This window comes from Streptomyces sp. 8N706 (assembly GCF_052245415.1).
GTDB lineage: Bacteria > Actinomycetota > Actinomycetes > Streptomycetales > Streptomycetaceae > Streptomyces.
Window position 1 is genome coordinate 1 of sequence record NZ_JBQQBW010000061.1, and the last position, 41,782, is coordinate 41,782.

Here is a 41,782-nt window from a genome sequence, read left to right on the forward strand (position 1 = left end):
GCGCCGGACCCCACCTCGTCGGGGGTCCGGCGCCGCCGTCGTACGGTCCCGAGCGGGACCGGGGCTCCCGTCGGGTCAGCCCGTGTTGCGCAGACCCGCCGCCACCCCGTTGACGGTGAGCAGCAGAGCGCGGGAGAGCAGCGGGTCGGGCTCCTCTCCGCGCTCGGCGGCGCCGCGCTGGCGGTGCAGCAGCGAGACCTGGAGGTAGGAGATCGGGTCGAGATAGGCGTCGCGGACACGGAAGGTCTGCTGGAGCACCGGGTTGGAGTCGAGCAGTTCACGGCCGCCGGTGACGCGGAGGACTTCCTGGACGGTGAGTTCGTGCTCGGCCCGGATGACGTCGAAGACATGCTTGAGGTCGTCGGGGACCAGCGTGTCGACGTAGTGGGCGGCGATCCGCAGATCGGTCTTGGCCAGCGTCATCTCGACGTTGGACAGGAAGTTGCGGAAGAAGTGCCAGTGCTGGTGCATCTCGTCGATGACGGTGTCGAGGCCGGCCTCGCGGGCGGCCTTCAGCCCGGATCCGACGCCGAACCAGCCGGGCACGATCTGCCGGGACTGGGTCCAGCCGAACACCCACGGGATGGCCCGCAGCCCGTCCAGTCCGGCGCCGCTGTCGGGGCGGCGGGAGGGGCGGGAGCCCAGGTGCAGTTCGGCGAGCTGGTCGACGGGGGTCGAGGCGAAGAAGTACGCGGGCAGATCCGGGTCCTCGACGAGCCGGCGGTACGCGCTGTGGGCGGCGTCGGAGACGGTGTCCATCGCCGCGTCCCAGCGGGCGAGGGCCTCGTCGGACTGGCGCGGCGCCGTGTGCAGGGCGGAGGCCTGGAGGGTGGCCGCGACGGTCAGTTCCAGGTTCTCCCGGGCCAGCGACGGCACGAGGTACTTGTCGGAGATGACCTCGCCCTGCTCGGTGACCTTGATCTCGCCTTCGAGGGTGCCCCACGGCTGGGCGAGGATCGCGTCGTGCGAGGGACCGCCGCCGCGGCCGACGGTGCCGCCGCGGCCGTGGAAGAGGCGCAGCCGTACGCCGTAGCGGTGGGCGACGTCACGCAGCCGCCGCTGGGCGCGGTGGATCTCCCACTGGGAGGTGGTGATGCCGCCGAACTTGGAGGAGTCGGAGTAGCCGAGCATCACTTCCTGGACATCGCCGCGCAGGGCGACCAGCCGCCGGTAGGAAGGGTCGGCCAGCATGTCGTCGAGGATGCGGTCGGCTTCCTTGAGCTCGTCGGTGGTCTCCAGCAGCGGGACGATGCCGATCTTGGCCCAGCCGGCGTGGAGGTCGATGAGCCCGGCCTCGCGGGCGAGGACGGCGGCGGCGAAGACGTCGTCGGCGCCCTGGCACATGGAGATGATGTAGGACTCGACGACCTCGGGGCCGAACTGCTCCAGGGCTTCGTCGATGGTTGTGAACACGCCCAGAGTCTTCGCGCCGCTCTCGTCGAGCGGGGCGTGGTGCGGGGCGAGCGGACGACGGGACCGGAGCTCCTTGGCGAGCAGCTTGCGCCGGTAGTCGCGCGGCATGTCGGCGTACCGCCAGGATTCCTCGCCGAGACGGTCGAAGAGCTGGCCGAGCGCGTGGTGGTGGGCGTCGGCGTGCTCGCGTACGTCCATGGTGGCGAGCTGGAGCCCGAAGGCGGCGAGCGTACGGATCGTACGGTCCATACGGCCGTCGGCGAAGAGGCCGCCGCGGTGGACACGCAGCGAGTCCTGGAGGAGGGTCAGGTCGTCCAGCAGCTCGACGGTGCCGAGGTAGTCCCGGCCCGGCTGGTGGGCGGTTCCCCTGGCGAGCCGCTCGCGGGTGTTGACCAGCTTCTGCCGGATGCACGTGGCCTTGAGGCGGTAGGGCTCCTCGGCGTTGAGGCGCTTGTAGCGGGGGCTGATCTCGGGGAGCCGCTCCAGGTCGGTGCGGAGGGAGGCGAGCAGCTCCTCGGTGGCACCGGTGTAGCGGATGGAGTTGGAGAGCAGGCCGCGGAGCTGGTCGATGACCTCCAGGGCGTCGGTGATCCCGTGCTCGTGCTGGAGGATCAGCACCTCGCGGGTGACCTCGGGGGTCACGTTGGGGTTGCCGTCGCGGTCGCCGCCGATCCAGGTGCCGAAGGTGAGGGGGCGGGTGCCGGCGGGCAGCTCGACGCCGACGCGCTCGAGCTCGGCGACGAGGTCCTCCAGGACGTCACCGACGGCTCCGGCGTGCAGCTCGTCGAGGTAGTAGATGGCGTTGCGGGCCTCGTCGGCGGGCTCGGGGCGGACGACGCGCAGCTCGTCCGTCTGCCAGACGAGGTCGATGTTCTCGGCGAGGCGGACGTCGGCCCGGCGGCGGTCGCCGCCCGCGACGGGCTCCTCCAGCAGGGCGGCGATACGGCGGAGCTTGTTGAGGACGCTGCGGCGGGCGGCCTCGGTGGGGTGCGCGGTGAAGACGGGGCGCACGTTGAGGTGCTCGACGGTGGCGCGCAGATGCTCGGGGTCGGCGTCCTTGAGCCGGTCGGCGGTACGGGCGAGCAGTCCGCCCTCGGCGGCGCGGCGGGCCCGCAGCTCCTTGCCGCGGTGGACCTGCTCAGTGACGTTCGCCAGGTGAAAATAGGTGGAAAACGCCCGAACGAGCTTGGCGGCGGTCTTCAGGTCGGTCTCGCCGAGGAGTGCGGCGGCGGCCTCGCCGTCCGTACGGGTGAGTGCGCGCACCCGTTCGACGAGGTCGAGAAGTTCGGGGCCCTCCTGGCGTACGAGGGTCTCTCCCAGCAGATCGCCGAGGCGGCGGATGTCGGCACGCAGCGCAGCGTTGTCGCTGGTCTCGGGGGTGATGTCGGCACTGCTCACAGGTGCGGCTCCTTGCAGTGGATGAGCACGTTGGGCGGGGTGCGGACCGCGCTGTCCGACGCTCACCAGGATAGGTGGACACTCCCGCGCCGTTGTCCACAGCCCTCTTGTCCGTTCATTCAGCCCTGCCATACTTACGATGCCGTAGGTTACGGTTCCGTAGCCAAGCTTCCAGCCCGATGAGGGACGCCCCCATGACCACAGGCCCCGATGTGATCGAAGACGCCCCGAAGGCGGCCGACACCGATTCCCCCGCCGCGACGCTCGGCGGTGACAGCAAACGGTCGATCGAGCAGCTGGCACTGCTGCTGTTCATCACCGTGCCCTTTCTCGCACTGCTCGCGGCGGTGCCGCTCGCGTGGGGCTGGGGGGTGAGCTGGCTGGATCTGGGTCTGATGGTGTTCATGTACTACCTGGGCTGCCATGGCATCACCATCGGCTTCCACCGCTACTTCACCCATGGCTCCTTCAAGGCGAAGCGCCCGCTGCGGATCGCCCTCGCGATCGCCGGGTCGATGGCCGTCGAGGGCCCGCTGGTGCGCTGGGTGGCCGATCACCGCAAGCACCACAAGTTCTCCGACGCCGAGGGCGACCCGCACTCGCCGTGGCGGTTCGGGGAGTCGGTGCCCGCGCTGATGAAGGGCCTGTGGTGGGCACACATCGGCTGGATGTTCGACGAGGAGCAGACGCCGCAGCACAAGTACGCGCCCGACCTGGTCAAGGACCCGGCGATCCGCCGGATCTCCCGGCAGTTCGTCTTCTGGACGGGGCTGTCGCTGGCCCTGCCGCCGCTGGTGGGCGGTCTGGTGACATGGTCCTGGCAGGGCGCGCTCACGGCCTTCTTCTGGGGCTCGCTGGTGCGAGTCGCCCTGCTGCACCACGTGACGTGGTCGATCAACTCGATCTGCCACGCGGTGGGCAAGCGCCCGTTCAAGTCGCGCGACCGGTCCGGCAACGTGTGGTGGCTGGCGGCGCTGTCGTGCGGTGAGTCATGGCACAACCTGCACCACGCCGACCCGACGTCCGCCCGGCACGGCGTGATGAGGGGGCAGATCGACTCCAGTGCCCGGATCATCCGCTGGTTCGAGCAGCTGGGCTGGGCCTATGACGTGCGCTGGCCGAGCGCCGAGCGGATCGACTCCCGCCGTAAGGACGCCCGCGGCGAGGCGGAGAACGCGAAGGCGGCATGATTGACGGCGTGGCCATCGACAGCAGCAGTGAGAAGAGCCGGGGCTCCTCTTCCGGGAGCCGGCGCACCCGCCGAGTGCGGATGACCGGCAAGGAGCGCCGGGAGCAGCTGCTGGACATCGGCCGGACGCTCTTCGCCGAGAAGGGCTTCGAGGGCACGTCGGTGGAGGAGATCGCGGCGAAGGCCGGCGTCTCCAAACCGGTGGTGTACGAGCACTTCGGCGGCAAGGAGGGGCTCTACGCCGTCGTGGTGGACCGCGAGATGCGGCAGCTCCTGGACATGGTGACGGGGGCGCTGACCGCGGGCCATCCCAGGGAACTGCTGGAACAGGCGGCGTTCGCGCTGCTCGACTACATCGAGTCGTACACCGACGGCTTCCGCATTCTGGTACGGGATTCCCCGGTGGCGCAGTCGACGGGCACCTTCGCCTCGCTGATCAGCGATATCGCCACCCAGGTCGAGGACATCCTGGGGCTGGAGTTCAAGGCCCGCGGGTTCGACGCGAAGCTGGCGCCGCTGTACGCGCAGGCGCTGGTGGGCATGGTGGCTCTGACGGGCCAGTGGTGGCTGGACGTGCGGAAGCCGAAGAAGGCCGAGGTGGCGGCGCATCTGGTGAATCTGGCCTGGCACGGCCTGGACGGCCTGGAGCCCAAGCCGAGGCTGATCGGACACCGCAGGTCCTGACGCTCCCCGGATCGTCCCCAGGCCCGCCAGGTCCGCGGCCGTCCTGACCGGCGGCGAGCCGCGGCGGGCCCAGGCGGTGGCCGCGCGGCGGGGCCCGGAGCCGCGACCGTCGTGACGGGGGTGCGATCACCAGCGCCCCGGCCTCCTCCGGGCTGTGGCGGGGCCCACGATCCGCGACGGGCCGCTCCCGCCGCCGGGCAGGGCATGGCCCGGCCGGCCACACCGGGTCTCGGCCGACCAGCGGCAGGCCGGGCGGGCCGCGGCGAGACATCGGGGTGCCGCCTGTACGGGCCGGGCGCGCGGCCCGTACACGGCGTCCTCCGGATCCCGCACCCTGCGGTGGCGGGTTCTCACCGTCCCCCGTGTCGGCCGGTCACCCGGCTTCCGGGAACTCCAGGCGGTTGCCCACCGGGTCCTCGGAGGAGAAGCGCCGACGGCCCGGCAGGACCTCGTCCCGGGCCACCGGGGCTCCCGCCGCGGCAAGGCGGGCTCCGGAGGCGTCGGTGTCCACCACGCGCGGGTCCGGGTCTGCCGTCCGCGCCCGCCGGACGTCCGCTTCCGGCCCCGGGTGGAGCTGCACCGGCGGCCTGGGGGCCTCCGTCATACCGAGCCCACCGCTGGAGAAGGCGCGGAGCACGTCCCGGCTGCCGGGCGGAGCGGCGGACCGGCCGTGATCGATGGCGCTGAGCATCAGGAGAGCCTCCTGGCCACGGCGAAGATCCGTCGGAAGGGGAAGACCGTGCCGTGCGGCCCCGGGGGGTAGGCCTTGCGCAGCAGGTCGCGGTACTGGGCGAGGAACTCCTCGCGGGACGGCTCGTCGTCGGCCAGCGCGGTCAGCACCGGCCGCAGCGCTGTGCCCATCACCCAGTCGAGGATGGGGTCCTCCCCCTGGAGCAGCTGGATGTAGGTGGTCTCCCAGGCGTCGGCCTCGCAGCCGAGGTCGACGAGCCGGGTCAGGTACTCCCACGGCTCGAGAACATGGACGAAGCGCCGCCCATGGCTGCCGAGCCGGTCCCGCCACTGCGCGGTGTCGCACAGTTCGCCGAGCAGCGCGTGGCTGGGAGAGACGAAGTTGCCGGGGACCTGTAAGGCCAGGACGCCACCGGGGGCCAGGGAGTCGGCCCAGCCCGGGAAGGAGTCCGCGTGCCGGGGCACCCACTGCAGTGCGGCGTTGGAGACGATGAGGTCGTACGGCTCCTCGGGTTTCCAGTCCGCGACGTCCGCGATACGGAAGTCGATATGGCCGCCGCTCGCGGTGGGTCCGGCGTACTCGGCCGCCTCGGCGAGCATCTCGGGGGAGTTGTCGAACCCGGTGATACGGGCGTCGGGCCAGCGTTCGGTGAGCAGAGCCGTGACATTGCCGGGGCCGCAGCCGAGGTCGGCGATACGGGCCGGGCGCTCGCCGGAGGGCAGGGCGGGTATTCGGGTGAGCAGATCTCGGAACGGGCGGGTCCGGTGATCCGCGTGGCGGAGATACTGATGGGGGTCCCACGTAGGTGCTGGCATATGTCGTGTTCCCTTGCTGTACGGACGTGCGGGAAGCGGAATCGCTTCTCGCGCCGACGATGCCCACCCGTTCACCTGACTATCTCTTGATGTCAAGAGACTTCATGTCGACAGACCTACTACACTGATCGCCATGGAGGACGAGGTCGATCGGCTGGTCGCGGCGTGGCGCCGGGAGCGCCCTGATCTCGACGTGGAACCACTGGAGGTGCTGAGCCGCGTCAGCAGGCTCGCACGCCACCTCGACCGGGCCCGCAGGCTGGCCTTCGCCGAGCACGGCCTGGAGCCCTGGGAGTTCGACGTTCTCACCTCGCTGCGCCGGGCCGGCGCCCCGTACCAGCTCTCCCCGGGCCAGCTGCTCACCCAGACCCTGGTGACCTCCGGCACCATGACCAACCGCATCGACCGGCTCGCCAAGAAGGGCCTGGTCGAGCGGCTTCCCGACCCCAACGACCGGCGGGGCGTACTGGTCCGGCTGACCGTGGAGGGACAGGACCGCGCCGACCGCTCCCTGGCAGGGCTGCTCGACCAGGAGAGGGCGATCCTCTCCCGGCTCTCGCACGGGGAGCGCGGCGAACTGGCCGGTCTGCTACGCCAGTTGACCGCCCCGTTCGACAACATCCCCGGCTAGGTCGACGGGGCCGATGCCCGCCCGGCGGGCCAGCGCGACCGCGGCCAGCGTGGAGTGCACCCCCAACTTCCCCAGCACGTTCTGCATATGGGTGCGGACCGTGTGGGGGGAGAGAAAGAGACGTTCGGCGACGGCCTTGCGGCCCAGCCCGGCCACCATGCAGCGCAGCACCTCGCGCTCGCGCGGGGTCAGCGACTCCACCAGCCGTTCGCTCTCCGTACGGTGCTTGCGCGCCGCGGTCAACTCCCGCAGGACGCCCGTGAGCAGGGCCGGCGCCAGATGTGTCTCATCGCGCAGCACCCCCCGTATGACGGCCAGGAGCCGGGACAGCGAGCAGTCCTTGGCGACCCAGCCGGAGGCTCCGGCCTGGAGGGCCGCGGCCGCACGGCGCGGATCGTCGCGCTCGGCGAGCACCACGGTGCGTGCGCCGGACTGACCGGCCCGGACCCCGGAGACCAGCGCCATCCCGTCCACCGAGCCGCTCCCGGCGGGCTCGTGCGCGGTACCGAGACCGGCAGCCGGCCCCGTGTCGTGCCCCCCCGCGCCCAGATCGGCGTCGACCAGCAGAACGTCGAAGCGCCGCCCGTCCGACGCCGCGCGCTCCAAGCAGCGCAGAGCGGCCGGCCCGCTCCCTGCCGCCGCCACCTCCACATCGGGCTCGGCCGCGAGCGCCGCGGCCAGCGACTCGGCGAAGATACGGTGGTCGTCCACCACCAGGACCCGGATTCGTGCCATGAAGACCCCCCAGTCTCGGGGTGACGGGCAGAGTGGGTACGGCGCTCGCGGCGGAGCGCACGCGGACACACGGCCGCCGCCGTGTTGTGTCCGCCACCCCGCCCCGGGCGCCGTACCGACTGTCTCGCCCCCTGAACAGCACCGGCCCCCACCGGTGCTGAGCATCAGCGTACGGCTGCGCTCGGACGACCGAAGCGGATTGGGAAAAGTGTTTGCCCTGGCCGCTTAGGGTGAGCCGTATGTTTCGTCTTGAGACAGAAGTCGACAAAGAGCGCCGCACTCTGATCTCCGATCAGCTGTGCGCCTCCAACGCGGACCGCTCCCCGGTGATGCGCGCTCTGCGCGACACCCCCGCCGACGACGAGACTCCGCTGCATGTCTTCGCCGTGGACGAGGCGGATGTGGTCGTCGGCGGCCTCATCGGTCACACCTGGGCCCACTGGCTGCATGTGGAGCTGCTCTGGATCGACGAGCGGCGGCGCGGCTCGGGGCTCGGCACCCGTCTGATGGCCCGCGCCGAGGAGATCGCCCGCGACGAACGGGACTGTGTGCACGCACGCGTGGAGACGTGGGACTTCCAGGCCCCGGGCTTCTACCGGAAGTTGGGCTATCGGATCGTGGGCACCGTCGCGGACTATCCACCGGGTGCTACCGACTATCTGCTGGTCAAGTCGCTGTCCGCCGGATAGATCCGGTCAGGCCAGACGCTTCGCGCCCGCGGAGGGCAGTGCCGGGAAGATCCGCGGGGCACGGTGCCCGGCCGCGGCGAAGGCCTCGGTGACGGACTTGGCCACCGACTCCGTGTCCGCCTCCTCGACCAGCACGATCGCCGAGCCTCCGAATCCTCCGCCGGTCATCCGGGCCCCGACCGCACCGGCAGCGAGGCCCGACTCGACGACCAGATCCAGCTCCGCGCACGAGACCTCGAAGTCATCGCGCAGGGAGGCGTGCCCGACGGTGAGCACGGGACCGATGCCTCGGATGTCGGACCGGCCGGGGGCCTTCCCGGGGGAGGCCGGTGCGCCGGGGTCGAGGAGGGCGACGACCTCCTCCACGCGCGCGTTCTCGGTCACCACATGGCGTACGTAACGGCGCAGGGTCACGTCGTCGAGCTCGGCCAGCGCCTCGTCCAGACGCTCCGGCACCACATCCCGCAGGGCCTGCACGCCCAGCGCACGCGCCGCCTCTTCACAGCCCGCGCGCCGGGTCGCGTACGCCCCGTCGCCGAGCTCGTGCTTCACCCGGGTGTCCACGACGAGCAGTCGCAGCCCCTGGCCGACGAGGTCGAAGGGCACCTGACGCTGCGAGAGGTCCCTGGTGTCGAGGTGCAGGGCGTGGCCCTCGGTGCAGCAGGCCGAGGCGGTCTGGTCCATGACCCCGCAGGGGACGCCGACGAAGACGTTCTCCGCCCGCTGGCTCAACCGCGCCAGCTGCCAGGGCCGCAGGCCCAGACCGAAGAGGTCGTCGCAGGCCAGGGCCGTGACCACTTCCAGGGCCGCCGAGGACGACAGCCCGGCGCCGGTCGGGACGGTGGAGGCGATATGGATGTCCGCGCCCGTGACCGGGTGGCCGGCGTCGCGCAGCGCCCACACCACACCGGCCGGGTACGCGGCCCAGCCTCCCCCGCTCCCCGGCGCGAGCTCTTCGACACGCAGCTCGGCGACGCTGCCCTCCACATCGCCGGAGTGCAGCCGCAGCACACCGTCCTCGCGCCGGGAGACAGCGGCGAGGGTGGTGTGCGGCAGGGCGAGCGGCAGCACGGACCCGTCGTTGAAGTCGGTGTACTCACCGATCAGGTTCACCCGGCCGGGAGCGGACCACACGCCGTCGGGCGCGGCCCCGTACAGCTCCCGGAAAGCAGAGGTGAGCCGGTCGGTCACGCTTCATTCTCCCTCTTCTGGGCGAAGGCCCATGCGTCGGCGACGATGCCGGCGAGGTCGGCGCGGCTCGGCTGCCAGCCCAGTTGGGTGCGGGCCCGGTCGGCGGAGGCGACGAGGACGGCCGGGTCACCGCCCCGGCGCGGGGCGACGACCTCGGGGACGGGGTGTCCGGTGACCTTGCGGACGGTCTCGATGACCTCGCGGACCGAGAAGCCGTTGCCGTTGCCGAGGTTGCAGATCAGATGCTCGCCGGTCCGGGCGGCGCCGAGGGCGAGGAGATGGGCCTCGGCGAGGTCGGCGACGTGGATGTAGTCGCGGACGCAGGTGCCGTCGGGGGTCGGGTAGTCGTCGCCGAAGACGGAGATCGCCTCGCGCCTGCCCTGGGCGACCTGGAGGACGAGGGGAATCAGGTGGGACTCGGGGTCGTGCCGCTCGCCGTACAGGCCGTACGCCCCGGCGACGTTGAAGTAGCGCAGCGAGACCGCGGCCAGGCCGTGGGCCGCGCACTCACCACTGATCATGTGGTCGACGGCCAGCTTGGACGCGCCGTAGGGGTTCGTCGGCGCGGGGAAGGCGTCCTCGTGGATCGGGGTGCGGAGCGGCTCGCCGTAGGTGGCGGCCGTCGAGGAGAAGACCAGGGTGCGGACACCGGCGTCGCGCATGGCGGCGATCAGTTCAGTGGTGCCGCCGACGTTGTTGCGCCAGTACTTCTCGGGGTTCACCACGGACTCGCCGACCTGCGAGAACGCCGCGAAGTGCAGCACGCCGTCGTAGGACGCGTCCAGCCAGTCGGCTCCGCTGGAGGAAGTCAGGTCCTGGATCCGGCCCTCGATGAACCGCGTGCCCTCGGGGACCGCCGCGCGGTGGCCGGTGGACAGGTCGTCGAGCACGGTCACCTGGTGCCCCGCCTCCAGCAGGTGCGCCGCCACCACGCTGCCGACATAGCCGGCACCCCCGGTGACCATGTACTTCTTCGGCCGGCCCTGCTGACCCTGCTGCCCGTTGCTCACTGGCTCGCTACCTCTCGCAGTCGTTCCGCCGCGGTCTCCGGCGGCACATCATTGATGAACACATTCATGCCGGATTCGGAACCCGCGAGAAACTTCAGCTTGCCGGAAGTCCGGCGGACGGTGAAAAGCTCGAGGTGGAGTGCGAAGTCACCGCGCTCGACACCCCGGCCCTCCCAGCCGCCGAACGGCGCTTGGTGCCACGCCGAGATGTACGGAGTGGGCGGCTCGCCCTCGCCGAAGATCCGGTCGAAACGCCTCAACAGTTCCAGATAGACCCGGGGGAATTCCCCGCGCGCGCCGTCGTCGAGGGCGAGCAGGTCCGGGACCCTCCGGCGGGGGTAGAGGTGCACCTCGTACGGCCAGTGGGCGGCGTGGGGCACGAAAGCCGTCCAGTGCTCGCCCTCCAGTACGACACGCCGGCCGTCGGCGCGCTCGTTCTCCACGACGTCGTCGAAGAGGTTCCGGCCACCGGTGCGGGCACGGTGTCCGGCGAGGCTGCGCAGCATCAGCTCCGTACGGGGTGTGGTGAACGGATAGCCGTAGATCTGGCCGTGCGGGTGGGCGAGGGTCACCCCGATCTCCTCCCCGCGGTTCTCGAAGCAGAAGACCTGCTCGACCGTGGGCAGCTGGGAGAGCTCGGCGGTGCGGTCGGTCCAGGCCTCGAGGACGAGTGCGGCGCGTTCCTCGGTGAGGCCGGCGAAGGAGGCGTCGTGGTCGGAGGTGAAGCAGACGACTTCGCAGCGGCCGGAGTCGCCGACCAGGGAGGGGAAGCGGTTCTCGAAGACGACGACGTCGTAGTCGGCGGCGGGGATCTCGGTGCGCCGGCCTTCCCGGGAGGGGCAGAGCGGACATGCGTCGGCCGGGGGGAGGTGGGTGCGGGTCTGGCGGTGGGAGGCGATGACGACGGGGTCGCCGAGGAGCGGGTCGTGGCGGATCTCCGAGGCGGTGCTGACGGGGCTGAGCGGCCGGAGGTCGACCGTCTCGCGCGCCGCGTCGTCCCGGGCGTCGTAGTAGATGAGCTCCCGGCCGTCCGCGAGCCGGGTCGCCGTCTTCTTCACCGTGAAGCTCCCTCACCCCTTGCCCACACAATCAAACATAGTTAACCACAATAAAACAGCCGAGCCAACGCTCCGGGGAGCCGCCACCACATCACCCCGGCCCGCACGGCACCATCACGGTCAAACAAAGAGTGTCATCAGGTCCGTTCAGTATCGGACCGCAGGAGCGTACGTTTCTGTGCGTTCCGGTCAGGCCACTGCTCGGTCGACCGGCGGGCGCCCTCGTCCCCCGAAGAGAGTGATCCATGGACTTCTTGGCCCAACAAGAGCTCCGGCTCCCCACCAACGCGCTCGACTACACCATCCTGGGCATCTACTTCGCCGTCGTCCTCGGCGTGGGGTTCGCCGCCCGGGCCAGTGTGCGGACGAGCCTCGACTTCTTCCTCTCCGGGCGGTCGCTCCCCGCCTGGGTCACCGGTCTCGCCTTCGTCGCCGCCAACCTCGGCGCCCTGGAGATCCTGGGCATGGCGGCGAACGGCGCGCAGTACGGCGTCTACACCGTCCACTGGTACTGGGTCGGCGCCATCCCGGCCATGGTCTTCCTCGGCCTGGTGATGATGCCCTTCTACTACGGCTCCAAGGTGCGGTCCGTCCCCGAGTTCCTGCTGCACCGCTACGGACAGTCGTCGTACCTGCTCAGCTCGGTCATCTTCTCGGTGGCGTCCATTCTCATCGCGGGCGTCAACCTCTACGCCATGGCGATTGTGATCGAGGCCCTGATCGGCTGGCCGCAGTGGGTGGCGATCGTCGTCGCGGGCTTCTTCGTGCTCGCCTACATCACCCTGGGCGGGCTCTCCTCGGCGATCTACAACGAGGTGCTGCAGTTCTTCGTCATCCTCGCCGCCCTCATCCCGCTCACCGTCGTCGGCCTCAAGCGGGTCGGCGGCTGGGACGGACTGAGCGACTCGCTCACCGCCTCGCACGGGGACGACTTCGTGACCGCATGGGGAGGTACGGGCATCGGCACACCCAATCCGCTGGGGGCCAACTGGCTCACCATCGTCCTCGGCCTCGGCTTCTGTCTGAGCTTCGGCTACTGGACGACCAACTTCGCCGAGGTGCAGCGCGCCCTGTCGGCCAAGAACCTCTCCGCCGCCCAGCGCACCCCCCTCATCGCCGCCTTCCCCAAGATCTTCATTCCGCTGATCGTGGTCACCCCCGGCCTGATCGCCCTGGTGATGGAGCCGGACATCGGCAAGGAGGGAAGCGGACTGGAGTACAACGACGCCATCCCGGTGCTGATGCGCGAGCTGCTGCCGAACGGTGTGCTGGGCGTGGCCGTGACCGGTCTGCTGGCCGCCTTCATGGCCGGTATGGCGGCCAATGTCTCGTCCTTCAACACGGTCTTCACCAATGACATCTGGGCCGCGTACGTCGTGCGGGGCCGCGAGGACGGGTACTACGTGACGACCGGGCGGGTCGTGACGGCGATCGGCGTCCTGGGTGGCATGGGGACAGCCTTCATCGCCTCGTCGTTCAGCAACATCATGAACTATCTGCAGACGCTGTTCTCGTTCTTCAACGTGCCACTGTTCTGCGTCTTCATCATCGGCATGTTCTGGAAGCGGGCCACTGGCGCGGCAGGGTTCTGGGGCCTGCTGACCGGCACCGTGGCGGCGATGATCAACTACTTCTGGTTCTACAAGGAGGACGTCATCGACATCCCGAGCGACCAGGGCGCCAACTTCGTCTCCGCGATCGTGGCCTTCGTGGTCGGCGGCGTGGTGATGGTGGTGGTGTCGTTGTTCACCAAGCCCAAACCGCTCGCATCGCTCGCCGGGCTCGTGTACGGCACCACCTCCCCCGGCATGGCCGAGCCCCCGGCGGCGGGCGACGAGGCGTGGTACCGGAAGCCCGCCCTGCTGGGCTGGGGCGCGATCATCCTCGCGGCACTCTGCTACGTCCCGTTCTCCTTCTGAGGCGAGGGAACACACCATGAGCGAGTACGAGTACCAGAAGCAGGTCGAGGAGCTCGAGCAGAAGTCGGCGACCGCGGCCCGGCTCTTCGACGTGCGGCGCATCATCGGTGGTCTGTTCGTCGTCTACGGCGTGATCGTCACCATCGCCGGGATCACCGTCTCCGACGCGGATCTGAAGAAGGCCGAGGACATCAACATCAACCTCTGGACGGGCCTGGCCATGCTCGCCCTCGGCCTGCTGTTCCTGTTGTGGCTGAAGCTACGGCCGACGGCACCGGCGACGCCGCTGCTCCCGGAGCCCGAGGAGGAAGAGAGGCCTTGAGGCCCGGTTCCGCTTCGGCACCAATAACGCGCAGTGACCGGTCCGAAGATTCCGCCCTCGACCGGGCGGAGCCGGGAAGGCCGGACGGGGCCTTGAGGCCGAGCGGAGCCGGGAAGGCCGGACGGGGCCTCGAGGCCGAGCGGGGCCGGGAGGACCGGACGGGCTCAAGGCCTCTCTCCGGGAAGCCGGGCGGCCCGGAGCGGGCTCAGTCCGGCCGCGGCCCCGTCCTCCCGGCTCGCTCCAGGAGGCCGGTGCGGGCCGCGAGCGCCGCCGCCTCCAGCCGGGAGCCGACGCCGAGCTTCATCAACACCCGCTGGACATGCGTCCGGGCCGTGCTCGACGCGATGCCCATCCCGGCGGCGATCAGCCGGGTGTCCTCGCCCTCCGCGACCCGTACGAGGACCTCGACCTCGCGCGGCGTGAGCATCTGCAGCAGGCGCGCGGCCTCGTCGTCCGGCTGGGCCACGGGGTTGAGGAGGTCCGCGAACGCCCCCTGCAGCAGCAGCGGCGCGACGGCAGCCTCCCCGGCACGGGCCTTGACCATCGCCCGCTCGACGCCCTCTATCCGCTCGTCGTGCCGCACGTAGCCGGACGCCCCGGCGGCGAAGGCCGCGGCGATCCCGCGCGAGCTGGGCACCGGGCCGAGCACCACAACGGCGACCTGCGGCCGCTCCCGCTTGATCTTCAGCACCGGCTCGAAGGCCCCCGGCTCGGCAGGCGCGCCCGTCCCCAGCAGACACACCTCCGGAGCCCTGCTGACCACCAGCTCGGCCGCCCCCGCACTCGGCGCGGTGGCAGCGAGCACCCGGTGCCCCCGTAACTTCAACGCCGAGGCCAGCGCCTCGGCGAGCAGACGGTGGTCATCGACCACCATGAGCCGCACACCCATGAGCTCCCGCTCCCCCATCCCCCGAAGCCCCCAGCCTCGTGACCCCGGAAGCTACACGCTCGATCGACCTCGCGCGCCCCTTACCGGGGAGAAGCCTCACGCAATGCCGAAATCCCTGCCATTCAGGGCCGATTCGGGGCTGAAAACGGATCGGCCCCGTCCGTACGCGGGGTACGGACGGGGCCGATGTGCTGATGCGCTGCCGGGTCCCGGGGCACAGGCCCGGAGCGCCGCCGCGCTACTCGGCGCCGAACACGAGCGCGTTGTTCAGCTCCTCGCCGGCGACCGGCCGACGGTCGGTGACGTACTTCTGCGACATGTACAGCCGGGCCCCCGCATAGACGTACTGCTGGTACTCGGGGGAAAAGTTGTTCTCCACGCGCGCCGACGCGTCGGGATTCTTCAGCAGCACCGTCTTCTTGTAGGACGCGGGGTCGATGCTCACCACGGCGCCGCCCTTGTCGTAGGTGGCCTTCATATACGCGATGATGTTGCCGCTCTCGTCCATGCCCAGGGGCACCATCGTGCGTTCTTCGCCCGCCTCCGCCTTGCCCGCGGACTTGCCGCCGTCCAGCTTGAAGCCGACGATCTCGTTGGTGCGCCCGTACTCGGCCTGGCCCTGGTGCTCCCCCGTCGGCATATAGAGGGTGTCCTTGCCGATGGCCACCATCTTGCAGCCCTCGACCTCGGTGGAGGCGCACCTCGGGGTGTACTCCCCGCTCTGCGTCGCGATCTTGCCCCGCAGCTTGCCGGCCTTGGCGCTGTCGTCGATCGCCATGAAGTCCGAGACACCGTTGCCGGTGTCATCGCCCGCGTCGAGGCCGATGACGAGCGGATCCGTGGAGGCCACATGCACATAGTCGATGCCGCTGGGCGCCTTGAAGACCGACGTCGGCGCACCGGTGGCCGGGTTCAGGGTCCGGACCTCGATCACGGGCTTGTCGTACTCGCCGCAGCGGCGTATGGCGACGAGCTTGGTGCCGCCGGCGTAGCCGGCGTCCTCGCATTCGGCGTTCGCCTTGGGCCTCCACAGCTGCTTGCCGTCCGCGAGCCTCCAGGCGGCGCCACCGTTCGTACCGCCGGTGGCGACGGTGCCACCGCCGACCGTCACCTCGTTGAAGCGCACCTTCTCGCCACCGTCGCCGACCGACTTCTGCCAGAGCTTCCTGCCCGCGTCGATGTCGATCGCCGCGATCTCGGTGCATCCCTGGTGCGGCTTCGCCTTGGTGGCCTTGGCTCCCTGGAAGAGCACCGCGGTCCGGCCGTCGTCGGTGACGTGCCGGGAGGCCCAGCAGATGGAGCCGGGGAGCGGAATCTCCCACTTCCGCTGGGCGCCGGTCAGGTCATAGCCGGTGATCCTGTCGACGCCGCCCTTGGCGAAGACCTTGTCGGTCACCCACAGCCCCTCGGCGGTCACCTGCGCGGCGACCCTCGGGTTGGGAATCTTGGTGAGCAGCTCGGCCTCGACGGTCTCCGGCGTGTTGTCGCCGCCGGTCGCGCCGCCGTCGTCACCGCCCTCGCTGCCGCCGCCCGAGGTCCTGGCCTCGTCCTTCTTGTCGTCCCCGCTCGTGGCGAGGAAGACTCCGCCGCCGATCAACAGCAGCACGGTGACCACCACGCCGACGATGAGCAGCATGCGCTGACGTCCGCCGCCACCGGGCTGCCCGCCCCCGGGGAACTGCGCCGACGGCGGGTACATGCCGTACTGCTGCTGACCGTAGGGCTGTTGGCCGTAGGGCTGCTGACCGCCGTACTGCTGCTGACCGTAAGGCTGTTGGCCGTAGGGCTGCTGCCCGCTGCCGGGTGCCTGGGGCGGATAGCCGTAGGAGGGCGGCTGCGCCGGGGCGCCGAATCCGCCTCCCTGCGGAGGCGCCGCCGGGGGCTGCGGGGTCTGCGGCGGCTGGTTCGGCGGCCCCGGGGACTGCTGCGGCCGGCTCGGAGGCGGCGTCTGCGGATAGCCGTACGAGGGGTCCTGGGGCGCGCCGAAACCGCCCTGCGGCGGGTTGGGCGGCTGGGGAGGCTGGGTCATCAGCTTTCCTCTTTTACGCGGGTCCACGTCCCGACCGGTCTCCCCCGCGCTCCCAGCGGCGTCGATGTCCTCCGGGATGGAGCGAATCGGGCATGCATCCCCGCCAGTCAACGGCAGTCGAGCGGGGCTACTTTGTATCACCCGGCTCTGACGGCGCACGGGCCCGTACCAGCGGTACGGAGCAGCTGAGACCGGCCCGTGACGCGGCCGTTGCAATGCCCTCCGGTGCGATGCCGCCCGGCGCGTTGTCGCCCGGTGCCATGCGGTCCGGTGCGATGCCGTCCGGCGGCGCGTGGAGCGCGGGGGCGGTCAGACCTCCTCGGCCATCTCCAGCCAGCGCATCTCCAGTTCCTCCCGTTCGGCCGCGAGTTCCCGCAGCTCCGCGTCCAGCGCCGCCACCCGCTCGAAGTCCGTGGCGTCCTCGGCGATCTGCGCATGGAGCGTGGACTCCTGGTCACCGATACGGTCCAAACGGCGCTCGATGCGCTGGAGTTCCTTCTTCAGGACGCGGGTGTCGCCCGTCGGCTTCTGCTTCTCGGCGGCCGGCGCCGAGGGGGCCGGAGTCCCGGCCTCCACCATGCGGCGGCGGCGCTCCAGATACTCGTCCAGCCCGCGCGGCAGCATCCGCAGCGTCGCGTCGCCGAGCAGCGCGAACACCCGGTCCGTCGTCCGCTCGATGAAGTAGCGGTCGTGGCTGATCACGATCAGCGAGCCCGGCCAGCCGTCGAGGAGGTCCTCGAGCTGGGTCAGGGTCTCGATGTCGAGGTCGTTCGTCGGTTCGTCGAGGAAGAGGACGTTCGGCTCGTCCATCAGGAGGCGGAGGATCTGGAGCCGCCGCCGCTCACCACCGGACAGATCGCCGACGGGCGTCCACTGCTTCTCCTTGGTGAAGCCGAACTTCTCGCACAGTTGCGAGGCGGACATCTCCCGGCCCTTGCCGAGGTCGACCCGCTGCCGTACGCGCTCGACGGCCTCCAGGACCCGCCAGGCGGGGTCGAGTTCGGCGACCTCCTGGGAGAGGTGGGCGAGCTTGACGGTCCTGCCGACCTTCACCCGGCCCGCGGCGGGCTGGGCCTCACCGTCCGTACGGGCCGCCTCGGTCATCGTGCGCAGCAGCGAGGTCTTGCCCGCGCCGTTGACACCCACCAGCCCGATGCGGTCGCCGGGGCCGAGCTGCCAGGTGAGGTGTTTGAGGAGGACCTTGGGCCCGGCCTGGACGGTGACGTCCTCCAGGTCGAAGACCGTCTTGCCGAGCCGGGAGTTCGCGAACTTCATCAGCTCCGCGGAGTCCCGCGGCGGGGGGACGTCGGCGATCAGCTCGTTCGCCGCCTCGATCCGGAAGCGGGGCTTGCTCGTACGGGCCGGGGCGCCGCGGCGCAGCCATGCGAGCTCCTTGCGCATCAGGTTCTGCCGCTTGGCCTCCTCGGTGGCCGCGATGCGATCACGCTCGGCGCGGGCGAAGACGTAGTCGGAGTAGCCGCCCTCGTACTCGTGCACGGCGCCGCGCTGCACATCCCACATGCGCGTACAGACCTGGTCGAGGAACCAGCGGTCGTGGGTGACGACCACCAGCGCGGAGCGCCGTGCCCGCAGGTGCTCGGCGAGCCAGGCGATGCCCTCGACGTCGAGGTGGTTGGTGGGCTCGTCCAGGACGATCAGATCCTGTTCGGCGATCAGCAGCTGGGCGAGGGCGATCCGCCGGCGCTCGCCACCGGACAGCGGGCCGATGACCGTGTCCAGGCCCTCGGGGAAGGCGGGCAGGTCCAGGCCGCCGAAGAGACCGGTGAGGATGTCGCGGATCCTGGCGTCCCCGGCCCACTCGTGGTCGGCCATGTCGCCGATCACCTCGTGGCGGACCGTGGCGGCGGGATCGAGGGAGTCGTGCTGGGTGAGCACGCCGAGCCGCAGCCCCCCGGAGTGGGTGACACGGCCGTCGTCCGGGGACTCCAGCTTGGCGAGGATGCGGATGAGGGTGGTCTTTCCGTCGCCGTTGCGGCCGACGACGCCGATCCGGTCGCCCTCGCTGACGCCGAGGGAGATGCCGTCGAGCAGGGCACGGGTGCCGTACACCTTGCCGACGGCCTCGAGATTGACCAGATTGACGGCCATTTCACTCCTGATCTTGCGTCGGTGCCGACGCTGCGGATGATCGGCCTTCCAGAGTAGTCGCCGCGACGGACGTCCTGCGCCGCCCCTGCCAGGGCCCGGCCTGATCAGGGCAGTTTCCTCGGCGGCGACCGGCAGCCCGGTCGGGGCCGCCCGGCGGCCGCCGCGCGGCGGGGGCGCCCAGCAGCTCGACCGCGCCGGTCGGCCAGAGCCGTGGCAGAGCAGGAGGGGGCTGGTCGGGGCGGGGCCACGTTGCTGACCTTCTCACCAGGCATACCGACCACGGACAGCGGATACGGCCTGACCGCCTACCGCGCCGCCGCACCCGTGAGACCCGCGGCGGCGAGAGCTGGGTGCGAAGCCCGGAGGCCGAGAGGCGGCTGTCGGCCCGGGCTCAGCGGGGGATCTCCTCCACGTCCGAGAAGCCCTCCGTCCGGTTCCACCGGAGCCGCGTCACACTCTCGATGGAGGCGCTCGTGAAGCTGAGCTCCTGCGCGTCGCCGGAGGCCTTGGCCGTGGCCTTGTCCCAGCCGTCGAAGTCCTTGGTCACGTTCGTGTCCCAACGTGCCAGGCTCTTGGCGCCGACCGCGGCGATGGACTCGGTCGGAGGCTCACCGTCCGCGCAGTAGAGGCCGAAGTTCGCGATGGCCGCGACGGTGTCGCCGAAGGCCCTGAGTGCGATGCTCTGGCAGGGGCTGGTCCTGGTCTTGTAGATGAGCTGCGGCTTGCTCCACCCCTTGGCCCGGGGGCTGTAGTGCTGCTCCACGAGTCCACGGCCGGGGTCGTAGTGCATGCCCACGCGACGGCCGTCGTCCAGCTCGACCACCTCGGTGGTGGTGGACTTGGCCAGCCGGTGGGAGTAGCCGGAGGCACGGGTCTCTCCGGTCTCCGCCCCGCTCCGGCCACACGCGGCGGTCACCGCCAGCGTCACCACCCCGCCCAGGACCAGTACGCCACGACCGCGTATCCGCATACTCATCTCCCCTTCACCGTGCCGGACGGGCAACGTGCGTGATCCTTCATCCGGTCCACGGACCGATGCTCTGCCTCGCGTGGCAATCGCCGAGACCACGTGGTCCCCCGAGGCATACGCCCCTACCCGGCAGTCCGCCCGGCACTCCCGCCAGGCCAGAGGCCGCCGCCACACGAAAGGACGCGGGCCGCCGCGCCGGGGCACGAGGGCGCACGCTCACGGTGGTGCGTGGCAGTGCCCGGATGTCGGCTGGGAGTTCGCGTAGGTACGCGCAACTCCGGTCAGAGGTCGGAAGAGTGACCTGACCCCAGAGCCCGCGCTGAGCCGATGAGCGCTCTCCCCACAGCGATGGCCGGCTGCCCATGGCGTCATGCCGGTGCACCGCGGCGCGGCCGGGAGGCTTCTCCGGCTGGCCCCGCCCGAGGGGCTGGAACGCGGCCCGCCCGGAGAGCTACAGCAGAGTCGCCCCCGCCGCGGGGCTCGAGGCCACTCGGGCCGCGCGGCAGGTTCCCGAGGCCACCAGGGCTTCGGCCACCGCCTCGGCCGCCCGCTCGTCCGTGGTCAGGAATGCGCACGTCGGGCCGGAGCCGGAGACGAGGGAGGCCAGGGCTCCGGCCTTCGCCCCGGCCGCCAGGGTGTCGGCGAGGGAGGGGCGGAGCGAAACCGCGGCCGCCTGGAGGTCGTTGCTGGAGCCCCCAGCCATCAACGCCGACGCCAGGGCCGGGAGGTCACCCTCGGCCAGGGCGTCCAGCAGGGCCGGGGAGGGTTCCGGGTCGGGGATGTGGTCGGTCCCGGCGCCCAGGCCCACCTGGGGGCCGGGAGTCGTTCCCCCGGGGGCCCCGGCGCTGTCCGGCGGGGTCCCGGGGACCGTCCTCCGGGCGAACGCGGCCTCGCGCAGCCGGTCGCATTCCCGGTAGACGGCCGGGGTCGACAGGCCTCCGTCGGCCACCGCGAAGACCCAGTGGAAGGTGCCGCCGACGTCGAGGGGGGTGAGCCGCTCACCGCGTCCCCGCCCGAGCGCGGCGCCGCCGACCAGGCTGAACGGCACGTCGCTGCCCAACTCGGCGCAGATTTCCAGGAGTTCGGCCCGGGACGCGCCGGTGCCCCACAGGGCGTCGCAGGCCACCAGGGCGCCCGCGCCGTCCGCGCTGCCGCCCGCCATGCCCCCGGCGACAGGGATGTCCTTGGCGATATGGATGTGCACATCCGGTGTGATGCCGTGCCGGGCGGCGAGCAGTTCGGCGGCGCGCGCCGCCAGGTTCGTACGGTCCAGGGGGACCTGCGCGGCGTCCGGGCCGGACACGGTGATCCGCGGGGTGCCGGCCGTGCCCCCGCCGCCCGGCGAGGTGACGGTGATCTCGTCGTAGAGGCCCACGGCGAGGAAGACATTGGCCAGGTCGTGGAAGCCGTCCGGGCGCAGTCCGCCCACCGCGAGCTGGACGTTGACCTTGGCGGGGACGCGTGCGGTCACGGATGTGCTCACAGCCCGGCTCCCTTGATCTCCGCCTTGGCCTCCGCGATGCGGGCGAACTCCTCCACCGTCAGCGACTCCCCCCGTGCCTGCGGGGAGACACCGGCCGCGACCAGCGCCGCCTCGGCCGCGGCGGCGGAGCCCGCCCATCCGGCGAGTGCCGCCCGCAGCGTCTTGCGCCGCTGTGCGAAGGCCGCGTCGACGACCGCGAAGACCTCCTCGCGGGAGGCCGTCGTCTTCAGCGGCTCGGACCGGCGGACGAGCGAGACGAGGCCCGAGTCGACGTTCGGCGCGGGCCAGAAGACGGTGCGCCCGATGGCACCGGCCCGCTTCACGTGCGCGTACCACCGGGCTTTGACGGAGGGCACGCCGTACACCTTCGAACCGGGTGACGCCGCGAGCCGGTCGGCGACCTCCGACTGCACCATCACCAGCGTCCGCTCGATCGTCGGAAAGGTCGCCAGCATGTGCAGCAGCACGGGAACGGCGACGTTGTACGGCAGGTTGGCGACCAGCGCGGTCGGCGCGGGCCCCGGCAGTTCGTCCACCGTCATCGCGTCCGCGTGCACCAGCGCGAAGCGGTCCGCCCGTTGCGGAAGGCGCGCCTCGACGGTCGACGGGAGGGCCGCGGCGAGGACGTCGTCGATCTCGACCGCCGTCACCCGGTCCGCGGTCTCCAGCAGCGCCAGGGTCAGCGACCCGAGCCCCGGCCCGATCTCCACGACCACGTCGTCCGGCCGCACCTGCGCCGTCCGTACGATCCGGCGGACCGTGTTGGCGTCGATGACGAAGTTCTGGCCGCGCTGTTTGGTGGGGCGTACGCCCAGAGCGGCGGCGAGTTCGCGGATGTCGGCGGGGCCCAGGAGAGGGCCGGGCTCGTCAGGGGTGGGGCTGGTGCTCACTGGTGAAGCTTACGGCCGCAGTGCGGCCAGGGACTCGCCCCCCTTTGCACATACAGCTTCTTGGCCCGGTATGTCTGTTCCGCGGCCGGGGCGTCCTGCGGCCGGCCCCGGCCGCCCAGCGCCTGCCAGGTCGGGGTGTCGAACTGGTACAGACCGCCGTACGTGCCCGACGCGTCCACCGCCCCCGGCCGTCCACCCGACTCGCAGCGCGCCATCGCCGCCCAGTTCAGCCCGTCCGCACCGGCGACCGACGCGGGCACCGGCGCCGTGCCCACCCGTACCACCTCGTCCACGGGCTTGCGGACGACGTCCGACCGCAGCTTCCTCGGCTTCTGCTTCACCCCGTTGACGGTGCGCACCTCGTACGTGACGCGCTTGGCACCCTGCCGCCCCTGCTGGTCGACGACCTCGGTCCCGCTGAAGAGGTGGGGGTCGGCGTGCTCGACCCTCCGGTAGGGGATCGGCTGCTCCCGTACCTGCTCGCCCCGGGTGATCCGCAGGACCGAGATCGTCTGGCCGTCGCGCGGGAAGCTGTCGGGCGGTACGGAGGTGGTGTCCTCGCCGTGCAGCACGATGCCCGCCTCCTCGACGGCCTCCCGGACGGTGGCGGCGTTCGTACGGAGGGTGTGTTCCCGCCCGTCGGCCATGAAGGTGAGGGTGCGCTCCGTCCATACGTCGAGGGAGAGGCCGCGGCGGGAGATCGCGGAGTGGCGCGAGGCGGAGAGGTACGCGCCGTCGGCACGTACCCCGAGCTGGCGCAGTGCCCCGGCGACCGTGCGGGCCGTGGTCCACACCTGCTGACGCCGGCCGTCGAGGGTGAGGGTGACCGGCCGGCCGTAGCGGACGACGACCTCCTCCCCGGCGGCCAGCGCCTGCCCGGGGGCGGGTGCGACGATGTCGTGCGCGCCGTAGGGGACGCCCTCCTCGTCCAGGAGTTCCTCGACGTCGTCGGCGAAGGTGTGCAGGGTCCGGGGGACGCCGTCGACACTGAGCTTGATCGACTTGTCCTGCGCGATGAACGCGGAGGTGCCACCGGCCAGGAAGGCCACGACGAGCGCCTGCGGCACCAGACGGCGCAGGGCCTCGGGGCGCTCGGCGGCGCGCTTGCGGCGGGCGGCGAGGCGCGCGGCGGCCCGCCCTCCGACGGCGCCGGCCGGCGCGAAGCCGGCCGGCCGGACGAGGGGTGGGTATTGGCGGGGGACGCGGTCGGTCCGTTGCTCCGCAGCCTCGTATCCGGCCTCGGACGGTCTTCCGGTCTCGGACGGTCTTCCGGCCTCGGCCGGCCGGCCGTACGGAGCGGACGGGGCGTACGGCGCATAGCGGCCCTTCGGCACCGGCCCCTGCGGCTCGTACGGGTCGTACGCGGGCGGCGCGGCGTAGGTCTGCGCGGCCTGGGTGCGGCTGTGGCGGCCGCTGCGCGCAGCCCGGTGGCTGCCCTGTGCATTCCTCACGACGCTCCCTCCCCCGGCTACCGCTGGGAGGTGCCCCAGATCCGGCTGTCGGGCCGGGACTGTAGCGGAGGAATCGTCACTCTCCAAAGTTGTACGACTACAGCGTGTGTCCGGTCCGGTGGTTCACAGGCCGCGGGCGGGCGTTGTCAGTAGCCGAAGGCGCGGGCGGTGTTGGCGGCCACGGCGGCGGCCAGCGCGTCCTCGTCGACGCCCTTCACCTCGGCCATGGCACGCAGCGTGACCGGAACGAGATAGGGGGCGTTAGGCCGTCCGCGGTACGGCGCCGGGGTGAGGAAAGGCGCGTCGGTCTCCACCAGGAGCAGGTCCAGCGGGGCCACGGCAAGCGCGTCCCGCAGCGGCTGGGCGTTCTTGAAGGTGACGTTGCCCGCGAAGGACATCAGATAGCCGTGCTCGGCGCAGACCTTGGCCATCTCGGCGTCACCGGAGTAGCAGTGGAAGACGACGGTCTCGGGCGCACCTTCCTCGGCCAGGACGCGCAACACATCGTCGTGCGCCTCCCGGTCGTGGATGACCAGCGCCTTCCCGTGCCGTTTGGCGATGTCGACATGGCGGCGGAAGGACAGTTCCTGCGCGGCCATGCCGTCGGGGCCGGTGCGGAAGCGGTCGAGGCCCGTCTCGCCCACGCCGCGTACCTGCGGCAGCGCGGCGAGGGTGTCGATCTCGGCGAGCGCCGCGTCGAGGGCGGCTTCCCCGCCGGGCTCCCTGGCCCCCTGGCGGGACCAGCCGTCGGGGTCGCCGAGGACGATGCGCGGGGCTTCGTTGGGGTGCAGCGCCACGGTCGCCCAGACGCTCTCGTACGCGGCCGCCGTGTCGGCCGCCCAGTGGGAGCCGTTCACATCGCAGCCGACCTGGATCAGGGTCGTGACGCCGACCGAGGCGGCCTTGGCGAGCGCCTCCTCGACCGTGCCGCTCTGCATGTCGAGGTGGGTGTGGGAGTCGGCCACGGGCACGCGCAGCGGCTCGGGCAGCGGAGGCGGAGCCGCCTTGTCGTCCGCGCCGCCGTTCTTCCTGCCGCCGCCGCTTCCGCTTCCGCCCGTCGATGCTGTTGCCGCCATGGCGGCGATCCTATGCGGGCGGATCCAGTGACCCGTATCCGCCCGCGGACGGTCACTTGCGGTGGAAGACGTGCAGCAGGTCGGAGAGGTGCCGGTGGTGGGACTCGCCCTCCGGGCCGGGCCGGTCCTCATCGCTCGGAGCGGCGACGGCGGGCTCGCGGGCGCCCTGGGCCACGGGCTCGGCGGCGGGCTGGGCGGCAGGCTCGGCCCCGGGCCGGGTCACGGGCTCGGCGGCGGTCGGCACAGGCGGTTCCATCGGGGCCCTCGCGGAGAGCAGCGGCCCCGCGATGCCCTGTTGTTCCAGCGCTGCCGCGGCCGTCGGGATCTGGCCCGACCGCATGATGCGGACCACATGGCCGTCACAGTTGATGCAGGTGGGACGGGTCAGCGGGGAGGGGACGCGCTTGCCGTTCGCATAGTAGGTGACGACGGCGCGCCCCTGGGCGTCCGCGTGGTGGCGTATCTCGTACGCCTGCTCCCAACCGTGGCCGCACCGCATACAGGCGAAGGAGTAGGCCTCGTGCGTGGGCGGGCCCGCCTCCCCGTTGCGGGGCATCGGGGGAACACCGCGCGAGGTGTCTGCGATCTCACTCATGCCAGCTCCTCTTGTCCACAGGACAAGGTCTCCGGGACCGGGACGTCCCACATCCAGTGGACGCCCGACCCGGCGGGAACACAGCAGCCCCTGCCACCTGTTGGTGCAGATTTTGGGGTCGGTTGTGCAAAGCGCCCCATACGCGGTGGGGCCTTTGCTTATCAGATTAGTCCTTTACCTTCCGATGGTCCCGTTCGCTGCGCATTCTTTGCCGCCACCACCGCATCGAAGACCTCGCGCTTGGGTACGCCCGCCTCCGCCGCGACCGCCGCGATGGCCTCCTTGCGCCGTTCCCCCGCTTCTTCACGCACCGCGACCCGCCCGGCCAGCTCGGCCGGGTCCAGATCCTGCGGGCCCGGCGCGGCGGCGCCCTCGACGACGACGGTGATCTCTCCGCGTACGCCCTCGGCGGCCCATGCGGCGAGATCCTTCAGCGGTCCGCGCCGGACCTCCTCATAGGTCTTGGTCAGCTCTCGGCACACCGCGGCACGCCGGTCGGCGCCGAAGACCTCGGCCATGGCGGCGAGCGTGTCGTCCAGGCGGTGCGGGGCCTCGAAATAGACGAGCGTGCGGCGCTCGTCGGCGACCTCACGGAGGCGGCCGAGGCGTTCGCCCGCCTTGCGGGGCAGGAAGCCCTCGAAGCAGAAGCGGTCGACGGGGAGGCCCGAGAGCGCCAGTGCGGTGAGGACGGCGGAGGGGCCGGGGACCGCGGTGACCTTGATCTCCTGCTCGACGGCGGCGGCGACGAGCCGGTAGCCGGGGTCGGACACGGACGGCATCCCGGCGTCGGTGACCAGCAGCACACGCGCCCCGCCGGTGAGGGCCTCGACCAGCTCGGGGGTGCGGGCGGACTCATTGCCCTCGAAGTACGACACGATCCGGCCCGCCGGCTGGACGCCCAGGGCCTGGGTCAGCCGGCGCAGCCGCCGGGTGTCCTCGGCGGCCACCACATCGGCGGCGGCCAGCTCGGTGGCGAGGCGGGGCGGGGCGTCCGCGATGTCGCCGATGGGGGTCCCTGCGAGTACCAGCGTTCCAGTCACCTCCCCATCCTCGCAGGGCGCCCCAGGACCGGGGCGTCCGTGCCCGGACGGCTCCGGACGGCGCAGCCCGGGCGGTCCCCGGCACCGGGTTCGACAGCCGCGGGGCACCCCGCCCCGACTTCCGGGGGCGACATGACCGGCCACCCGGGGTTCGGCCGCGCCGCACCGGGCTCCGACAGTCCCCGACACCACGGCTCCGGCAGTCCCCGACACCACGGCTCCGGCGGTCCCGGACACCGCGCGTCTCGACAGTCCCGGCCCCGAGGGACGCAGGCGGCCCGACACCCAGGGTTTCCGGCAGCCCACGGCACCCGGGCCGGGCGTCCGCGGCACCCGGCCGGTCCCCTTCCGGGGCCGGGAGGCACCATCGCCCAGTCGCGTTCCCTACGATGGCGCGGTGACCACCAGTGACACCGCGACAGGAGCCCCGCAGGTGCTCGGCGAACAGCCCACCGGTGCGGCGGCCCCGCAGCCGAAGCCGACCGCCTGGCAGCTGCGGCTGCGCCGATACGGGCATGTGGACCGGCCGCGGACGTCGCTGCGGGACCGGCTGGTGCCCCCGTTCCCCGCCCCGGGCACCGGGCTGTGGACCATGCTGGGCATCGGCCCGGCGGCCGCACAGCGGCTCGCCCGCTGGTCCGGCTGGTGCGGTCCGGTCCTCGTCGCGCTGATCGCGGGTCTGCTGCGGTTCTGGCACCTGGGCAGCCCGAACGCCGTGATATTCGATGAGACGTACTACGCCAAGGACGCCTGGTCGCTGCTCCAGTACGGCTACGAGGGCACCTGGCCCAAGAACGCCAACGATCTGATCCTGGCCGACCCGCAACGGATCCCGCTCAGCCCCGAGCACTCGTACGTCGTCCATCCCCCCGTCGGCAAGTGGACCATCGCCCTGGGCGAGTCCGTCTTCGGGCTGCATCCGTTCGGCTGGCGCTTCATGCTCGCCGTCCTCGGAACGCTCTCCGTGCTGATGCTCTGCCGCATCGGGCGGCGGCTGTTCCGGTCGACCGCGCTCGGCTGTCTGGCGGGCGGGCTGCTCGCCGTGGACGGTCTGCACTTCGTGATGAGCCGTACGGCGCTGCTCGACCTGGTGCTGATGTTCTGGGTGCTGGCGGCCTTCGGCTGCCTGCTGCTGGACCGGGACCGGACCAGGGCCCGGCTGGCGGCGGCACTGCCCGCGGACGAGAGCGGGGTCCTGCGGCCGGACGCGCAGGTGGGCGACCGGCTGGGGCTCGGGTGGCGGCCGTGCCGGCTGGCGGCCGGACTGTGTCTGGGCCTGGCCTGCGCCACGAAGTGGAACGGGCTCTACGTCCTGGCTGCCTTCGGCCTCCTCACCGTGCTGTGGGACGCCGCCGCGCGCCGCACGGCCGGCGCCCGGCGCCCGTACCGCTCGATGGCCCGTCGCGATCTGCTTCCCGCGTTCTCGTCGCTGGTGCCGGTGGCGGTGGTGACATATATCGCGTCCTGGGCGGGCTGGTTCGCCACGAAGGGCGGCTACTTCCGCGACTGGGCGGAGACGGGCGGCCACCAGGGCGGCGCCTGGAGCTGGCTGCCCGGCCCGCTGCGCAGCCTCTGGCACTACCAGTCGGAGGTCTACAACTTCCACGTCGGTCTGACCTCGCCGCACACCTACCAGTCCAACCCGTGGAGCTGGCTCGTGCTGGGCCGCCCGGTCTCGTACTTCTACGAGTCTCCGGACGCCGGCAAGGACGGCTGCCCCGCGGACACGGCGGGCAAGTGCGCACGCGAGGTCCTGGCGATCGGCACCCCGCTGCTCTGGTGGACGGCGTGCTTCGCCGTGCTGTACATGCTCTACCGCTGGGCGTTCCGGCGGGACTGGCGGGCGGGCGCGATCCTGTGCGGCATCGCGGCGGGCTGGCTCCCCTGGTTCATGTACCAGGAACGGACGATTTTCCTGTTCTACGCCGTGGTGTTCGTGCCGTTCCTCTGCCTGGCCGTGGCGATGATGATCGGGGCCTTCCTGGGCCCGCCGGGTTCGAGCGAGCGCCGGCGGGCGCTGGGTGCGGTCGGCGCGGGCGTGCTCGTCCTGCTCATCGTGTGGAACTTCATCTACTTCTTCCCGCTTTACACTGGGCAGCCGCTGCCGGTGGAGTCCTGGCGGAACCGTATGTGGCTGGACACCTGGGTGTAATCGCGTAGAGTGCGCCGCGGTCGCGCTCTTAATCAATTGATTAAGAGGTCAGAGAGACACTGTGGGGGTTTCTCCAATGCGGAGTGGCGGGAAGGTCGCTGTCATCGGCGGAGTCGTAGCCGCGATGATGGGGGCCGCTGGGTACGGCGCGTACGCCCTGATGGGCAGTCCGGCGGACGAATCGGCATCGGACGCCAAGCCGGCCCCGGTCAAGACCGGGCCGCCCAGCGCGGCCGAGGTCAGGAAGACCGCGCGGGACTTCCTCGCCGCGTGGAGTTCGGGCCACGCGGCCCGGGCCGCGTCCCTCACGGACGACAACGAAGCCGCGGCCGAGGCGCTCACGGGCTACCGCAAGGACGCGCACATCTCCGACGTGACGCTCGAAGCGGGCCGGAGCACGGGCACCACGGTGCCGTTCAGCGTCAACGCGGTGATCTCCTACGGCGGTCAGAAGGCCACCTGGACGTATGACTCCGAACTCGCCGTCGTACGCGCGAAGAAGACCGGACGGGCCCTGGTCGACTGGCGGCCGTCCGTGGTCCACCCCAAGCTCCGCGACGGCGACTCCCTCAAGACGGGCGAGGCCGAGGCCCCGCCCATCAAGGCCGTGGACCACAACGGCACGGAGCTGACCGAGAAGGACCACCCGGCGCTGGCCGGGGTGCTCGACAACCTGCGCGAGCGGTACGGCGACAAGGCGGGCGGTACGGCCGGTGTGGAGCTGTGGATCGCCCGCGCCAACGGCACCAGACCGGCGGACGGCACGACCACGGCGGACGCTACCGAGAAGAACGCCGAGCAGCCCGACGAGACCCTGAAGGTCCTCTCCAAGGGCACGCCCGGCACCCTCCGTACGACCCTCGACGCCGCGATGCAGACCAAGGCCGAGCAGGCGGTGAGCAAGCACAGCAAGGCGGCCGCGGTGGTCATGAAGCCGAGCACCGGCGAGATCCTCGCTGTCGCCAACTCGCCGGCCGAGGGCTACAACACCGCGCTGCAGGGCTCCCTGGCCCCCGGCTCGACCATGAAGATCATCTCGTCCGCGCTGCTCATCGACAAGGAGCTGGCCGCCTGGGGCAAGCAGCACCCGTGCCCCAAGTACGCGGCGTACGGCGGCTGGAAGTTCCAGAACGACAAGAAGTTCGAAATCAAGAACGGCACGTTCGAGCAGAGCTTCGCCCGCTCCTGCAACACCGCCTTCATCAGCCAGGCCGCGAAGTTCGGTGACGACGCGCTGACGCAGGAGGCCCGGGACATCTTCGGGATCGGGCTGAACTGGCAGACCGGTGTGCCCTCCTTCGACGGCGCCGTACCGGTGCAGACCGACGCGCCCAAGGCGGCGTCGCTGATCGGCCAGGGCGGCGTCCGGATGAACCCGCTCACCATGGCGTCGGTCGCCTCCACCGTCCGTACGGGCTCCTTCCACCAGCCGTTCCTCGTCTCCCCGTCGGTCGACAACCGGCAGCTGGCCAAGGCGTCCCGCTCCCTCTCCCCGGAAGCCGCGCAGCAGCTGCGCAAGTTGATGCACCTCACCGCGACCCAGGGCACGGCCGCGGAGGCGATGGCCGGACTCGGCGGCGACACCGGCGCCAAGACGGGGTCGGCGGAGGTCGACGGGCAGAAGAAGCCGAACGGCTGGTTCACGGCCTACCGGGGCGATCTGGCCGCTGCGGCGGTGGTCCCGGAAGGCGGCCACGGCGGTGAGTCGGCCGGCCCGCTGGTGGCACAACTGCTCCGCGGCTGAGCCGCGACGGATCGCGCGCGCGGCCGAGTTCCCCGTCGGCCGGGCGGCCCGTGGGAGGACACCGCGCCGTCGTCACGTACTCACCACTTCGTGGCGGAGTTCCGGACGCGGCGGCGCGTACAGGCCGGGCGGCAGGGCCGCACGCCTAACGTTCACGGCGTGGATCATGCACCAGCTGCCGCGGGGACCGGTGCGGGCGCCGAGCGTCTGGCGGCCCTGTCGGACGGGGTCTTCGCCATCGCCATGACCCTGCTGGTGCTCGACATCTCGGTCCCGGCCGGGCTGAACGACGCGGAGTTCCGCGAAGCCCTGGGCGATGCCGTTCCGAACCTCGGGGCCTACGTGTTGAGCTTCGCGGTCATCGCGCAGTTCTGGAGCGGCCACCGCCGGATTCTGAGCGGCTTCCCCACGGTGGACGGCACGGTCATCGGGCTCACGCTGCTGGGCCTCGGCCTGATCGCGCTGTTGCCGTTCCCCACCTCGCTGCTCGCCGAGTACGGCGACGAACCCGCGGCCGTCGCCATCTACTCCGGGAGCGTCGCCCTCCAGAACATGGCCCATTTCGCGCTGCTGCTCACCTCCCACCGGCGCCTCGGCCGCCCGGCCGACCCGGTCACGCTCCGGGCACGGCGCCTCGACGTCGCCGATATGTGCTCGACCGTGCTGGTGTTCGGCATCGGCGTGCCGCTCGCCTTCGTCTCCCCGACCGTCGCTCTCTGGTTCTGGCTCACTCTGGTCCCGGCCAAAGCCGTGATCGGGCGCCGGCAGCGACGCGTGGCACCGGGCCGGACGACCGCGCCCGGCAGCCCGGTGTAATGCGGCGGAGTCATCCTCGCCGGGGCCGGTACGCCCTCCCGTCAGGCGAGCCATCCGGCACCTCAGTGCTCAGAAGCGCGAAGGCCGGTGCGAACGCCACCATGGTGAGCACTCCGCGGGGCGGCCCCCACCGCGCATTCGCTGCGGTGCCAACCAAGTGACTACTCCCCGACGTTGGGAAGTGCGGCACCGATCAGGCGTACCGTGGATGGCGACCCGGACTGAGGTGACCATGGCTGACGCTCTGACCATCGGAGACCGGCTGGCGGCGGTGCGGACACGGCGCGGTGTGACACAGGAACAGCTCGCGGAACGGGCACGCCTCAGCGTGGACACCGTGCGCAAGCTGGAGCAAAACCAGCGCCGGACCGCGCGGCTGGCCACACTGAACGCACTGGCTCGCGCCCTGGATGTGGAGACATCCGTGCTCGTCGGCCAGCCGACGGTGCTGGAGCCCGCCAACGGTGCGGAACCGCCCAGCATCCTCGCGCTGCGCCGCGCCGTCACTCCCCTTGCGGACATACCGGGACTCGGCGAGACCGACGACGACGTGCCGCCCCCCTCCATCGCCCAGCTTCGGGCTGCGATCCGGTCCACCGAAGCCGTCCGCCGCCGCGGCGAGTTCACAAAGATCACCTCGCTGCTGCCGGTATTGATCTCGGATGCGAGGGCGGCCGTCCGGGCCCATACGGAAGGCGATCGCGCCGCCGCACAGGCGGTGCTCGCTGAGGCGTATCAGATTGCCGCGACCACGCTCGCGGGTCTCGGCAAGGAGGATGCCGCCTTCACAGCGATCGAGCACTCCATCGCTGCCGCACGGCAGTCCGACGATCCCCATCTGGAGACGATGGCCATTTCGTGCCTGTCGTGGATCTTCACCAAGCAGGGCCGCATCGACGACGCGGAGCGGGTGGCGGTCGAAACGGCCGCCCGGATCGAGCCGGGCTTCCGCTCGTCCCCGGTCGACTTGTCCCTGTGGGGCATCCTCTTGCTGCGCGGCGCGACCGCTGCCGTACGGGCCGAGCGCAAGGACACCGCCAGGGACCTGCTGTGCCTGGCCTCGGCCGCCGCCGCCCGGATCGGTACGGACCGCTTGGACTACGCGACGCCCTTCGGCCCCACCAACACGGCCGTTGCCACGGTGAATGCGTACGTGGACATGGGAGAGCCCGCCAAGGCCATCGACCACGCCGAGCGTCTGCCTGACATGTCCTCCCTGCCGCCGACCTGGCTGGCCAGGCATCACGTGGACCGCGCCCTCGCCTACGCCGACATGAGCCGCGATGACAGAGCCGTCCGCGCCCTGCTGGCGGCCGACCGTGCCGCACCCGAATGGATGCGTTACCACGCCACATCCCGCCATCTCGTCACGGAACTCCGGGGACGCGAACGCAGGCGGCATTCACCGGTCAGGGATCTGGCCATGAGACTGCATATCGAGGAGTAGGACGCAGCGTCTCAGGGGAACGGTCCGGTCGCACAGCTCGTCCCTGTTGTCGGCCTTGTCGCCGTAGCACTGTGCGCCCATGACAGAAGCCGTACGGGCGGAAGCGACCGCGCCGCCCTCGATGAAGGCCTCCTCCGAGGCAAACTGGCAGTTCAGGCGCAGCGCCCGGAGCATTCCTCTGGCCCGCGCCGTCCTCCGAACGCAGCTCGCGGCGTGGGACGTCGCCGGAGAAACCGCCGATACCGCGTGCTTACTGCTCTCCGAGCTCATGACCAACGCGCACACCCACGCACGTGTGCCTCGGGGGCGCGAGATCGGCGTCCGGTTCGCACGGTACGACGGGCTCCTTCGTGTCGAAGTAGCTGATGCAAGTGTCCAGCGGCCGACTCCCCGTACACCGTCTGCCGATGAGGAGCACGGGCGCGGGTTGGCGCTCGTGGCCGCTCTCGCCGAGAGGTGGGGCGTCTGCCCGCGTCGTCACGGCATCGGCAAGGCCGTCTGGGCGGAGATCAGGCTCCCGTAGGGAACGAGAGGTGAGGCGGTCGGCGCAGACCGGCAACCGGGTTCCGCATGCGCCGCCGAACCGCACGAGGAGGTCATGACACAGGTCGGGCCCGACCGGAGGTCAGAGGGCGGCGTAGACGGCGTCGATGAGGGCCATCTTGCGGGGGTCGTCCGCGATGTTGGGGCCCATGGCGTTCATGACGTAGCCGATGCTGACACCGGCTTCCGGGTCGCCCAGGCCGAAGGAGCCCCCGTAGCCGTCGTGGCCGAAGGCGCGGGGGTTGGGGCCGTACGAGCCTCGGGGCCCGCTCAGCCAGCAGCCCAGTGCGATCTCCGTCTCGCGCCCCATCCCCGCGCCCACGACCAGGTCCAGGCACGGGCCCTGGCCCTCCCGGATCCGGTCGACCGCGTCCCGTCCGAACACGCCCCGCTCACCGGCCAGGAGCCCGTACAGGGCGGCGACCGCACGCGCGGTGCCGTGGCCGTTGAGGGCCGGCAGCTCGGCCCGGCGCCAGGGTGCCGTATTCGCGTCCGCGGCCCCGACCACGGGGTTGGACAGGGCAGCGATCGCGGCCGGGTGCAACTGGGCGAAGACCGCACTCTGTTCGCTGCCGGCCGTCGCCCGCGGCGGCAGGAGTTCCGCGACCCGGGAGCCCTCGGACTCCGGCAGACCGATGGTGAAGTCGATGCCGAGGGGCCCGGTCACGCGTTCCCGCAGATACGCGCCCGTGGTCCGGCCCGTCACCCGGCGGATCACCTCTCCGACCAGGAAGCCGTACGTGAGGGCGTGATAGCCGGAACGGCTCCCCGGCTCCCACCACGGCTCGGTCGCCGCAAGCCGGGAGACCGTCAGCTCCCAGTCGTAGAGGTCGGCCACGGTGGTGGGCTCCCGCAGGCCCGCCAGCCCCGCACGGTGGGACAGCAGGTACCGGACCGGCAGCTCTTCCTTGCCCGCCGCCGCGAACTCGGGCCAGTAGCGGGCCACCGGAGCGTCCAGGTCGAGCCGTCCGTCCTCGACCAGCAGATGGGCGAGGAGGGCGGTGACTCCCTTGGTCGTCGACCAGACGTTGGCAAGCGTGTCCCGCTCCCACCGCCGGGTGCGGGCCGCGTCCGCCCAGCCGCCCCAGAGGTCCACGACGGGCTCTCCGTCGACCGATACCGCCACTGCCGCACCGAGCTCACCCCGGGCGTCGAAGTTCTGCTGGAAGGTTTCGCGCACCCCTTTGAAGCGGGCTTCGCACAGGCCCTGGACCTCGGTCATCGACAAACGCCCCCAACTCCTCGACGTACGGCCGGAACCCGGCAGATCGTACCGACCGGTCGGACCGGCGGGAAGACGGCCTCTCCTCGGTCGGCCACCCGTCGTCGCCTCCGCCACCGGCGCGCGCACCGAACCGGACGGGCACCGCCGAGTGACTCGTGCGGAACCTACTCGTTCAGCGAGAGCCCGAGGACGAGCGTGCCCGCGGGCAGATCGATGGTCTGGTTACGGTCGAAGGGCTTGTCCCACTCGTTGGTGCCGGTCTTCAGATGCAGCGATCCACGGTTGTTCGCGGTGTGCACCTGGTAGGCGAAGTACGCCTGGTCGGGGTTGGTCGTCCGCCCCGAACCGCTCCAGCAGGTGCTGTGGTTGGGGACGGTGCCCTTGCCCTGGTAGTCGATGACCAGGGATCCGGCCGGCGCGACCGAGCAGTAGATCCAGCGGTCCGGCTTCTGCGCGGCCTTCACCGCGGCGGCCGGGACGGTGGTCTGCTTCCCGGAGGCGGCGGAGACCGGCCCGGCTGCGGCACTCAGGGTGCCGGCAGCGGCCACGACGACCAGGGCGGCGGATGCCTTCCGACGTACGGTGCTGAGCATGTTCATTCCCCCATGCAGTAACTGTTGGGCCCAGGGGGTCGTGGTCTCGCCCCCGTGACCCTGTGGGCAAGAACAACTCTGCGTGGTTCCTGGGACGTTGCCCACCTGGAACCTCTGAGGGTGCGGGTGGATGCGTCGGGCGGAGCCGTAAGACGCCGGGCGAGCGGCCAGTGAGGTTTCCCGGCGCCGTTTCGGGCCACGGTCCGGGCCGGGCCGGTCAACCCCTCTGCGCCGCCAGACAGTCGCGGACCGCACGGACCAGGGCCTGGGCCCTCGGGTCGGCGGTGACGTTCTGCTGCATGCCGTTGGTGACATAGCCGAAGGCGGTACCGGACTCCGGGTCGGCGAAGCCCAGGGAGCCGCCGCGGCCGGGGTGGCCGAAGGAGCCGGGAGAGAGCAGCGGGGAGGCGGGGCCGTGGAGCATATAGCCCAGCCCGAAGCGGGTGTTCACGACGAGGACCCGGTCCGGACCCGCGGACTCCTCGGTACGCGCCAGGGTGAGGGTCGCGGGCGCGAAGAGGGGCCGTCCCCCGTCGGGCAGGGCACCGATCAGCGCGGCATAGAAGCGGGCCAGGGCACGCGCCGTGGCGATGCCTCCCGAGGCGGGCAGTTCGGCCGTGTGATACGCGGGGTCGTTCTCGTCGGGGAGTGGGTCGATGGCGGAGAAGGCGCGGCGGGTCAGGGTGGCCGGGTCCCGGTAGGCGTCGGAGACCGAGCGCTTGGGGCGGACGCGCAGCCCCTGCGCTGCGGGCGGCGTGGGGGTTTCCACATCCGCGATCCGGCCGGTCCGGCCCGCCGCGGACGCCGGCAGTCCGATCCACAGGTCCAGGCCCAGCGGCCCGGCGATCTCCTCCGCCACCCAGCGTCCGATCGTCCGGCCGGTGACGCGCCGGACGAGCTCGCCGATGAGCCAGCTGTAGGTCTGGGCGTGGTAGCCGTGCGCGCAGCCGGGCTCCCACGCGGGCGCCTGCGCGGCAACGGCCCGTGGGCCGCTGACCCCGTCGGTGGCCTCGGACGGAGTCAGCGGGGTGTCGAGGACGGGCAGCCCGGCGCGGTGCGTCAGCAGATGCCGTACGAGCACCCGCTCCTTGCCGTTGGCCTTGAACTCGGGCCAGTACGTGCCCACCGGGGCGTCGAGGTCGAGCAGCCCCCGCTGGTGCAGCATCAGCGGTACGGCGGCCGCCACGCCCTTGGTGGCGGACCGTACGACCTGCGCGGTGTCCTGTGTCCAGGGTGCGGAGCCCTCGGCGTCCGCCGTACCCGCCCACAGGTCGACGACCTTCCGGCGCCGGGTGTGGACGGCGACCGCCGCTCCGCGCTCCCCGCGCTGCTCGAAGTTACGGACGAAGGCGTCCCGGACCGGCTCGAAGCCGTCCGCCACCATGCCCTGGACGTCCACCACTGGTGCGTACTCCTGCCACGACTCGTTCGACCGACAACCTCCCCATGGTGCCTGGGCGCCGGTGGCGGGCCGACGGCGGGGGCCGTCCGTCCCGGCGGCCGGACATCCGGAAGGGGAGCGGCGGGGCTCAGGCCGTGGGGACCGTCACCGAGCGCGGATCAAAACCGAACGGCAGCTCGAGCCGGTGGGCACGCATCAAGTCCCCGTCGCACAGCAGGTCCTGGGTCCGGCCGTCGGCGGCGATCACACCGCCGCTGAGCACCACCGAACGCGGACACAGCTCCAGGGCGTAGGGCAGGTCGTGGGTGACCATCAGCACGGTGACATCGAGCGACCGCAGAATGTCCGCGAGTTCGCGCCGCGACGCGGGGTCGAGGTTGGACGAGGGCTCGTCGAGGACCAGGATCTCCGGCTCCATGGCGAGCACGGTGGCGACCGCGACCCGGCGGCGCTGGCCGAAGGAGAGATGGTGCGGGGGCCGGTCGGCGTAGGCGGCCATACCGACCCGCTCCAGGGCCCGTACGACCCGGGCCTCCAGCTCCGGGCCGCGCAGCCCGGCGGCGGCCGGGCCGAAGGCGACGTCCTCGCGGACGGTGGGCATGAAGAGCTGGTCGTCGGGGTCCTGGAAGACGATGCCGACGCGGCGGCGGATCTCCGCGAGATTCCGCTTCTCCACGGGCAGGCCCGCGACCGCGACGCTGCCCGCCCCGCCGGAGAGGATGCCGTTGAGGTGCAGGACGAGCGTGGTCTTGCCTGCGCCGTTGGGGCCGAGGAGGGCGACGCGCTCACCGCGCGCCACGGTCAGATCGACGCCGAACAGCGCCTGGTGGCCGTCGGGGTAGGCATAGGCGAGGCCGCTCACGGCGAGCGAGGCGGGGACTCCGGGAGAGGGGGAGGCGGGGGTCGCGGTCACAGGGTCCATCCCATCAGGCATATGGCGAGGGCCGCGGCGGGCAGGGCGGCGGCGTACGACCACTGGGCCCGGGTCGCCGCCATGTCGTCGATCATCGGCATGGTGCCCGCGTAGCCCCGGCTGACCATCGCGAGATGCACCCGCTCACCCCGCTCGTACGAGCGGATGAAGAGGGCCCCGGCCGACTTCGCCAGCACGCCCCACTGCCGGATCCCGCGCGCCTCGAAGCCGCGCGAGACCCGGGCGATCCTCATCCGGCGCATCTCATCGGTGATCACATCGCCGTAACGGATCATGAAGGAGGCGATCTGGACCAGCAGCGGAGGCATCCGCAGCCGCTGGAGGCCGAGCAGCAGGGCACGCAGCTCGGTGGTCGAGGCGAGCAGGACGGACGCGGCGACGCCGAGCGTGCCCTTCGCAAGGATGTTCCAGGCGCCCCAGAGTCCGGATTCGCTCAGCGAGAGGCCGAGCACCTCGACGTACGGGCCGTCGGCCACGAACGGCATCAGCACTGCGGCGACCACGAACGGGACCTCGATGAGGAGCCTCTTGAGCAGGAGGCCGGCGGGTATCCGGGCCACGGCGGCCACGGCGCCGAGCAGCAGCGCGTACAGCCCGAAGGCCCAGACCGTCTCGCGCGGTGTGCTGACCACGACCAGCACGAAGCAGAGAACGGCTGCGATCTTGCAGTGCGCCGGGAGCCGGTGCACGGGCGAGTGGCCGTGCCGGTACAGCTGGTGCGCGTGCCCCGCTCCCATGTCAGCCGACGTCGGAGGAGGCTGCGGAGGAAGCGGCCACGGAGGAGGACGGCGTCCGGCGGCGGACGACCCAGAAGACGCCGGTGCCGACGACCAGGGTCGCGCCGACGCCGATCACGCCCGCCAGGCCGCCGGAGAGCCGGGGGTTGTCGACGTTCTTGGTCTGGTAGTCGGCGAGGGGGGAGTTTGCGGCGGTGTGGACCTCGACCTTGTTGTCCATGCCGTGGTCGGCGGCGACCTTCTCCAGGCCGTCGGGGCTGGCGGAGGCGTAGTAGCTGAGGCCGCCCGCGAGGAGCAGCGCGGCGAGGACGCCGACAATCCACAGACGCCTGACGCTGAACGGGGCCCGCTTCCGGGCCGCTTCGGGGGCCTCGGACGCGGCGGCCCCTGACGCGGGGACGGACGCGGGGACGGACGCGGACTCGGACGCGGGGACGGACGCGGTGGGGGTGACGGGCGTGGATGCGGACGGCCGGGCGGCCATGGCCCTGTCCTCCTGGAGTGCTGCGGCGGTGGCCTTCTGCTCGTTCTCTCCGGCGCGCGTCATCAGGCGCTCGCCTCCTCGGAACGCGGCGTGGCGCCCTCCGGGGTCCGCCCGCCGAGGGCGGTTGCCCCTGACGCGGCGGGCGCGGCGACGGTGGAGTCCGCGGGCGCCACGGGCGTCGACGGGGCAGCCGTCCGCAGGGCCGGCGGCTGCTGGAGCCCGCGGGCGCCGTGGACCAGGTCGGGGCGTACGGCCATCACCGCGCCCACCGTGAGGGCGGTGATCGCCGCCTCGCCGAGGCCGATTACGAAATGGACCCCGACCATCGCGCCGAAGACCTTGCCGATCGCGATATCGGCGGTCCCGCCGATCGCGTAGAGACCGGTGAAGGCGACGGCGGCGGCCGGTACGGAGACGAGGGCCGCCACGAACGCGGCCGCCGTGACCGACGCACGGCTGCGCGGCAGCACCGTCACCAGGCCGCGGAAGAGGGCGTAGGCGACCGGAACCGCCACGACGGCCATATCGGTGATGTTGACGCCGAGCGCGGTGAGACCCCCGTCGGCGAACAGAATCCCCTGCATGAGCAGCACCACGGAGATACAGAGCACCCCCGTGAAGGGCCCGACGAGGATCGCCGCGAGCGCGCCGCCCAGCAGATGCCCGCTGACGCCGACCCCGACGGGGAAGTTGAGCATCTGAACAGCGAAGATGAAGGCGGCGACGAGGCCGGCCAGGGGCGCGGTGCGCTCCTCCAGCTCACGGCGGGCGCCACGGAGACTGACCGCGACCGCGACCGCCGCGACGGCGCCGGTGGCCACGGACACGGGTGCGTCGATGAATCCGTCGGGAACATGCATGGCGGGGCTCCGCTGGGTTCGCTGTGAGGAACTGTTCAATGATAGTGGCTACCTGCGAATGATTCGCAAGAGCGCCTTCCGCGCGAGAGAGGCTCACCTCGCGCCGGGCCCCGCCCTCCGGTGCGCCGGAGGGCGTTTACGGTCGGGGCGGTACCACCGAGCGCGGCCCCCGGCCGGGACGAGTCTGCGAGAATCGCCCGGACAGATCCGGGGTGGCGGGCCGGGCCTTCTGACCAAATCCTGAAGAGGACGCCGTTGCAGACGCCGTTCCAGGGTGCCGGGGACGCGATCCGCCGAGGGAGGTCGGACGCCATGATCATGGCCGCCGAGTCCCCTGTCGCCCCGCCCCAGCTGAGCCGCCGCCGTACCAACGCCGTGTTCGTGACGGTCGTCGTCGGGCTGATGCTCGCCGCCCTCGACCAGCTGATCATCTCGACGGCGCTGCCCACGATCGTCGCGGAGCTGGGCGGTGCGGGGCACATGGCGTGGGTGGTGACCGCGTATCTGCTCACCGAGACGGTCGCGACCGTCCTGGTCGGCAAGTTCGGCGACATGTTCGGCCGCAAGGTCGTCTTCCAGGTCAGCGCGGTCGTCTTCGTCGTCGGCTCGATCCTGGCCGGCTCCGCGAACAACATGCTCATGCTGATCGGGGGCCGGGCCATCCAGGGCATCGGCGGCGGCGGTCTCATGGTCACCGCGATGGCACTCATCGCCGACGTCATCCCGCTGCGGCAGCGCGGGAGGTACCAGGGCGCCCTGGGTGCGATCTTCGGGATCACCACCGTCGTCGGCCCCACCCTCGGCGGGGTCTTCACCGACCAGGCCACCTGGCGCTGGTGCTTCTACATCAACGTCCCCATCGCGGCCGTCATGATCGTCATGGCCGCCCGGACGATCCCGGTCATCCGCGCGGCGTCGCGACCGGTCATCGACTACGCGGGCATCGTGCTGGCCTCCATCGGGGCGTCCGCCCTCGTCCTGGGACTGGAGTGGGCCGGGAGCACCTACCCCTGGGGATCGGTGACGATCATCGGGCTGTTCATCGGCTCCGCCGTGCTGCTCACCGCGTTCGTCTTCGTGGAGCTGCGGGCCCGGGAGCCCATGATGCCGATGGACCTCTTCCGGAATCCCGTGTTCACGGTGTGTTCGATCCTCAGCTTCATCGTCGGCTTCGCACTGCTCGGAGCCCTCACCTATCTGCCGACCTACCTGCAGTTCGTCGACGGGATCACCGCGACCGCGTCCGGGGTGCGGACCCTGCCCATGGTCATCGGACTGCTGGCCACCGCCCTGCTGGCCGGAGAGGTGGTCAGCCGCACCGGCCGGTACAAGATCTTCCCCATTCTGGGCTCCGGGATCACCGCGTTGGGCCTGGTCCTGATGTCCACCATGGGCGCGAGCACCGGCCCGTGGCTGGAGACCCTTTATATGTTCGTGCTGGGTCTCGGCATCGGACTGACCATGCAGGTGCTGACGATCGCGGTGCAGAACACGGTCCCGTACCACGAACTGGGCGTCGCGACCTCGGGTGTCACCTTCTTCCGTACGTTGGGCAGTGCCTTCGGTACGGCTGTCTTCGGGAGCCTGTACATCAGCAGACTGGAGCCCAACCTCGCCGAGGCGCACGCCGCGTCTCCGGGGGTCCCGGACGGGCTGGTGCAGAGCCCCAAGGGGCTGCATCTGCTCCCCGACGCCCGCGCGGCCCCGTTCATCGAGGCCTATGCCGACACCGTGAACGATGTCTTCCTCTGGGTCGTCCCGGTGTCGCTCGTCGGCTTCGCGGTGGCGTTGTTCCTCAAGGAGGTGCCGCTGCGCGACAGCGCACGCGCCGGGGCCATGGACATCGGGGAAGGGTTCGCCGCGCCGGACTCCCCGGACGCCGACCAGCAGCTGGCACGTGCCGTGGCGAGTGTGATGCGCAGGGCGGAAGGGCCGGTCAGCCGTCAGCTCATCGCCGAGTGCGGCAGTCCGCTCTCCCCCGACGAGGCCTGGGCGGTCGGTCAGGTCCACTGGCGCGCCCGGCTCCGGCGCGGGGCGCATCTGAACGCGATCGCCGCCGCGCACCGGATGCCGGTGGAGGTCCTGGAGCCGGTGTTCGACCGGATCGTGGAGGCCGGGTACGCGGACCGGGACGGCGACCGGCTCCGGCTCACGACGGCCGGACAGGCGGAGATCGACCGGCTGACCACCGCTTGGCGGCACTGGCTCGACGAGCGGCTGGAGGACTGGGACGTCAGTGACCCGGTGGACCGAGCCCGGATGGACCGTGCGCTCGACCATTTGGCGGCCGAACTCCTGGAGGAGGCGGAGTCCCAGTACGAACGCACCCCGGTGTGAGCCTTCACGGGCGACGGTGCACGGCGAGTCCCTGTACCGCGGATCGGTGTACGGCGGATCGTCCGTACGGACGGCGAGCGGTGTACGGACGGTTGGAGGGACGGGCGGTCGGTGTACGGCCGGTTGGAGGGACGGGCGGTCGGTGTACGGCCGGCGGGCGGACGACGGACGCGGAGGACCGACGGCGGTGACGGCCGGTCGGCGTACGGACAGCGGGCCGTTGTACGGACC

At 71.5% G+C, this 41,782-nt stretch carries 34 protein-coding genes and 3 pseudogenes; 12 read left to right on the plus strand and 25 right to left on the minus strand.

The window, feature by feature from the left end; all coding sequences use genetic code 11:
• Window positions 1–75: 75 nt before the first annotated feature.
• Window positions 76–2,811 carry a phosphoenolpyruvate carboxylase gene (gene ppc, locus ACTWQE_RS21750; protein WP_443330687.1) on the minus strand — a complete coding sequence of 912 codons (2,736 nt, stop codon included), beginning with the start codon at window positions 2,809–2,811 and terminating at the stop codon, window positions 76–78.
• Between the two features lie 194 nt (window positions 2,812–3,005).
• Here ppc and ACTWQE_RS21755 point away from each other — a divergent pair, with 194 nt between their 5' ends.
• Together ACTWQE_RS21755 and ACTWQE_RS21760 are read left to right on the plus strand one after the other, a co-directional pair.
• Window positions 3,006–4,001, plus strand: coding sequence for an acyl-CoA desaturase (locus tag ACTWQE_RS21755; RefSeq protein WP_443330688.1), 996 nt, complete (start codon window positions 3,006–3,008; stop codon window positions 3,999–4,001).
• Entirely contained in the window at window positions 3,998–4,684 is a 687-nt protein-coding gene (locus ACTWQE_RS21760; protein ID WP_443330689.1) for a TetR family transcriptional regulator, read from the plus strand. Before ACTWQE_RS21755 ends, ACTWQE_RS21760 begins: the two co-directional genes overlap by 4 nt.
• A 373-nt stretch (window positions 4,685–5,057) precedes the next feature.
• Here the strand turns inward: ACTWQE_RS21760 and ACTWQE_RS21765 are convergent, their stop codons facing one another.
• Both ACTWQE_RS21765 and ACTWQE_RS21770 read right to left on the minus strand, forming a co-directional pair.
• Window positions 5,058–5,375: a glyoxalase gene (locus tag ACTWQE_RS21765; protein ID WP_443330690.1), complete on the minus strand. Its 318-nt coding sequence runs from the start codon at window positions 5,373–5,375 to the stop codon at window positions 5,058–5,060.
• Entirely contained in the window at window positions 5,375–6,190 is an 816-nt protein-coding gene (locus tag ACTWQE_RS21770) for a trans-aconitate 2-methyltransferase (protein WP_443330691.1), read from the minus strand. The genes ACTWQE_RS21765 and ACTWQE_RS21770 overlap by 1 nt, the downstream gene beginning before the upstream one ends.
• Before the next feature lie 133 nt (window positions 6,191–6,323).
• Between ACTWQE_RS21770 and ACTWQE_RS21775 the strand changes: the two genes are divergently transcribed.
• Window positions 6,324–6,821: a MarR family winged helix-turn-helix transcriptional regulator gene (locus ACTWQE_RS21775; RefSeq protein ID WP_443330692.1), complete on the plus strand. Its 498-nt coding sequence runs from the start codon at window positions 6,324–6,326 to the stop codon at window positions 6,819–6,821.
• Here ACTWQE_RS21775 and ACTWQE_RS21780 read toward each other — a convergent pair.
• Complete coding sequence (locus ACTWQE_RS21780; protein ID WP_443330693.1) at window positions 6,780–7,556, minus strand: LuxR C-terminal-related transcriptional regulator; 777 nt, start codon at window positions 7,554–7,556, stop codon at window positions 6,780–6,782. The genes ACTWQE_RS21775 and ACTWQE_RS21780 overlap by 42 nt on opposite strands.
• Before the next feature lie 239 nt (window positions 7,557–7,795).
• Here ACTWQE_RS21780 and ACTWQE_RS21785 point away from each other — a divergent pair, with 239 nt between their 5' ends.
• Window positions 7,796–8,245 carry a GNAT family N-acetyltransferase gene (locus tag ACTWQE_RS21785; RefSeq protein WP_443330694.1) on the plus strand — a complete coding sequence of 150 codons (450 nt, stop codon included), beginning with the start codon at window positions 7,796–7,798 and terminating at the stop codon, window positions 8,243–8,245.
• Window positions 8,246–8,251: 6 nt separating this feature from the next.
• On the opposite strand, the gene galK is transcribed toward ACTWQE_RS21785, so the two are convergent.
• The 3 genes from galK to galT are packed head-to-tail and all read right to left on the minus strand — an operon-like array spanning window position 8,252 to window position 11,504.
• Entirely contained in the window at window positions 8,252–9,436 is a 1,185-nt protein-coding gene (gene galK / locus ACTWQE_RS21790) for a galactokinase (RefSeq protein ID WP_443330695.1), read from the minus strand.
• Window positions 9,433–10,401: a UDP-glucose 4-epimerase GalE gene (galE, locus tag ACTWQE_RS21795; RefSeq protein ID WP_443330718.1), complete on the minus strand. Its 969-nt coding sequence runs from the start codon at window positions 10,399–10,401 to the stop codon at window positions 9,433–9,435. The genes galK and galE overlap by 4 nt, the downstream gene beginning before the upstream one ends.
• 41 nt (window positions 10,402–10,442) lie before the next feature.
• Window positions 10,443–11,504 (minus strand): galactose-1-phosphate uridylyltransferase, encoded by a 1,062-nt coding sequence (galT, locus tag ACTWQE_RS21800; RefSeq protein ID WP_443330696.1) that lies wholly within the window; start codon window positions 11,502–11,504, stop codon window positions 10,443–10,445.
• A 245-nt stretch (window positions 11,505–11,749) separates the two neighbouring features.
• Between galT and ACTWQE_RS21805 the strand changes: the two genes are divergently transcribed.
• Entirely contained in the window at window positions 11,750–13,423 is a 1,674-nt protein-coding gene (locus tag ACTWQE_RS21805) for a sodium:solute symporter family protein (protein ID WP_443330697.1), read from the plus strand.
• Window positions 13,424–13,439: 16 nt separating this feature from the next.
• Entirely contained in the window at window positions 13,440–13,745 is a 306-nt protein-coding gene (locus ACTWQE_RS21810; protein ID WP_443330698.1) for a hypothetical protein, read from the plus strand.
• Between the two features lie 205 nt (window positions 13,746–13,950).
• Here the strand turns inward: ACTWQE_RS21810 and ACTWQE_RS21815 are convergent, their stop codons facing one another.
• The 11 genes and pseudogenes from ACTWQE_RS21815 to rsmI all read right to left on the minus strand — a co-directional run bounded on the left by ACTWQE_RS21815 (window position 13,951) and on the right by rsmI (window position 26,277).
• Window positions 13,951–14,634: a helix-turn-helix transcriptional regulator gene (locus tag ACTWQE_RS21815; RefSeq protein ID WP_443330699.1), complete on the minus strand. Its 684-nt coding sequence runs from the start codon at window positions 14,632–14,634 to the stop codon at window positions 13,951–13,953.
• Between the two features lie 238 nt (window positions 14,635–14,872).
• Window positions 14,873–16,663 carry a hypothetical protein gene (locus tag ACTWQE_RS21820; protein ID WP_443330700.1) on the minus strand — a complete coding sequence of 597 codons (1,791 nt, stop codon included), beginning with the start codon at window positions 16,661–16,663 and terminating at the stop codon, window positions 14,873–14,875.
• Window positions 16,664–16,972: 309 nt separating this feature from the next.
• Complete coding sequence (locus ACTWQE_RS21825; protein ID WP_443330701.1) at window positions 16,973–18,772, minus strand: ABC-F family ATP-binding cassette domain-containing protein; 1,800 nt, start codon at window positions 18,770–18,772, stop codon at window positions 16,973–16,975.
• 160 nt (window positions 18,773–18,932) lie between these two features.
• A pseudogene (locus tag ACTWQE_RS21830) lies at window positions 18,933–19,116 on the minus strand (acyltransferase family protein); the annotation flags it as partial.
• A 47-nt stretch (window positions 19,117–19,163) separates the two neighbouring features.
• Window positions 19,164–19,748 (minus strand): hypothetical protein, encoded by a 585-nt coding sequence (locus ACTWQE_RS21835; protein WP_443330702.1) that lies wholly within the window; start codon window positions 19,746–19,748, stop codon window positions 19,164–19,166.
• A gap of 445 nt (window positions 19,749–20,193) precedes the next feature.
• Window positions 20,194–21,225: a 4-(cytidine 5'-diphospho)-2-C-methyl-D-erythritol kinase gene (locus tag ACTWQE_RS21840; RefSeq protein ID WP_443330703.1), complete on the minus strand. Its 1,032-nt coding sequence runs from the start codon at window positions 21,223–21,225 to the stop codon at window positions 20,194–20,196.
• The gene (gene rsmA, locus ACTWQE_RS21845; protein WP_443330704.1) at window positions 21,222–22,115 is read right to left on the minus strand and encodes a 16S rRNA (adenine(1518)-N(6)/adenine(1519)-N(6))-dimethyltransferase RsmA; all 894 of its coding nucleotides are present in this window, start codon (window positions 22,113–22,115) and stop codon (window positions 21,222–21,224) included. The genes ACTWQE_RS21840 and rsmA overlap by 4 nt, the downstream gene beginning before the upstream one ends.
• On the minus strand, window positions 22,112–23,566 hold the full coding sequence (locus ACTWQE_RS21850; RefSeq protein WP_443330705.1) for a ubiquitin-like domain-containing protein: 1,455 nt from the start codon (window positions 23,564–23,566) through the stop codon (window positions 22,112–22,114). The genes rsmA and ACTWQE_RS21850 overlap by 4 nt, the downstream gene beginning before the upstream one ends.
• Window positions 23,567–23,712: 146 nt before the next feature.
• The gene (locus ACTWQE_RS21855; protein WP_443330706.1) at window positions 23,713–24,642 is read right to left on the minus strand and encodes a TatD family hydrolase; all 930 of its coding nucleotides are present in this window, start codon (window positions 24,640–24,642) and stop codon (window positions 23,713–23,715) included.
• A 52-nt stretch (window positions 24,643–24,694) separates the two neighbouring features.
• Complete coding sequence (locus ACTWQE_RS21860; protein WP_443330707.1) at window positions 24,695–25,237, minus strand: hypothetical protein; 543 nt, start codon at window positions 25,235–25,237, stop codon at window positions 24,695–24,697.
• Between the two features lie 161 nt (window positions 25,238–25,398).
• A complete protein-coding gene (gene rsmI / locus ACTWQE_RS21865; protein WP_443330708.1) occupies window positions 25,399–26,277 on the minus strand; it encodes a 16S rRNA (cytidine(1402)-2'-O)-methyltransferase in 879 nt (292 codons plus the stop codon).
• Between the two features lie 397 nt (window positions 26,278–26,674).
• Here rsmI and ACTWQE_RS21870 point away from each other — a divergent pair, with 397 nt between their 5' ends.
• The 5 genes from ACTWQE_RS21870 to ACTWQE_RS21890 all read left to right on the plus strand — a co-directional run bounded on the left by ACTWQE_RS21870 (window position 26,675) and on the right by ACTWQE_RS21890 (window position 32,959).
• On the plus strand, window positions 26,675–28,429 hold the full coding sequence (locus ACTWQE_RS21870; RefSeq protein ID WP_443330709.1) for a dolichyl-phosphate-mannose--protein mannosyltransferase: 1,755 nt from the start codon (window positions 26,675–26,677) through the stop codon (window positions 28,427–28,429).
• A gap of 76 nt (window positions 28,430–28,505) precedes the next feature.
• Window positions 28,506–30,173, plus strand: a complete 1,668-nt coding sequence (locus ACTWQE_RS21875) for a penicillin-binding transpeptidase domain-containing protein (RefSeq protein WP_443330710.1) — start codon at window positions 28,506–28,508, stop codon at window positions 30,171–30,173.
• 159 nt (window positions 30,174–30,332) lie between these two features.
• A complete protein-coding gene (locus ACTWQE_RS21880; protein ID WP_443330711.1) occupies window positions 30,333–30,989 on the plus strand; it encodes a TMEM175 family protein in 657 nt (218 codons plus the stop codon).
• A gap of 232 nt (window positions 30,990–31,221) precedes the next feature.
• Complete coding sequence (locus ACTWQE_RS21885) at window positions 31,222–32,436, plus strand: helix-turn-helix domain-containing protein (RefSeq protein ID WP_443330712.1); 1,215 nt, start codon at window positions 31,222–31,224, stop codon at window positions 32,434–32,436.
• 79 nt (window positions 32,437–32,515) lie between these two features.
• Window positions 32,516–32,959 carry an ATP-binding protein gene (locus ACTWQE_RS21890; protein ID WP_443330713.1) on the plus strand — a complete coding sequence of 148 codons (444 nt, stop codon included), beginning with the start codon at window positions 32,516–32,518 and terminating at the stop codon, window positions 32,957–32,959.
• Window positions 32,960–33,061: 102 nt separating this feature from the next.
• On the opposite strand, the gene ACTWQE_RS21895 is transcribed toward ACTWQE_RS21890, so the two are convergent.
• The 7 genes and pseudogenes from ACTWQE_RS21895 to ACTWQE_RS21925 all read right to left on the minus strand — a co-directional run.
• A complete protein-coding gene (locus tag ACTWQE_RS21895; RefSeq protein ID WP_443330719.1) occupies window positions 33,062–34,201 on the minus strand; it encodes a serine hydrolase domain-containing protein in 1,140 nt (379 codons plus the stop codon).
• Between the two features lie 167 nt (window positions 34,202–34,368).
• Window positions 34,369–34,797 (minus strand): hypothetical protein, encoded by a 429-nt coding sequence (locus ACTWQE_RS21900; RefSeq protein ID WP_443330714.1) that lies wholly within the window; start codon window positions 34,795–34,797, stop codon window positions 34,369–34,371.
• 217 nt (window positions 34,798–35,014) lie between these two features.
• Complete coding sequence (locus tag ACTWQE_RS21905) at window positions 35,015–36,181, minus strand: serine hydrolase domain-containing protein (protein ID WP_443330720.1); 1,167 nt, start codon at window positions 36,179–36,181, stop codon at window positions 35,015–35,017.
• Between the two features lie 145 nt (window positions 36,182–36,326).
• Window positions 36,327–37,121: an energy-coupling factor ABC transporter ATP-binding protein gene (locus ACTWQE_RS21910; RefSeq protein ID WP_443330715.1), complete on the minus strand. Its 795-nt coding sequence runs from the start codon at window positions 37,119–37,121 to the stop codon at window positions 36,327–36,329.
• Window positions 37,109–37,870: a cobalt ECF transporter T component CbiQ gene (cbiQ, locus tag ACTWQE_RS21915; protein ID WP_443330716.1), complete on the minus strand. Its 762-nt coding sequence runs from the start codon at window positions 37,868–37,870 to the stop codon at window positions 37,109–37,111. The genes ACTWQE_RS21910 and cbiQ overlap by 13 nt, the downstream gene beginning before the upstream one ends.
• A gap of 1 nt (window position 37,871) precedes the next feature.
• Window positions 37,872–38,237 (minus strand): annotated as a pseudogene (locus tag ACTWQE_RS21920) (PDGLE domain-containing protein); the annotation flags it as partial.
• Window positions 38,238–38,485: 248 nt separating this feature from the next.
• Window positions 38,486–39,214 (minus strand): annotated as a pseudogene (locus ACTWQE_RS21925) (energy-coupling factor ABC transporter permease); the annotation flags it as partial.
• A 312-nt stretch (window positions 39,215–39,526) separates the two neighbouring features.
• Between ACTWQE_RS21925 and ACTWQE_RS21930 the strand changes: the two are divergent.
• Window positions 39,527–41,551, plus strand: a complete 2,025-nt coding sequence (locus ACTWQE_RS21930; protein WP_443330717.1) for a DHA2 family efflux MFS transporter permease subunit — start codon at window positions 39,527–39,529, stop codon at window positions 41,549–41,551.
• The last annotated feature ends 231 nt before the right edge of the window (window positions 41,552–41,782 follow it).

Coding starts and splice junctions, on each gene's coding strand:
- ACTWQE_RS21755 (WP_443330688.1), top strand. CDS start 3,006: ATGACCACAGGCCCCGATGTGATCGAAGACGCCCCGAAGGCGGCCGAC.
- ACTWQE_RS21760 (WP_443330689.1), top strand. CDS start 3,998: ATGATTGACGGCGTGGCCATCGACAGCAGCAGTGAGAAGAGCCGGGGC.
- ACTWQE_RS21765 (WP_443330690.1), bottom strand. CDS start 5,375: ATGCTCAGCGCCATCGATCACGGCCGGTCCGCCGCTCCGCCCGGCAGC.
- ACTWQE_RS21770 (WP_443330691.1), bottom strand. CDS start 6,190: ATGCCAGCACCTACGTGGGACCCCCATCAGTATCTCCGCCACGCGGAT.
- ACTWQE_RS21775 (WP_443330692.1), top strand. CDS start 6,324: ATGGAGGACGAGGTCGATCGGCTGGTCGCGGCGTGGCGCCGGGAGCGC.
- ACTWQE_RS21780 (WP_443330693.1), bottom strand. CDS start 7,556: ATGGCACGAATCCGGGTCCTGGTGGTGGACGACCACCGTATCTTCGCC.
- ACTWQE_RS21785 (WP_443330694.1), top strand. CDS start 7,796: ATGTTTCGTCTTGAGACAGAAGTCGACAAAGAGCGCCGCACTCTGATC.
- galE (WP_443330718.1), bottom strand. CDS start 10,401: ATGGTCACCGGGGGTGCCGGCTATGTCGGCAGCGTGGTGGCGGCGCAC.
- ACTWQE_RS21805 (WP_443330697.1), top strand. CDS start 11,750: ATGGACTTCTTGGCCCAACAAGAGCTCCGGCTCCCCACCAACGCGCTC.
- ACTWQE_RS21810 (WP_443330698.1), top strand. CDS start 13,440: ATGAGCGAGTACGAGTACCAGAAGCAGGTCGAGGAGCTCGAGCAGAAG.
- ACTWQE_RS21815 (WP_443330699.1), bottom strand. CDS start 14,634: ATGGGTGTGCGGCTCATGGTGGTCGATGACCACCGTCTGCTCGCCGAG.
- ACTWQE_RS21820 (WP_443330700.1), bottom strand. CDS start 16,663: ATGACCCAGCCTCCCCAGCCGCCCAACCCGCCGCAGGGCGGTTTCGGC.
- ACTWQE_RS21825 (WP_443330701.1), bottom strand. CDS start 18,772: ATGGCCGTCAATCTGGTCAATCTCGAGGCCGTCGGCAAGGTGTACGGC.
- ACTWQE_RS21835 (WP_443330702.1), bottom strand. CDS start 19,748: ATGAGTATGCGGATACGCGGTCGTGGCGTACTGGTCCTGGGCGGGGTG.
- ACTWQE_RS21855 (WP_443330706.1), bottom strand. CDS start 24,642: ATGGCGGCAACAGCATCGACGGGCGGAAGCGGAAGCGGCGGCGGCAGG.
- ACTWQE_RS21860 (WP_443330707.1), bottom strand. CDS start 25,237: ATGAGTGAGATCGCAGACACCTCGCGCGGTGTTCCCCCGATGCCCCGC.
- ACTWQE_RS21875 (WP_443330710.1), top strand. CDS start 28,506: ATGCGGAGTGGCGGGAAGGTCGCTGTCATCGGCGGAGTCGTAGCCGCG.
- ACTWQE_RS21885 (WP_443330712.1), top strand. CDS start 31,222: ATGGCTGACGCTCTGACCATCGGAGACCGGCTGGCGGCGGTGCGGACA.
- ACTWQE_RS21890 (WP_443330713.1), top strand. CDS start 32,516: ATGACAGAAGCCGTACGGGCGGAAGCGACCGCGCCGCCCTCGATGAAG.
- ACTWQE_RS21895 (WP_443330719.1), bottom strand. CDS start 34,201: ATGACCGAGGTCCAGGGCCTGTGCGAAGCCCGCTTCAAAGGGGTGCGC.
- ACTWQE_RS21900 (WP_443330714.1), bottom strand. CDS start 34,797: ATGCTCAGCACCGTACGTCGGAAGGCATCCGCCGCCCTGGTCGTCGTG.
- ACTWQE_RS21905 (WP_443330720.1), bottom strand. CDS start 36,181: ATGGTGGCGGACGGCTTCGAGCCGGTCCGGGACGCCTTCGTCCGTAAC.
- ACTWQE_RS21910 (WP_443330715.1), bottom strand. CDS start 37,121: ATGGACCCTGTGACCGCGACCCCCGCCTCCCCCTCTCCCGGAGTCCCC.
- cbiQ (WP_443330716.1), bottom strand. CDS start 37,870: ATGGGAGCGGGGCACGCGCACCAGCTGTACCGGCACGGCCACTCGCCC.
- ACTWQE_RS21930 (WP_443330717.1), top strand. CDS start 39,527: ATGATCATGGCCGCCGAGTCCCCTGTCGCCCCGCCCCAGCTGAGCCGC.